Annotated in this window: 46 protein-coding genes and 1 pseudogene (1 of these 47 cut by a window edge); 25 read left to right on the top strand and 22 right to left on the bottom strand. The window is 71.0% G+C overall.

Annotation, left to right across the window (positions count from 1 at the left end; all coding sequences use genetic code 11):
* Window positions 1-393: 393 nt before the first annotated feature.
* Entirely contained in the window at window positions 394-804 is a 411-nt protein-coding gene (locus tag OG519_RS30205) for a winged helix-turn-helix transcriptional regulator (RefSeq protein ID WP_405590491.1), read from the bottom strand.
* Window positions 805-904: 100 nt separating this feature from the next.
* Here OG519_RS30205 and OG519_RS30200 point away from each other — a divergent pair, with 100 nt between their 5' ends.
* The 3 genes from OG519_RS30200 to OG519_RS30190 all read left to right on the top strand — a co-directional run bounded on the left by OG519_RS30200 (window position 905) and on the right by OG519_RS30190 (window position 5,372).
* The gene (locus OG519_RS30200; protein WP_405590488.1) at window positions 905-1,762 is read left to right on the top strand and encodes an alpha/beta hydrolase; all 858 of its coding nucleotides are present in this window, start codon (window positions 905-907) and stop codon (window positions 1,760-1,762) included.
* Between the two features lie 153 nt (window positions 1,763-1,915).
* The gene (locus OG519_RS30195) at window positions 1,916-3,850 is read left to right on the top strand and encodes a cellulose binding domain-containing protein (RefSeq protein ID WP_405590485.1); all 1,935 of its coding nucleotides are present in this window, start codon (window positions 1,916-1,918) and stop codon (window positions 3,848-3,850) included.
* A 328-nt stretch (window positions 3,851-4,178) separates the two neighbouring features.
* Entirely contained in the window at window positions 4,179-5,372 is a 1,194-nt protein-coding gene (locus OG519_RS30190) for an aldose epimerase family protein (protein WP_405590481.1), read from the top strand.
* A 110-nt stretch (window positions 5,373-5,482) separates the two neighbouring features.
* Here OG519_RS30190 and OG519_RS30185 read toward each other — a convergent pair whose 3' ends face one another.
* The gene (locus OG519_RS30185; RefSeq protein WP_405593119.1) at window positions 5,483-7,018 is read right to left on the bottom strand and encodes a glycoside hydrolase family 43 protein; all 1,536 of its coding nucleotides are present in this window, start codon (window positions 7,016-7,018) and stop codon (window positions 5,483-5,485) included.
* Between the two features lie 227 nt (window positions 7,019-7,245).
* Between OG519_RS30185 and OG519_RS30180 the strand changes: the two genes are divergently transcribed.
* Window positions 7,246-11,415 carry a beta-galactosidase gene (locus OG519_RS30180; RefSeq protein ID WP_405590479.1) on the top strand — a complete coding sequence of 1,390 codons (4,170 nt, stop codon included), beginning with the start codon at window positions 7,246-7,248 and terminating at the stop codon, window positions 11,413-11,415.
* A 120-nt stretch (window positions 11,416-11,535) separates the two neighbouring features.
* Here OG519_RS30180 and OG519_RS30175 read toward each other — a convergent pair whose 3' ends face one another.
* Together OG519_RS30175 and OG519_RS30170 are read right to left on the bottom strand one after the other, a co-directional pair.
* Window positions 11,536-13,515 carry a DUF2264 domain-containing protein gene (locus tag OG519_RS30175; protein ID WP_405590477.1) on the bottom strand — a complete coding sequence of 660 codons (1,980 nt, stop codon included), beginning with the start codon at window positions 13,513-13,515 and terminating at the stop codon, window positions 11,536-11,538.
* 175 nt (window positions 13,516-13,690) lie between these two features.
* Window positions 13,691-14,842, bottom strand: a complete 1,152-nt coding sequence (locus OG519_RS30170; RefSeq protein WP_405590474.1) for a substrate-binding domain-containing protein — start codon at window positions 14,840-14,842, stop codon at window positions 13,691-13,693.
* A gap of 171 nt (window positions 14,843-15,013) precedes the next feature.
* Between OG519_RS30170 and OG519_RS30165 the strand changes: the two genes are divergently transcribed.
* Genes OG519_RS30165 through OG519_RS30145 form a run of 5 tightly spaced genes read left to right on the top strand, consistent with a single transcriptional unit; the run spans window position 15,014 to window position 19,916 of the window.
* Window positions 15,014-16,033: a hydroxyacid dehydrogenase gene (locus tag OG519_RS30165; RefSeq protein ID WP_405590471.1), complete on the top strand. Its 1,020-nt coding sequence runs from the start codon at window positions 15,014-15,016 to the stop codon at window positions 16,031-16,033.
* A gap of 51 nt (window positions 16,034-16,084) precedes the next feature.
* A complete protein-coding gene (locus tag OG519_RS30160; RefSeq protein ID WP_405590468.1) occupies window positions 16,085-17,350 on the top strand; it encodes an extracellular solute-binding protein in 1,266 nt (421 codons plus the stop codon).
* A complete protein-coding gene (locus OG519_RS30155; RefSeq protein WP_405590465.1) occupies window positions 17,347-18,261 on the top strand; it encodes a carbohydrate ABC transporter permease in 915 nt (304 codons plus the stop codon). Before OG519_RS30160 ends, OG519_RS30155 begins: the two co-directional genes overlap by 4 nt.
* Entirely contained in the window at window positions 18,258-19,166 is a 909-nt protein-coding gene (locus tag OG519_RS30150) for a carbohydrate ABC transporter permease (RefSeq protein WP_405590463.1), read from the top strand. The genes OG519_RS30155 and OG519_RS30150 overlap by 4 nt, the downstream gene beginning before the upstream one ends.
* A 6-nt stretch (window positions 19,167-19,172) precedes the next feature.
* On the top strand, window positions 19,173-19,916 hold the full coding sequence (locus OG519_RS30145) for a hypothetical protein (RefSeq protein WP_405590460.1): 744 nt from the start codon (window positions 19,173-19,175) through the stop codon (window positions 19,914-19,916).
* An 88-nt stretch (window positions 19,917-20,004) separates the two neighbouring features.
* On the opposite strand, the gene OG519_RS30140 is transcribed toward OG519_RS30145, so the two are convergent.
* Complete coding sequence (locus tag OG519_RS30140) at window positions 20,005-21,369, bottom strand: RICIN domain-containing protein (RefSeq protein ID WP_405590457.1); 1,365 nt, start codon at window positions 21,367-21,369, stop codon at window positions 20,005-20,007.
* Between the two features lie 386 nt (window positions 21,370-21,755).
* Window positions 21,756-22,739, bottom strand: coding sequence for a DUF389 domain-containing protein (locus OG519_RS30135; RefSeq protein WP_405590454.1), 984 nt, complete (start codon window positions 22,737-22,739; stop codon window positions 21,756-21,758).
* A 281-nt stretch (window positions 22,740-23,020) separates the two neighbouring features.
* On the opposite strand from OG519_RS30135, the gene OG519_RS30130 reads away from it, so the two are divergent.
* Both OG519_RS30130 and OG519_RS30125 read left to right on the top strand, forming a co-directional pair.
* The gene (locus tag OG519_RS30130; protein WP_405590451.1) at window positions 23,021-23,284 is read left to right on the top strand and encodes a GlsB/YeaQ/YmgE family stress response membrane protein; all 264 of its coding nucleotides are present in this window, start codon (window positions 23,021-23,023) and stop codon (window positions 23,282-23,284) included.
* A gap of 389 nt (window positions 23,285-23,673) precedes the next feature.
* Window positions 23,674-23,877: a PspC domain-containing protein gene (locus OG519_RS30125; RefSeq protein WP_405590448.1), complete on the top strand. Its 204-nt coding sequence runs from the start codon at window positions 23,674-23,676 to the stop codon at window positions 23,875-23,877.
* Between the two features lie 635 nt (window positions 23,878-24,512).
* Here OG519_RS30125 and OG519_RS30120 read toward each other — a convergent pair.
* Window positions 24,513-25,271: an SDR family NAD(P)-dependent oxidoreductase gene (locus OG519_RS30120; RefSeq protein ID WP_405590445.1), complete on the bottom strand. Its 759-nt coding sequence runs from the start codon at window positions 25,269-25,271 to the stop codon at window positions 24,513-24,515.
* Between the two features lie 260 nt (window positions 25,272-25,531).
* On the opposite strand from OG519_RS30120, the gene OG519_RS30115 reads away from it, so the two are divergent.
* Window positions 25,532-26,017 carry a peroxiredoxin family protein gene (locus tag OG519_RS30115; protein ID WP_405590442.1) on the top strand — a complete coding sequence of 162 codons (486 nt, stop codon included), beginning with the start codon at window positions 25,532-25,534 and terminating at the stop codon, window positions 26,015-26,017.
* 143 nt (window positions 26,018-26,160) lie between these two features.
* On the opposite strand, the gene OG519_RS30110 is transcribed toward OG519_RS30115, so the two are convergent.
* From OG519_RS30110 to OG519_RS30085, 6 genes are all read right to left on the bottom strand, one after another.
* Window positions 26,161-26,862, bottom strand: coding sequence for a class I SAM-dependent methyltransferase (locus OG519_RS30110; protein ID WP_405590439.1), 702 nt, complete (start codon window positions 26,860-26,862; stop codon window positions 26,161-26,163).
* On the bottom strand, window positions 26,862-27,494 hold the full coding sequence (locus OG519_RS30105) for a DUF2064 domain-containing protein (protein WP_405590436.1): 633 nt from the start codon (window positions 27,492-27,494) through the stop codon (window positions 26,862-26,864). The genes OG519_RS30110 and OG519_RS30105 overlap by 1 nt, the downstream gene beginning before the upstream one ends.
* Window positions 27,491-28,270: a glycosyltransferase family 2 protein gene (locus OG519_RS30100; protein WP_405590433.1), complete on the bottom strand. Its 780-nt coding sequence runs from the start codon at window positions 28,268-28,270 to the stop codon at window positions 27,491-27,493. Before OG519_RS30100 ends, OG519_RS30105 begins: the two co-directional genes overlap by 4 nt.
* A 68-nt stretch (window positions 28,271-28,338) precedes the next feature.
* Window positions 28,339-29,418: an NAD-dependent epimerase/dehydratase family protein gene (locus tag OG519_RS30095; RefSeq protein WP_405590431.1), complete on the bottom strand. Its 1,080-nt coding sequence runs from the start codon at window positions 29,416-29,418 to the stop codon at window positions 28,339-28,341.
* Window positions 29,419-29,490: 72 nt separating this feature from the next.
* Window positions 29,491-29,964, bottom strand: a complete 474-nt coding sequence (locus OG519_RS30090; RefSeq protein ID WP_405590428.1) for a hypothetical protein — start codon at window positions 29,962-29,964, stop codon at window positions 29,491-29,493.
* Window positions 29,961-31,250, bottom strand: coding sequence for a molybdopterin-dependent oxidoreductase (locus OG519_RS30085; protein WP_405590425.1), 1,290 nt, complete (start codon window positions 31,248-31,250; stop codon window positions 29,961-29,963). The genes OG519_RS30090 and OG519_RS30085 overlap by 4 nt, the downstream gene beginning before the upstream one ends.
* A 116-nt stretch (window positions 31,251-31,366) precedes the next feature.
* Here OG519_RS30085 and OG519_RS30080 point away from each other — a divergent pair, with 116 nt between their 5' ends.
* The 3 genes from OG519_RS30080 to OG519_RS30070 all read left to right on the top strand — a co-directional run bounded on the left by OG519_RS30080 (window position 31,367) and on the right by OG519_RS30070 (window position 34,632).
* A complete protein-coding gene (locus tag OG519_RS30080; RefSeq protein WP_405590422.1) occupies window positions 31,367-32,836 on the top strand; it encodes a hypothetical protein in 1,470 nt (489 codons plus the stop codon).
* Window positions 32,837-33,053: 217 nt separating this feature from the next.
* Window positions 33,054-33,347 (top strand): hypothetical protein, encoded by a 294-nt coding sequence (locus tag OG519_RS30075; RefSeq protein WP_405590420.1) that lies wholly within the window; start codon window positions 33,054-33,056, stop codon window positions 33,345-33,347.
* Window positions 33,348-33,636: 289 nt separating this feature from the next.
* Entirely contained in the window at window positions 33,637-34,632 is a 996-nt protein-coding gene (locus tag OG519_RS30070; RefSeq protein WP_405590417.1) for an SDR family NAD(P)-dependent oxidoreductase, read from the top strand.
* A 134-nt stretch (window positions 34,633-34,766) separates the two neighbouring features.
* Here OG519_RS30070 and OG519_RS30065 read toward each other — a convergent pair whose 3' ends face one another.
* The 3 genes from OG519_RS30065 to tal all read right to left on the bottom strand — a co-directional run bounded on the left by OG519_RS30065 (window position 34,767) and on the right by tal (window position 38,467).
* Window positions 34,767-35,795: an iron-containing redox enzyme family protein gene (locus OG519_RS30065; protein ID WP_405590414.1), complete on the bottom strand. Its 1,029-nt coding sequence runs from the start codon at window positions 35,793-35,795 to the stop codon at window positions 34,767-34,769.
* 63 nt (window positions 35,796-35,858) lie between these two features.
* Complete coding sequence (locus tag OG519_RS30060; protein WP_405593117.1) at window positions 35,859-36,530, bottom strand: HemK2/MTQ2 family protein methyltransferase; 672 nt, start codon at window positions 36,528-36,530, stop codon at window positions 35,859-35,861.
* Between the two features lie 239 nt (window positions 36,531-36,769).
* Entirely contained in the window at window positions 36,770-38,467 is a 1,698-nt protein-coding gene (gene tal / locus OG519_RS30055) for a transaldolase (RefSeq protein WP_405590411.1), read from the bottom strand.
* A 500-nt stretch (window positions 38,468-38,967) separates the two neighbouring features.
* Between tal and OG519_RS30050 the strand changes: the two genes are divergently transcribed.
* The 5 genes from OG519_RS30050 to OG519_RS30030 all read left to right on the top strand — a co-directional run bounded on the left by OG519_RS30050 (window position 38,968) and on the right by OG519_RS30030 (window position 45,793).
* Entirely contained in the window at window positions 38,968-39,942 is a 975-nt protein-coding gene (locus OG519_RS30050) for a YihY/virulence factor BrkB family protein (RefSeq protein ID WP_405590408.1), read from the top strand.
* 117 nt (window positions 39,943-40,059) lie between these two features.
* On the top strand, window positions 40,060-42,372 hold the full coding sequence (locus tag OG519_RS30045; RefSeq protein ID WP_405590405.1) for a catalase: 2,313 nt from the start codon (window positions 40,060-40,062) through the stop codon (window positions 42,370-42,372).
* A 170-nt stretch (window positions 42,373-42,542) separates the two neighbouring features.
* A complete protein-coding gene (locus tag OG519_RS30040; RefSeq protein ID WP_405590402.1) occupies window positions 42,543-43,733 on the top strand; it encodes an alcohol dehydrogenase catalytic domain-containing protein in 1,191 nt (396 codons plus the stop codon).
* A 662-nt stretch (window positions 43,734-44,395) separates the two neighbouring features.
* Window positions 44,396-44,836, top strand: coding sequence for a hypothetical protein (locus OG519_RS30035; protein WP_405590400.1), 441 nt, complete (start codon window positions 44,396-44,398; stop codon window positions 44,834-44,836).
* A gap of 594 nt (window positions 44,837-45,430) precedes the next feature.
* Window positions 45,431-45,793, top strand: a complete 363-nt coding sequence (locus OG519_RS30030; RefSeq protein ID WP_405590397.1) for a hypothetical protein — start codon at window positions 45,431-45,433, stop codon at window positions 45,791-45,793.
* Between the two features lie 266 nt (window positions 45,794-46,059).
* On the opposite strand, the gene OG519_RS30025 is transcribed toward OG519_RS30030, so the two are convergent.
* Complete coding sequence (locus tag OG519_RS30025) at window positions 46,060-48,759, bottom strand: RICIN domain-containing protein (protein WP_405590394.1); 2,700 nt, start codon at window positions 48,757-48,759, stop codon at window positions 46,060-46,062.
* Between the two features lie 676 nt (window positions 48,760-49,435).
* On the opposite strand from OG519_RS30025, the gene OG519_RS30020 reads away from it, so the two are divergent.
* On the top strand, window positions 49,436-49,771 hold the full coding sequence (locus OG519_RS30020; protein ID WP_405590391.1) for an HAD family hydrolase: 336 nt from the start codon (window positions 49,436-49,438) through the stop codon (window positions 49,769-49,771).
* A 10-nt stretch (window positions 49,772-49,781) separates the two neighbouring features.
* Window positions 49,782-50,213 (top strand): GNAT family N-acetyltransferase, encoded by a 432-nt coding sequence (locus OG519_RS30015; RefSeq protein WP_405593115.1) that lies wholly within the window; start codon window positions 49,782-49,784, stop codon window positions 50,211-50,213.
* A 41-nt stretch (window positions 50,214-50,254) separates the two neighbouring features.
* Here the strand turns inward: OG519_RS30015 and OG519_RS30010 are convergent.
* The 3 genes and pseudogenes from OG519_RS30010 to OG519_RS30000 all read right to left on the bottom strand — a co-directional run.
* Window positions 50,255-50,555, bottom strand: a pseudogene (locus OG519_RS30010) (IS30 family transposase); the annotation flags it as partial.
* Window positions 50,556-50,649: 94 nt separating this feature from the next.
* Complete coding sequence (locus tag OG519_RS30005; protein ID WP_405590389.1) at window positions 50,650-51,663, bottom strand: hypothetical protein; 1,014 nt, start codon at window positions 51,661-51,663, stop codon at window positions 50,650-50,652.
* 634 nt (window positions 51,664-52,297) lie between these two features.
* Window positions 52,298-53,005, bottom strand: a complete 708-nt coding sequence (locus tag OG519_RS30000) for an SDR family oxidoreductase (protein ID WP_405590386.1) — start codon at window positions 53,003-53,005, stop codon at window positions 52,298-52,300.
* 62 nt (window positions 53,006-53,067) lie between these two features.
* Between OG519_RS30000 and OG519_RS29995 the strand changes: the two genes are divergently transcribed.
* On the top strand, window positions 53,068-53,466 hold the full coding sequence (locus OG519_RS29995) for a MerR family transcriptional regulator (protein ID WP_405590383.1): 399 nt from the start codon (window positions 53,068-53,070) through the stop codon (window positions 53,464-53,466).
* Window positions 53,467-53,726: 260 nt separating this feature from the next.
* Here the strand turns inward: OG519_RS29995 and OG519_RS29990 are convergent, their stop codons facing one another.
* A complete protein-coding gene (locus tag OG519_RS29990) occupies window positions 53,727-54,377 on the bottom strand; it encodes a TetR/AcrR family transcriptional regulator (RefSeq protein WP_405590380.1) in 651 nt (216 codons plus the stop codon).
* 69 nt (window positions 54,378-54,446) lie between these two features.
* Between OG519_RS29990 and OG519_RS29985 the strand changes: the two genes are divergently transcribed.
* Both OG519_RS29985 and OG519_RS29980 read left to right on the top strand, forming a co-directional pair.
* Window positions 54,447-55,466 (top strand): NAD-dependent epimerase/dehydratase family protein, encoded by a 1,020-nt coding sequence (locus OG519_RS29985; protein WP_405590377.1) that lies wholly within the window; start codon window positions 54,447-54,449, stop codon window positions 55,464-55,466.
* 557 nt (window positions 55,467-56,023) lie between these two features.
* Window positions 56,024-57,184 carry an alpha/beta fold hydrolase gene (locus OG519_RS29980; RefSeq protein WP_405590374.1) on the top strand — a complete coding sequence of 387 codons (1,161 nt, stop codon included), beginning with the start codon at window positions 56,024-56,026 and terminating at the stop codon, window positions 57,182-57,184.
* Window positions 57,185-57,383: 199 nt separating this feature from the next.
* On the opposite strand, the gene OG519_RS29975 is transcribed toward OG519_RS29980, so the two are convergent.
* On the bottom strand, window positions 57,384-57,671 hold the final stretch of the coding sequence (locus OG519_RS29975; RefSeq protein ID WP_405590371.1) for a LysR family transcriptional regulator. It continues 606 nt past the right edge of the window; only the last 288 of its 894 coding nucleotides appear in the window; its start codon lies beyond the right edge, outside the window; its stop codon occupies window positions 57,384-57,386.

Below are 57,671 nucleotides of genomic sequence, written 5' to 3'. Positions count from 1 at the left end.
CATCCTAGTGAGCGCTCACAATGCGGGCGCTCGATGTGGGGGGTGGAGGTTGTCAGTGCGGAGAGCCCGATACCTGTCGCATCGAAGGCGAGCGTGACAAGAGAGGGCGAAAACGTCAAGACCCGCGTGACATGGATCAGCCGAACGCGGGCCCGTCCGCCACTTCCCGAGAGATCCCATGCCTACCCGGGCACTGAAGGATTGTGAGCGCTGACAAGCCCAACTCCGCGACCCCGTGGCCGTCTTGTGCCGCAACGACTCCACCGACGCCGCCGGCTCGGCGTCCTTCACGCGGACGGTCAGCGGCGGGAGCACGGGCGGCGGCACCTGCCAGGTCGCGTACAGGCACGACCAGCGAATGGGCCGCCGGTGCTGAGCGCGGAACCGGCCCGCCTATCCCTCATCGACCTCCCGGTCGGCGGCTTCGCCGGCGCGGTTGATCTCGGTCATGTGCTCCTCAGCCCACGTCCGCAGCCCCGCAAGCGCGACTTCCAGCGACAGCCCGAGGCCGGTGAGCCGGTAGAAGACCCGCGGCGGCACGGTCGGTTCGACCCGGCGCGACACCAGCCCGTCGCGGGTCAGGTTTCGCAGCGTCACGGACAGCATCTTCTGCGAGACGCCGGGCATCCGGCGTCTCAGCTCCGCGAAGCGCACCTCGTCCGGTGCGGCGTCGGCGAGCGTCTTGACGGCCATGGACGTCCACTTCGTACCGATGCGGTCCAGCAACTGCCGCGTCGGGCACCGGGGATCGAACAGATCGCCGCGCCCCCCGCGACCGGCGGTCCGGGCTCCCTGGGTGGTCACCTCTGGCTCACCACCTTCCCTGAAAGTGCCGTCTGGGCAGCGGTCGGACAGTTACCTATCGTTCTGTGGTCACCAATGGTAACCACTCGCAGGAGCCGTCATGCCCGCCACCACCGCTCACCAACTCCACCGCATCGCCACGAACGGCGTCCAACTCAACGTCGCGATCGCCGGGGACGGACCTGCGGTTCTCCTGCTGCACGGCTTCCCGCACACCTGGCAGCTCTGGAGCGACATCATGGGCCGGCTGGCCGGGCAGTACCGGGTCATCGCCCCCGACCTGCGAGGCTTCGGTGCCAGCACCCGAGCCGTCGAGGGTTACGACGCGGGCACCCTCGCCGCCGACGCCGAAGGGCTACTCGGCGCTCTCGGCGAGCCCTCGGCAGCGGTGGTGGGCATCGACGCGGGCGCCGCCCCCGCCGTGCTGCTCGCGCTGCGCCGCCCCGGCCTCGTCCGGCGCCTGGTCGTGATGGAGGGACTGCTCGGCCGCCTGCCCGGAGCGGAACACGTCATCGCGGGCGGCGCCCCGTGGTGGTTCGGCTTCCACGCCGTCCCCGGCCTCGCCGAGACCGTCCTGGCCGGCAACGAGGCCCCGTACCTCGACTTCTTCCTCAACTCGGGGACGCTCGGGCGAGGCGTACCCGACGACATCCGCGCGGCCTTCGTGCACGCGTACACCGGGAACGAGGCCCTGCGCTGCGCGTTCTCCTATTACCGGGCCCTGCCCACCAGCGCACAGCAGCTACAGGACGCCGTCACGAAGGCTCGGCTGACCATGCCCACCATGGCCATCGGCTCTCACCCCATCGGCACCGGGCTCGAACGCCAACTCCGTCCCATCGCCGATGACCTGGTCGGACGCCACCTCCAGGACTGCGGCCACATCATCCCCCTCGACCGCCCCGACGCACTGTTCGCTCTCCTCGCGCCCTTCCTCTCCGCCGATCTGCCGAAGTGAACGGAGCGGGGCCTGCGTAGCCGCGATCCTTGACGGCGCGCGGGAACGCCCTCATCGTGGTGGGATCTGTGGGAGCGCTCCCACTGCTGCCACCGTCGATCCGCACCGGCCGTCCTCCCCACCGGGCGCGCCGAGGCCACGAGGAGACCCTTGATGCGCAATCCCCCCACACCCGCCCGGCTGTTGCTGCGCCGGGCCGGGGCGGCGGCACTCGCCCTGCCGGCCGCGCTGCTGCTCGCCGGGCTGCCGGCCGCCGCCGCGCCGACGGCATCCGGCGCGCCCGCGGCCGCCGGCACCGCCGCCGTCAGCGTCGACGCCGGCACCGCGGTGGCCACCGTCCCGTCCACGGCGATCGGGCTCAACGCCTCGACGTACGACGGGAAGCTGACCGACGCCGCGGTGCCCGGCCTGGTCAAGGGCGCCGGGGTCGGCGTCATGCGCTTCCCCGGCGGCACGTCGTCGGACTCCTACGACTGGAAGACCAACACCGACGTGCTGTCGGGACAGCGGCAGGCCAGTGACTTCGACCAGTTCATGACGATGACCAGCCAAGCGGGCAGCGCTCCGATGATCACCGTCAACTACGGCACCGGCGACACGGTCGGCAGGACCCGCGCCCCGCAGGAGACCGGCGCGCAGATAGCGGCGGACTGGGTGCGGTACGCCAACGTCCAGCACGGCTACCAGGTCAAGTACTGGGAGATCGGCAACGAGGTGTACGGCAACGACACCTACAACGCCTACTGGGAGCCGGACGAGCACTGCGGCAGCACCTTCCCGCCCGCCGCCCAGCCCGACACCTGCGGGCCGGCGGTCTACGCCCGGGTCGCCGCCCAGTACATCGCGGCGATGAAGGCCGTGGACCCCACGATCAAGGTGGGCGTCGTCCTGACCGCGCCCGGCAGTTGGCCGGACGGCGTCACCGCGCCGGGCAGCCCGCAGCCGTGGAACCAGACGGTGCTGAGCACCCTCAAGGGCCTCGGCGCCGCCGCCGACTTCGCCGATGTCCACTGGTACCCGCAGAACCCCAGCAACGTCACCCCGCCCGGTCCGACCGACGCCGGCCTGCTCGCCGACACCGCGCAGATCCCCGGCATCACCGCCGCCCTGCGCTCACAGTTCGCCCAGTACGCGGGCACCGCCGACCTGCCGGTCATGCTCACCGAGACCAACTCCGTCTCGTCCAACCCCGGCAAGCAGACCGTCGGCCAGGTCAACGCCCTCTACGCGATCCAGGACTACGCCGGGTGGATCGGCAGCGGCGTCGCCAACGTCGACTGGTGGCAACTCCACAACGGCATCGTCACCAGTGGCGACAACGGGTCCGACCTGTACGGCACCGCCTCCTACGGGGACTACGGCGTGCTGTCCGACGCCTCCTGCGGCACCTCCGGCGGGCAGCAGGTGTGCGAGCCGGCCGCCGACACGCCGTTCCCCGCGTACTACGGCCTGAAACTGGCGGGCGCCTTCCTGCGGCCCGGCGACACCGTGGTCAAGGCCGCCTCCGGCGAGCCGATGGTGCAGGCGTACGCGGTGAAGTCCGCCGACGGCTCGGTCAAGGTGATGCTCGTCAACGACGATCCGGCCACCTCCTACACGGTGAACCTGGGCTACACGGGCTTCACGCCGGCCGCCGGCGCCCCGGACACCTCTGTGCTGGAGCCGCCCGGCACCGGGATCAGCACCGCGGCCCGGGGCACCGCCACCACCCAGACCCTGGCCCCTTACACCGCGGCCCTGGTGACGGTGAAGCCGGCCGGCACCTCCACCGCCACCTGCAAGGTCACCTACGCGGCCAACGACTGGGGCACCGGCCTGACCGCCACCGTCGGCCTCACCAACACCGGCGCCGCCCCCGTGACCGGCTGGACCCTCGGCTTCGCCTGGTCCGGCAACCAGAGGATCACCAACGGCTGGAACGCGGACTGGAGCCAGACCGGCACCCGGGTCACCGCGACCAACCTCTCCTGGAACCGTGTCCTGCCGCCGGGCACGACCACCACCATCGGCTTCAACGCCACCTACACGGGCGCCAACCCGCCGCCGACCGCCTTCACGCTGGGCGGCCGGCCCTGCACCACCGGCTGAGCCCGGAGTCGCCGGATCGGTCCGGCCCGGCGGCTGACACGTTCCTCCCGCCGGACGGCACGGGGCGGGGACAGTCGGACCTGTCCCCGCCCCCTGGCCTCAGGCCGCCGATCGGCTGACTCCGGCCGGATTCACCGGCGCCTCAGGCCCGGGCCCACTTCTGGCCGCCACGAGGCGAGGGCGGTCGGCGCTCGGCAGGTGGTGTCCTTGGCGGTCGACCAGGCTCCGGGTGTCGCTCAGCCCGCAGTTCGCACGTGAACCTCCGCGACGTCGATGTTAGCGCTAACCGAAACACATTCCCCACCGACACCTGACAAGGACCTCAGCGATGACCTCACTCTCCAGACGACACGCACTCGCCGCCGCGGCAGCGGCCGGCGCCGGGGCCCTGGCCGCTCCGGGCACCGCGAGCGCCGCGTCCGCCTCCCACCGGCACGCGCCGACGATCAGCAGGGAAGTCTTCGGGCAGGTCGACGGGGCCGCCGTCCACCGCTACACGCTGACCGCCGCCGGCGGCCTGACCGTCAAGATCCTCACCTACGGCGGCATCCTCCAGTCCGTGCAGGTGCCCGACGGACGCGGCCGCCCGGTCGACATCGCGCTCGGCTTCGCCACGCTGGACGAGTACGTCGCCCACAACAGCCCCGAGGCCGGCGGAGGGGTGTACTTCGGGGCGCTGATCGGCCGGTACGCCAACCGGATCGCGGGCGGCGGGTTCACCCTCGACGGCGTGACCTACCAGGTGCCGGTGAACAACAACGGCAACGCGCTCCACGGCGGGACCGTCGGGTTCGACAAGAAGATCTGGACACCGACCGTCGAACAGGGCCACGACTCGGTCGGCCTGCGGCTGGAGTACGTCAGCCCGGACGGCGAGATGGGCTTTCCCGGCACCCTGACGACGCAGGCCACGTACACCCTCGACAACAGCGGCCACCTGACGCTCACCTTCCGCGCCACCACGGACAAGACGACCGTGGTCAACCTGACCAACCACACGTACTGGAACCTGGCCGGGGAGTCCTCGGGAGACGTCTACGGGCACCTGCTGCGCCTCAACGCCGACCGGTACACCCCGGTCGACGCGCTCCAGATCCCCACCGGTGAGCGCCTGCCCGTACACGGCACGCCGATGGACTTCACCCGGCCGACGGCGATCGGCGCGCGCGTCGCGGCGGCCGATCCGCAGCTGCTGACCGGTCAGGGGTACGACCTGAACTGGGCGGTGAACGGGGGCGGCGGCAGTCCCACCCTCGCGGCCCACGCGGTCGACCCGCACAGCGGCCGGACCCTCAGCGTGTGGACCACCCAGCCCGGCATCCAGTTCTACAGCGGCAACTTCCTGACCGGCACGCTGGTCGGCACCGGGCACACCGCCTACCGGCAGAGCTACGGCTTCGCGCTGGAGACCCAGAACTTCCCGGACGCGCCGAACCATCCGGACTTCCCCTCCTCCGTCCTGCGCCCGGGGCAGGTCTACCGCCACACCACGGTGTTCGGCCTGTCCACGACCCGTTTGTGACCGCTCTCGCCCGACCCGCGGATTCGCCCCCGCCCGCCCGCGCCCGGCCGTGGGCCGGCGTCAGGCGGGGGCGGGCGGGGGCGGGCGGCAGGCGGGGGCGGGCGGGGGCGTCAGGCGGAGGGCGCCGCGGCCGGGGTGTACGTGAACCAGTCGAAGGCGACGGTGCCTTCGGTGGCGTACATCCCGATGACGCGGCCGGTGAAGCCGCAGGCGACCTCGGTGGACAGGTAGCGGCCGTCCAGTTCGGCGAGCGGCCGGGCGCCCGGGGTGTCGGGAGCGTCGAGCCAGAAGGCGATGGTGTCGGGGCCGGTGGCCGCGCCGCCGGTGAGTTCGGGCGACGCGGGCACCAGGTCGGAGGTCCTGATCACCACGGTGAGGGCCAGCGGCCCGGGCGGCACCGGCCGGCTGGCCACGGTCTGGCGCAGCGGACCGATCCGGGCGACGACCGCGGCCTGGCCGCCCCCGATGTCGAGTTCGTAGTGGTGCGCCTCGTCCAGGCGCACGCAGAGGCCGCCGCGCCCGGCGCCGGCGTCGATCTCCGCGGTGACCCGGCAGCCGTGGTGCTGCTGGCGGCGGCCGACGAAGGTGTACCCGGGACGGTCGAGGGTGGCGCCGGTGGCGTTCAGGACCAGCCGGCCCGGGCGCTCGGTGAGCGACCACGACTCCTCGGCGCGGGCGAACGGCGAGATCCAGTGCGGCGCGAGAGCGGGCCCGTCGAAGTCGTCACGGGCCGGCACCGCCGGAACGGGGTGCCAGGCGCCCGCCGGAGCCTCGTGCCGCTCGGGGACGGGCGCCACGACGGGCCAGCCCTCCTCGTCCCACGCCACGGGCGTCAGGAACGTCTCCCGGCCGAGTACGTGCACGTCCGGGGTGAAGCCGCGGGGCCGGACGCCGAGCAGCACCATCCACCAACTGCCGTCCGGAGCCCGCACCAGGTCGGCGTGGCCGGTGTTCTGGATGGAGCGGGCGGTGCCGCTGTGCGACAGCAGGGGGTTGGCGGGCGCGCCTTCCCACGGGCCGCGCGGCGACCGGCCGCGGGCGATGGACACGCTGTGGCCGCGCTCGGTGCCGCCTTCCGCGATCAGCAGGTACCACCACTGCCCGATGCGGTACAAGTGCGGCGCCTCGGGGTATTTCAGGCCGCTGCCCGACCAGGTGGCGAAGGGCCCCTCCAGCACCGCGCCTTCGGCCGGGTCGATCCTGGCGATGTTGATGCCGCCTTCGGGTCCGGAGAACGCGCACCAGCACGTCCCGTCCTCCTCCCAGGCCAGATCCGGGTCGATCCCCGGCAGGTCGATCCACACCGGGTCGCTCCACGGCCCCTCGGGACGCTCGGCCCAAACGACGAAGGTGCCGCCGCCGTCGACATTGGTGTTGACGACCCAGTAACGGCCGTCGTGGTGGCGGATGGTGGGGGCGTAGAGGCCGCCGGACGCCTTGGCGCCCGGGAGGGGCAGCGGCAGTTGTCCGGGCCGGTCGAGCACGTTGCCGATCTGCCGCCAGTGCACCAGGTCCTTGCTGTGGAAGAGCGGCAGCCCGGGGAAGTACTCGAAGCTGGAGCACACCAGGTAGTAGTCGCCGCCGACCCGGCACACGCTCGGATCGGGATGGAACCCGCTGATCACCGGGTTGTCGTACGTGGCCACGGACATGTGCTCCCCTATCTCGTGTGTCGCCGCCAGCGGTTGAAACCGGAAATTCTTCCGTCCCGACCATTGCAGGCCGACAGCGCCGATGCCACACTTCCCAACGAAAACCAACTTGTTCGCTCATGACTCGGCTATGGATTCTGGTCGTACATGGTCGATCCGCGGGCGGGTGGGGGCTTCATATTCACTCACGTGCACTCATGTGCACAGCGTGGAGGTCGAGGATGACCACTCACCGTGCGGCGCACGGGATCGTACGCCGCTGCCTGGCGATCGGCGCGGCCCTGGGCATGACCGTCGGGCTCCTCACCGGGGCAGCCGCCGCGGCCGCCGCCGCGCCGCCGACGCACGGCGTGTCCGGTGCGGCGACGACCGGGGCGGCTCCCGCCGGGGCTCCGCAGCGGACCCATACGGTCAGCTATGACGGCTACTCGTACCTGGTGGACGGCAAGCGGACCTATCTGTGGGCGGGCGAGTTCCACTACTTCCGGCTGCCCAGCCAGGACCTCTGGCTCGACGTCCTCCAGAAGATGAAGGCGGCCGGTTTCAACGCGGTCTCCCTGTACTTCGACTGGGGCTACCACTCCCCCGCACCCGGCGTGTACGACTTCACCGGCGTACGGGACGTGGACAAGCTGCTGGACATGGCCGACCAGCTCGGCATCTACGTCATCGCCCGGCCCGGCCCGTACATCAACGCCGAGGTCGACGGCGGCGGCTTCCCCGGCTGGCTGTCCACCACGGCGGGCACCACCCGCACCAGCGACCCCACCTACCTGAAGTACAGCGACCAGTGGCAGGGCCAGATCGACCGGATCCTGGCGCGCCACCAACTCACCAACGGCACCGGCTCGGTGATCGACTACCAGGTGGAGAACGAGTACTACAACGGCACCGCGGCCGGGCGCGCGTACATGAAGCACCTGGAGGACAAGGCCACATCCGACGGCATCACCGTGCCACTGGTCGGCAACAACAACGGCACCTTCAACGCCGGGGACGCCGCTCTGGACGTCGACGCCGCGGACTCCTACCCGCAGGGCTTCAACTGTAGTAATCCCACGAAGTGGAACGGCGTCCCGGACATCAGCTACGACCACGTGGCCGGAAAGCCGCTGTCCACCGCCGAGTTCCAGGGCGGCGCCTTCGACCCCTGGGGCGGACCCGGCTACGACAAGTGCGCGCAACTGATCAACGACCAGTTCGCCGACGTGTTCTACAAGCAGAACATCGCGGTCGGCGCGACCGCGCAGAGCTTCTACATGACCTACGGCGGCACCAACTGGGGCTGGCTGGGCGAGCCGGAGAACTACACGTCGTACGACTACGGCGCCGCGATCCGTGAGACCCGCCAGTTGGACCCGAAGTACGACGAGGACAAGCTGATCGGCTACTTCACCCAGGCCGTCGCCCCGCTCACCAAGACCGACCCGCTGCCCACGGTCCCGACCGACAACCCGAAGATCGTGGACACCGCGCGGGCCAACCCGGACACCGGCACGCAGTTCCACGTACTGCGGCACGGCGACTCCACCGCGACCAGCACCGACAGCGCCCACGTCACCATCGACCTCGGCGCGCACAGCGGCTACACCTACGACGACCCGAACCCGGCGATCACCTACGCCGGCACCTGGTCGCACGTCGGCGCCGAACAGAGCTACACCGGTGGTGACTACCAGCACACCGAGTCCTTCTCCAGCCTGGCCGGTGACAGCGCGAGCATCGACTTCACCGGCACCGGCGTGAAGTGGATCACCAACCTCGACACCAATCACGGCACCGCCGACGTCTACCTCGACGGCGGCAAGGTCAAGACCGTCGACCTGTACGCCGCCGCCAAGCAGAACCAGTACACCGCCTACCAGGTGAGCGGCCTGCCCGCCGGCCCGCACACCCTGAAGATCGTGGCCACCGGGGCCAAGAACCCCGCCGCCACCGGCACGTTCGTCACCGTCGACGCGATCGACGTCGCCACCGGGGCCGCCTCGGCCGCGCCCGTCTACACGATCCCGCAGCAGCCCGGGACCTCGATCGGCCTCGACGGCCGCGCCTCGAAGATCATCGTCGCCGACTACGACCTGGGCGGCAGCCGACTGCGCTACTCCACCTCGGAGATCATGACCAACGCCACCATCGCCGGCCGCGACATCGCGGTGCTCTACGGCGACCACGGCTCCGACGGCGAGACGGTGCTGAACTACCCGACCCGCCCGACGGTCAGCGCGACCGGCGGCGCGGTCACCTCCACCTGGGACCCGGCCACCGGTGACCTGCGGCTCAACTACAGCCACACCGGCCTGACCCGGGTCTCGATCAACGGCGGCGCCCACCCGCTCCTGCTGCTGCTCGCCGACACCGACACCGCCAAGACCTTCTGGCGGCAGGACACGTCGGCCGGCCCGGTCCTGGTCCGCGGCACCCACCTGCTGCGCGGCGCGGTCAGCCACGGCTCGGCTCTGGCGCTGACCGGTGACAACGGCACCGACACCTCCATCGAAGTGTTCACCGGCGCCACGTCGGTGAGCTGGAACGGGAAGAACCTGCACACCAAGGTGTCGCCCACCGGCAGCCGTACCGCGTCCATCCCGACCGCGGCGGCCATCTCCCTTCCGGCGCTGACCGGGTGGAAGCACACAGAGGAATCGCCCGAGTCCCAGCCCGGATTCGACGACTCCGGCTGGCAGGTGGCCGACAAGACCACCTCCAACAGCACCACCACCCCCGGCTCCCTGCCGGTTCTCTTCGCCGACGACTACGGCTTCCACACCGGCAGCACCTGGTACCGGGGCCGCTTCACCGACACCGGCAAGGAGACCGGCATCACCTTGTCCGCGCAGAGCGGCGGCGGGGCGGCCGCCTCCTCGGTCTGGCTCAACGGCACCTTCCTCGGCAGCGCCACCGCCGACGGCCCGAAGACGTACACCTTCCCGGCGGGCGCTCTCAAGCCCGGTGCGGACAACGTCGTCTCGGTGCTCACCGTCGACATGGGCCATGAGGAGGACTACAACGCGTCCAGCGGCAACAAGGCCGCCCGCGGCCTGACCGGAGCCATCCTCACCGGCGACCCGCTGGCCTCCGTCACCTGGCGGCTCCAGGGCGCCCGCGGCGGCGAGCAGCCCGTCGACACCGTCCGCGGTCCGCTCAACACCGGCGGCCTGTACGGCGAACGGGCCGGCTACACGCTGCCGGGCTACCCCACCAAGGGCTGGCAGAGTGTCGAGCTCCCCAGCACCGACACCACCCCGGGCGTCTCCTGGTACACCACCGACGTCAAGCTCAAGCTGCCCAAGGGGCAGGACACCTCGCTCGGCCTCACCATCACCGACGACCCGTCCCGCAAGTACCGCGCCGAGATCTACGTCAACGGCTGGGACATGGGCAACTACGTCAACTACCGCGGCCCGCAGCACAGCTTCCCCGTACCGAACGGCGTGCTGAACCCGCACGGCGAGAACACCGTCGCCATCGCCGTGTGGAACCTCGACGGCAGCACCGGCGGACTCGGCCAGGTCGCGCTCACCGACTACGGCAGCTACGCATCGTCACTGACCGTCGCGCAGAACCGCGGCCCCCGGTACGACCGTTCGCGCTACGCGATGCCGGCCGCGCCGAAGTCCGCGGTCAGCCTCCAGGTGCCCGGCTCGGTCAGCGGGGGACAGCGGTTCACCGCCACCGCGACCGTCGCCGTACCGCAGGGCGAGCCCACCGCCAAGAACGTCACGGCGAGGCTGACGGCCCCGGCGGGCTGGACCGTCGGCTCGCCCTCGACACCGCCGGTCGTCCGGGAGATCCGCGGCGGCGGGACCGCGTCCTTCAGCTGGACCGTCACGGCCCCGGCGACCCTCGGCGCGGTGAGTACCCTCTCCGCGAAGGCGCGGCTCACCCAGGGCGGCCGCACCGTGACCGTCGCCGACGAACGGGTGGTCGGCGCCGTGCCGGCGCCCCCGCCGGCCGGTACGGACCAGGTCAGCGACCTGGCCTTCCTGTCCTCCGCCAACGGCTGGGGGCCGGTCGAACGCGACCAGAGCGTCGGCAACACCGCGGCCGGCGACGGTACCCCGCTGAAGCTCGGCGGCACCGTCTACGCCAAGGGGCTGGGCACCAACTCGCCCAGTGACGTGCAGATCTACCTGGCCGGCGGGTGCAGCAGGTTCACCGCCACGGTCGGCGTCGACAACGGTGATCCGGGCACGGTCACCTTCTCGGTGCTGCTCGACGGCAAGGTGCTGGCCACGACGGCGGTGCTGAACGGCAGGTCGGCGCCGGTCTCCCTCGACGTCCCCGTCACCGGCGGCCAGGTGCTCGACCTGTCGGTCGGCGACGGCGGCGACGGCAACGGCAACGACCACGCCGACTGGGTCTCCCCCACCTTGACGTGCGGCGCCTCCTGACACCCGCCTGACGCCTCGTACGGGCGGCTGCCGCACCGGACCCCCCGGTGCGGCAGCCGCGTGCCTACCTCAGGGTCCGGACCTGGTGGGGCTGACCCGACGGTGCCCAGCGCCGCCGCGTCAGGGCGCGGGCAGGGCTACGTCCGCGCGCACGCCGTCCGGCCACTCCACCGTCACCTGGTGGGTTCCGTCGCCTCCGTCCCGAACGGACACGGCCGGGTCCGGGCTGTCGCCAACGCCGCGGTCGAGCCGGACGGACGCGGCCAGGACGACGCCGAGCGGCACGGGCTCCGGGGTGGCCAGCCAGGGGACGGCGGTCCGGCGGGCGAGGGGTGTCGTGCCGTCCTCGACGAACACGCCGGCCCGGGTGAATCCGCGCAGGCCGGTTACGGCGCTGCGCAGTCCCCCGTCGCTCGCCTCGGCGTGGTCACCCTCCTCGCCCGGCGTGTGCGCGGGGCCCGCGTCGGTGGGAAGCGGCCAGCCGCCCAGCCGTACCGCCCGCCACGCCGCCGACGGCCCCTCGGGGGCGTCGAGCCGGACGAGCCGGACCTCGCTGCCCGCGCGCAGTACGGAGGCGACGGTGACGAGCGGGCCCGGGATGTGCGGGCCGGTGCGGCCGGAGCCGTGGTCGGGTGCGGCGTCGCCGGTGGTGTCGACCCAGCGCACCCGGCCCCGCGACGCCGCCACGAGGACGCCGTCGGCTCGGCGTTCGGCGAAGAGCGTGGTGAAGCCGCTCCGGTGGGTGGCCCGACCGGTCTCGTCCAGGACGACGACGCTGTTGTCGAGCGGATCCGAGGTCGTCGGCCCGGTCAGCGGCGGCACGGTGGCGGTGGAGTAGCCGAGGCGGGCGTACAGCGGCGCGTCGGCGTGGCAGTCCCCGGGGCGGGCGTGGTCGGTGCCGTGGTTGAGGACCACCGCGACGCCGTCCGACCGCCGCGCGGAGACCAGCCAGCCGGGAGCGGCGATCACCCGTGTCACATCGGCCTCTTCCACCGGCAACGGCTCCTCGGTGGCCGTCCACACCGGGTGGTCGGCGGGGAGCATCAGGCCGAGCATGCCCTTGGCCGCCCAGTAGGGGGAGCCGGGTCCCGAGTACGCCTGCCGGATCGGCAGCCACTCCCCGCGCCAGCCGAGGCGGAGCAGTCCGTCGGGCTCGAACGCCCCCTGCCGGCGGAAATGGCGCAGCATACCGCTGGCCGCGCGCCGTATCAGACCGGGGCTGAGGCTTCCGGTGCCGGTCAGTGCCCCGACCCACAGGGGCGCGGCGGCGGCGAAGCGGTAGGTGAGGCTCCGCCCTTGCAGCAGCGGGGATCCGTCGGACCCGATCAGGCACACCGCGTCGTCGAGATACGCGCCGAGGTCGTCCTGCCACCTGCCGCGCAGCTCGGGTGCGCAGAGCGTCCCCGTCACGTCGAACAGGTGCGTCCACAGCAGCGGGTACAGGTGCAGTGCCCATCCGGTGTAATGGTCGTAGGCCCGCTCCTGTCCGTCGCTGAGCCAGCCGCCGGGGCGCCGCAGCGAGGCGTGGACGTCGAGGTCCTCCTCGATGTCGGCGGGGCTCCACGGGCCGCCCGCCTCGCGCAGGAAGGACTCCACCACGATCCTGAACCACACCCAGTTGATCGGCGGGTACCGCTGTCCGACGACCGCGCCCAGCCAGTCCAGTGTCCGCTGCCGTACCCGGTCGTCGAGCCGGTCCCACAGCCAGGGGCGGGTGGCTTGCAGGACCAGGGCGATCGAGGCGGCCTCGACCTTGGCCTGGTCCAGCTCGTCGGGGCGCGGCCACGCCTCGGGCGAGTGCGGGTCCGTACCGGCGGCGAGCCCTTCCGCGTAGCGCTCCAGCAGCCCCGCCGGATCGGCGCCGCCCTCGCCCGCCACCCGGAATCCGGCCAGCAGAAAGGTGCGGGCGAAGCCCTCAAGACCGTCCGAGCGGCGGCCGTTGCGGCTCGCCGGGCCGGGCAGGTCGATCGACGCCCCCCTGGGGGAGCGGTAAGGGGCGACCGCTTCCGCCGTGCGGTCGGCCAGCGCCGCCCAGTGCTCCCGGGTCCAGCCGGTGAAGGGCGACCGGTCGCGGTCCTCGGCCGGGAGACCAGGCGTCATGGCGAACTCCGTGGGTGCGAGGGCCCCGGCGGGGCGGGTGTCCGCTCACTCAAACCGCCCGGCACCGCCCGGTCAACGGCTGCGAACGCATGCGGACACGTACGAACACATACGAACACGGTCGGACGCGATCGTCGGGTTGCGAGCACGGCCGGAGCGCTTCCGGAGGGAAGGGTCAGCCGTAGGGCGCGGTGTCGGCGGCGGGGGTGGTCCAGATCTGCCCGGAGGAGGTCACGGACGAGTTCCGGATGACCAACTCCGGCAGTATGAGGACGCGTTGCGCGGGACGGCGCTTTCCCTCGATCAGCCGGGAGACCATCATGTCGACCGCCACCCGCCCGACCCGGCCCTTCGGCGGGCGCACCGCGGTCATGGCGGGCTCCGCGAGTTGGGCCACCTCGTCGTCATAGCTGACCATCGCCATGTCACCGGGGATGGTGACGCCCTGCTCCGCGAGGTACTGCGCGATGGAGATCGCGTCGGGGTCGCTGTGCACGATCAGGGCGGTGGTGCGGTGGCGCCGGCACCGCGCCAGGATTCTGCTGATGATCTCGCGGTGGCCCGGCACGTTGAGGGCGACGGTCTCGCGCACCACGAACTCGGCGCGCAGTCCCAGTTCAGCGCAGACCCGCTGCCAGCCCACCGAGAGATGGGCGGAGGTGGGGCTGCCCTTGGAGAGCACCAGGCCCATGCGCCGGTGGCCGTGCTCGTACAGATGACGGACCGCCATCTCCAGGCCCAGGGCGTGATCGCTGCGGACCCACTCCAGTTGGCGGGGTGTGGGCGTCCAGTCGGGCGTCTGGCGCTCGACGAGGATGGTCGGCACCGGCAGATTGCCGATCCAGTCGATCATCTCGTCGACGCCGTCGCCTTCGAGGTTGGGGGCGAGCAGCAGACCCTGCACCTGCTGGGCGGCGATCAGCCGGGAGATCTGGCGGCGGTCCTCGGCCTGGTCGTAGCTCGACCCGCGAAGCTGGATCTGCACACCCAGCGCGGCGGCCGCGGCGCGAGCGCCCCCGACGATCGGCGGCCAGTAGAAGTCCAGCGAGGGCACCACCATGCCGATGGTGAAGGCTGTCGCCGCCGGCCGCGGCCGGCGGCCCGCGGCAGCCGTGCCGCCACGCTCCAGAGCGGTCGGCAGAGTCGCTCCGCCGTGCACCTTGGTCAGCAGACCGCAGCCGGCGAGCGTGCCGATGTCGCGCCGGATGGTCAGCTCGCTGACTCCGAGGACCTTGGCCAGGTCACGGACCCGCACCGCGCCATGGCGGCGCAGTTCCTCCATCACGCGCTCACGTCGCTGGAGTGCGAAGAGCCGGTCGTCGCCCATCAAGACGCCTCTCAGTCCGGGCGTTCACATCTGAACGTTTGGTTGCGGTTCTGTTCGATCGCTAGTGAACAACTACCGAACACCACTATCCCTGTCTCCAACGTATTTGGAACGGAACTCCCTGGAAACACCGGTGTAGCAGTCGTTCCGAGGAACAGGACCCGACGCCTGATGCAGACCAAGCCCCACGCGCTGGTCGTGATGAGCCGACAGAGTTTCGACGCCCACTTCGACCGGAGCCGGCTGGAGCGGCTCGCCGCGCTGGTGACCCTGGCCGACCCGCTGTGGACCGACGACCTCGACACCCCCGAGGCGCGAACCCGTCTCGCCGAGGTCGAGGTGCTGATCACCTCATGGGGCGCACCGCCGTTGACGTCGGCGCGGCTGACCTCCGCGCCGGAACTCCGCGCCGTCCTGCACTGCGCGGGCAGCGTCCGGGGCCTGCTGGGGGACGCGGTGTGGCGGCGCGGCATCCAGGTCGCGAGTGCGGCCGACGCCAACGCCATACCGGTCGCCGAATACACCCTGGCCGCCATCATCTTCGCCGGGAAGAAAGCCCCCTTCCTCGCCGCGGACGAGCAGCGCGCCTACGGGGGCTGGGGCAGTGTCACCGGCTACGGCGACCTGTCGAACTTCGGCCGGACGGTCGGTGTCGTCGGCTTCTCCCGGATCGGGCGCAAGGTCGTCGGCCTCCTCGGCCTGCTCGGCGGCACGACCTGCCTCGTCGCCGACCCGTACGCCGACCCCGACCAGGTCGCGGCGGCCGGCGGGACGCTGGTGCCGCTGGAAGAGGTGCTTCCCCGGGCCGACGTCCTGACGCTGCACGCCCCGGAACTGGCCGAGACCCGGCATCTGATCGGGGCGGCGGAGCTGAGCCTGCTGCCCGATCACGCCACGGTGATCAACACCGCGCGCGGCAGCCTCATCGACAGCGCCGCACTCGCGGCGGAGTGCGCCGCCGGCCGGCTGTTCGCCATCCTCGACGTCACCGATCCCGAGCCGCTTCCGCTCGACTCCCCGCTGCGGCGGCTGGCCCGGGTCATGGTCACCCCGCATATCGCCGGCTCACTCGGCACCGAGATCGGCCGGCTCACCGACCACACCCTGGACGAGCTCGCGCGCTGGACGGCGCACCAGCCGCTCACCGCCGAGATCACGGCCGAGCACTGGGCCCTTGGTCTGAGCGCCTGACTCCCCCTGATCCCCCGCTTCATCCCCCCTCGGCACAAGGAGCCGCACCCCATGAGAAGGACCACCACGAGACTCCTGCCCGTCGCTCTGGCCGCAACGCTCTTCGGCGCCGCGGCATGCGGTGGTGGCGGCGGCTCCGGCACCACCTCCGACGGCCGCACGGTCGTCAAGATCGCGCTGTGGAACTACCGGACCACGCCGGAGTTCAAGGCGCTCATCGACGGCTTCGAGGCGAAGTACCCCAAGATCGACGTGCAGCCGGTCGACATCCTCTCCGACGACTACCCGGACAAGGTCACCACGATGCTCGCCGGCGGAGACAGGACCGACGTGCTGACGATGAAGAACGTCACGGACTACGCCCGCTACGCCACCCGCGGCCAACTGCTCCCGCTGACCGACGCGGTCGCCGGCCTCACCGACAAGTCGGCCTACGCCGGGCTCGCGGACTACGACCTGGCCGGCAAGTACTACGCGCTGCCGTACCGGCAGGATTTCTGGGTGCTGTTCTACAACAAGAAGCTGGTCGGTGACGCGGATGTGTCGCATCTGACGTGGAGCGGTTTCGACTCCCTGGCCAAGCAGCTCACCAAGGGATCGGGGGCCTCGAAGACGTACGGCACGTACCTGCACACCTGGCGGTCGGTCGTGCAGGCGGTTGCGTCCGCGCAGACCGGCGGTGACCTGCTCGGCGGGGACTACGGGTGGATGAAGGACCAGTACGGCATCGCCCTGGACGTCCAGAAGGCCGGTGCCACCCTGCCGTTCGCCACCGCGTCGAGCCAGAAGATCACCTACGACTCCCAGTTCACCACCGGCAAGGCCGCCATGGTCCCGATGGGCACCTGGTGGGCCGCGGCCCTGCTCGCCGAGAAGGCCGAGGGCAAGAACCCGGTCGACTGGGGCATGGCACCCCTGCCGCAGACCACCGACAACGGCAGAGCCGTCACCTTCGGCTCCCCCACCGCCTTCGCGGTGAACAAGAAGGCCCGCAACGCGGACGCCGCGAAGCAGTTCGTCGAATGGGCCTCGGGTCCGCAGGGCGCGGCTGTCATCGCGAAGGTCGGCCTGGTCCCGTCGTACCACGACAACTCGGTCATGAACACCTTCTTCGGGGTCGCGGGCATGCCCACCGACGCGGCGTCCCGCCAGGCCATGCGGCCGTCCAAGGTGCAGTTGGAGATGCCGGTCAGCGACAAGTCCTCCGACATCGACCAGATCCTCACCGAGGAGCACGAACTGGTGATGACCGGCGAGAAGTCCGTCGACGCGGGCATCAAGGAGATGGACCACCGCGTGAAGACCGAAGTCCAGTGACGACCGTCACCACCCGTACGGCGCCGACGGCGGCCACCCGCCGCCGGCGCCGGCGCAACGCCCTGGTCGGCTGGAGCTTCGTCCTGCCGAACCTGCTGGGCTTCGCCGCCCTGACCCTGGTCCCCGTCGCGGGGACGTTCGTGGTCGCCTTCACCGACTGGGACTCGTACTCCAGCCCGAAGTGGGTCGGCCTGGCCAACTTCCGCCGGATGCGGCACGACGACAACTTCTGGACCGCGCTCCAGAACACCTGCTGGTACGCGGCCGGACACATCCCGCTGACCCTCGCGGCGTCGCTCGGCCTGGCCGTCCTGCTCAACCAGAAGCTGCGCGGCGTCGGCATCCTGCGCACCGCGTTCTTCTTCCCCTACGTCACCTCGCTGGTCGCGGTGGCGGTGGTGTGGAACATGCTGCTCAGCCCGGACATCGGCCCCGTCAACCAACTGCTGCGCCACCTGGGCTGGTCCCATCCGCCGGGGTGGACCACATCGACCGACTGGTCCCTGCCCGCGCTCATCCTGACCAGCGTGTGGCGCGACATGGGCTACTACATGGTGCTCTTCCTGGCCGGCCTGCAGACCATCCCGGCCGAGCTGTACGAAGCGGCCCGGATGGACGGCGCGGGACCGTGGGCGCGTTTCTGGCATGTGACCGTGCCGGGTCTGCGGCCCACCACCTTCTTCGTGATGGTCATGCTCACCATTTCCAGCTTCAAGGTCTTCGACCTGGTCCAGGTGATGACCGAGGGCGGTCCGGGGCGGTCCTCGCTGGTGCTGTCCCAGCTGATCTTCCGCGAGGGCATCACACACGGCCGGTTCGGGTACTCCTCGGCGGTCTCGCTCGCGCTCTTCGTGATCGTGCTGGCCGTCACCCTCACCCAGTTCCAGATCCAGCGCAGGAGCGAGCGATGAACACCACCGCGCTGGACGGCGAACGCCCCCGGACGACGCCCGCACCCGCGCCGGCGGCCGCCGCGACCGTCCCGCGGCGCCGCACCGCGCACGCCGCCGGCCGCGCGCTGCTGTACCTGTTCCTGGCCGTTCTCGCCGCGGCGATCCTGCTGCCCTTCGGGTGGATGGCGATCTCCTCGGTGAAGGCCGACCGGGACGTCTTCACCGTGCCGATCGAGTGGATCCCCAAGAGCTATCACTGGCGCAACTTCACCGACATCTGGAAGCAGATACCGCTCGCCACCTATCTGGGGAACTCCCTGCTGCTCAGTGCGGTGATCACCTTCCTCCAGGTGCTCACCGGCAGCTTCGCCGCGTACGGCTTCGCCAAGATGCGCTTCCCCGGCCGGGACGCCGTCTTCCTGGGCTATGTCGCCACCATCGCCGTGCCCTGGCAGGCGTACATGGTTCCGCAGTACATCATCATGGACAAGCTCGGCCTGGTGAACACCCGTTGGTCGCTGATCCTCATCCAGGCGTTCGGGGCGTTCGGGGTCTTCCTGATGCGCCAGTTCTATCTGACCATCCCCGACGAGATCAGCGAGGCGGCCCGGCTGGACGGGCTGAGCGAGTACGGGATCTGGGCGCGGATCATCCTGCCGCTGTCCAAGCCCGCCCTCGCCAGTCTGGCCCTGCTGACCTTCGTCAACACCTGGAACGACTACATGGGTCCGTTCATCTACCTCACGGACAACGACCTGTGGACCGTCCAGATCGGACTGCGCTCCTTCATCGGCCAGTACGACGCGCAGTACGCCATGATCATGGCGGGATCGGTCATCTCCGTCGTCCCCGTCCTGGTCATCTTCCTCCTCGGCCAGCGCTATTTCGTGCGCGGCATCGCCACCACCGGAATCAAGGGCTGATCCGGCATGACCCCAACCGCGACCACCCCCGCTCCCGCGGGCCCCCGCCGCCGCCTGCCGACCAACCTGGCGTACGGATCGTGGGAGTTGATCTGGGCCCATGTCCACCAGATGCTGGTGGTGAACCTCGGACTGGCGGCCGGCTGCCTGCCGTTGCTCGCCGCGCTCGCGGCCTGGCACGAGCCGTGGCGCCACCCCGTGCCCTTCACGCTGCTGTGGCTGTCCGTCGGCCCGGCGCTCGCCGGCGCGTTCGGCTACCTCGAACGCGCCGCCGACGACACCGCCGACACCGCACGGGCGATCGAGCTGCCCCGCGCCTACCGCCGCCTCTTCCGCAGGGCGACGGCGCTGTGGGCGCCCTACGCGCTGCTGGCGGCGGCCGGCGGTACGGACGCGGTGCTGCTGCGGCACACCGCCGTCGGGCACGCCGTGTGCCCCGCGCTCGCCCTGGTCGCCGTGCTCTCCGCGCTGTCCGGTGTGCACGCCATGGCCCTGACCGCGGCCGGGCCGGAGGACCGCCCCCTCACACCCGCCGCCTATCTGGCCGCCCCCTACGGCATCCTCCGGCGCTGGCCCCTCGCCCTGGCCGACTTCGTCCTGCTCGTCGGCGCCGCCGCACTGGTCAACCTCGCTCCTCTGCTGGGCCTGGCCACGGTCCCCGGATGCGCCCTGTATGTGGTGTGGCGCAACGTCCGCGCCGCGCACCGGCTGCCGGAGTCCGCCGACACCGCGCCTCGTCGCGGTCGTTGACGGCCGGCCGGGAGTAGACGCCCCGCGGCGGGGGTGACGGGACGTCCCACCCCGTCACCCCCGCCGGGCCCACCATGTACTCCGCCGGTCAGCCGGCAGCGGTGATCCGCCACTGCTGGTTGGCGCCGTTGGTGTCGCCGTACTGCCCCAACTCGGACCCGGAACCCGCCCGGCCCATCCCGTCGACATACAGGCCCGTGGCCCGGTTCTTGATCCGCACGTTGTTCGCGTCGGTCACGACCGTCCACTGCTGGTTGCTGCTGGTGCTCCCGGCGTACTGGCCCACCGCCGCGCCGTTGGTGGCGCGGCCGGCCCCGTCGAGGTAGAGCCCGGTGGCGCGGTTCTTGATCCGCACGTAGCTGCCGTCGTTCTCGATGGTCCACTGCTCCTCGAAGCGGCTGGTGCTGCCGCTCCACTGATCAGCGGCCGAGCCGCCGGAGGTCCGGCCGGCACCGTCGATGTACAGGCCGGTCGCGGCGTTGGCGATCCTGACGTAGGTGCCACCGCCGCTGCCGACGCCCCACGCGTACTGGAGCCGGGTCAGACCGGAGGGGTTGACCAGCGACAGGTTGATGCCCGAGCCGGTTCCGGTCTTGGTGGTCAGGCTGTACCAGTCGCCGTCGCGCAGGCCCGGCCAGAACACGCTGCCCATCCCGAGGCTGCGCAACTCGCTGCTGACGCCCCGGACGTAGTCGGCGAAGAACGAGCCGCTCGGGATGCTGTAGTCGATGGTCGCGTACTGGACGCCGTTCTTGGAGCCGGGGCCCATCGGGCCGCCCCACTCGGTGGCGATGGTGCGGTCGGCGTACGCGCCGATGTAGCCCGCCAGGTGGTTCGCCCAGTCCGTCTCGTCCTCGTAGCCCGCGAAGAACGAGTAGTCGTGCACCGCCAGCAGCGTATTGTTCAGCCGGCTGTCACTGCCCACGGCCGACACGTTCTGCGCGTCGCCCGCACCGTCCAGGACCACCCTGCCCCGCGGCACCGACGAATACCGGGCCAGCCAGTCGTTGTAGAAGTTGTCAAGATCCCCGTTACCGTACCCGTACGGCTCGTTGATGACCTCGAAGTAGGCGTTCGGATTGCTCCCGTACCGCGCCACGACCGTGTCCCACATCCGGTCGAACGCCGAGACGCTCGCCGGCTTGCCACCCGCGTACGCCCAGTACGCCAAGATCACCTTCCCCCGGTTCAGCGCGGCGTCGACCGCGCCGGTATACGTCGACCAATAGCTCGACACCGTCGGCTCGTTGATCGGCATACGCACCGTGTTGGCACCGGTGATCGAGTACAGCTGGCCCACCACTCGATCGGCCACCACCCCCGCCGAGGCGTAGGTGTCCGACGCACCCAGCCCCGAGGGATACAGCACCCCGTTCACGAAATTGTCCCGCTGATCCGCCCAGTTCACGCCTTTGAACTGATTGGTGGACGCGTGCGCCTCATACGACCCCACAGTCGTCAGCATCCCCGCCGCCAACGCAAACACGGCAAACAACCTCAATAGCGCGAACACAGCCCTGCCGGACAGCGCGCCTCGCGACGATCCCATCAGCACACCCCTCATGCGGCTCTCGACGGTTCAACCGGTGTGGTCTGGGATATGGGTAACGGATCGTCAAACGCCCCCGCTACGGGGCGAACGAAAGCGCTCACAAACGCTTGCAAGCGAACATGTGGCGGCCGGCTGGCCCGGGTCGGCCTCACCACGCACACCGTCAGCCGGCGGAAGGCGACCCTGCTGAGCGATATCCGTGACGGCTGGGGCGAGTTCCGACGCATCCGCCGGGTGGCGCGGGCGTCATCGACGCCGTCGCCACCGTCGTCGTCGACTCAGCTCCGTCAACCCGCCTCGGCTTGCGACGACCGCCCCACCGTCCGACGGCCCCTGGAGATACGGTCCCGGTCGGTGCGACGGCCCCAGAACAGTTTCTGGGCGAGCAGCGTGAAAGTGCCGGCGGCGATGATGCCGGCCAGGTTGAGCGCCAACTGCCAGCTGGAGGTGAATGCCTCGTGCCAGGCACCGTAGGACAGGGCAAGGGCGGCGTCGGCCGCGGCGGGCACGGTGGTCACTGAGATCGCCACGCCGACGAGCGCACCGGATTTCGCCGAGGTGAGGGAGAGCGTGCCGGCGATGCCGGCGAGGAAGGCCACCACGAAGGAGTCGGCCGTCGGCTGCCAGATGAACTGGGTCGCCGGGTGGGGGGCGTCGAACCTCGCGTGGCTGAAGAGTCCGAGGACGTCCATGAGCGCGCTGAAGAGTCCGGTGGCGATCATCGCCGCGGGGAAGCCGATCAGCAGTGCGGTCGACGAGCGGCGGACCAGCCGGCGTTGCCGCTGGATCAGACCGGTGCAGAAGCCGGCCAGGGGTCCGAACTCCGGTCCCACCGCCATCGCGCCGACGATCAGGATCGCGCTGTCCAGCATCACCCCGTAGGCGGCGAGCATGGTGGCGAGGGTCAGGAAGGCGAGGTAGGTGACGCTGAGGGTGGATTCCTCGTGGGTCAGTTCCGTCATCGACTCCCAGAGCACGGCGTCCGCTCCGTCACCAGGGGCGGCTTTCTCCGCGGCGTCGGCACGGCTGGACAGCGAAAGATCGACGGAGTCGGCGGAGATCGAGCCGCGCTGGTCGATGCCGAGCCCGCGGAGTTCGGCCAGCAGGGCGTCGGCGGCCTCACGGGCGACGTCAGCGGTGACGAGATCTCCTGTCGGATCGAGGGCGGCGCCCTTGACGACCGTCAGGTGGGTAGCTCCGACGGCAGCGGATATCCGCTCGGTCACCTCGTCGGTGAGGTCTGTGGGGACGATCAGCCGCAGATGGAGCACTGTGGGCCGCCTCCGGTGGGGTTGTCGTCGTGTCCGGCTCCCCCCGTGCGCGGGTGCCCGGGGTCAGAGCCTACGCAACCGCGAGCGTCGCGGAATCTCCCGCCGTCGAACGCGGCCGGCGTCCGCCGGGCCGACGGCCAGCCGGGTCCAGCGGCATCAGCTTTCCGGATGGGCCTCGGCTCGGGATTCGAGGCCCTCGATGGGGAACGAACGTTTGAAAACCGTGATCGGGTCCAGACGCTGATCAACGAGACCGTGTCAGCAAATGGAGGAGCACCGCCGTGGGAATCATCGCGTGGATCATCATCGGACTGCTGGCGGGGGCCATCGCCAAGGCGCTCATGCCGGGCCGGGACCCGGGTGGTGTCTTCATCACCATGCTCATCGGCGTGGCCGGCGGTCTGCTGGGCGGCTGGCTCGGCAAGGTGATCTTCCACGTCCACTCGATCAACGGTTTCTTCCATCTGTCAACCTGGATCGCCGCCATCGTCGGCTCCTTGATTCTGCTGGCGCTCTACCGGGTCTTCACCGGCCGCCGTGCCTGACCGGACTGTTTGACCAGCGCCGGTTTCCCACTCGTGGTGCATGGGGTGGGAAACCGGCAGCCGCGCGTCACCGGTGGGAGGCGACGACTGTCGGGGCGTCCGGCACATGCGGGACAGCACAAGGGCGGATCGCTGGCCGCGTCGGGCGGAGAAGTCGCCGACCGGCGCGGCCGCGCTCGTGCACGCCGTTCGCCACGTCAGGGCGGGCCGAATATGCCATGCCCCCGGGCCTGGGCATCCACCGCCCGCCCGGCCCGCAGCCCTTCCCGGCGCCCTTTGGCCCCGCGCGCGACGGGCCTGCCTGCGCCCTACGGGCCATTGGTGAAGGTGCGGCTGCCCGACGGGTAGGAGCATCGTGGGATGTACAGAACCTCACGAAGGAGTCTGAGATGAGTGCCTTGGTACGCCCCCGCGAGGGCCGTGTGATCGCCGGCGTGTGCGCCGCGCTCGCCAACCGGTTCGGCACCTCCGCGACGACGATGCGCATCATCTTCCTGGTGTCCTGCCTGCTGCCGGGGCCACAGTTCGTGCTCTACATCGTGCTGTGGATCGTCCTCCCGGGCGAGGACCGGACCGCGGCGCCGGCCCGGTAACCACGCCGCAACGGGCCGCGCCCCCGACCATGACAGCGACCCGTTCGCACGGGTGCGGGTCAGCCGCCGATCGCGAGACCGGCGAGCAGGCCGGTGGCCGGGCCGATCTGGTTCCCGGAGGGAAGCAGTCCGGCGGGGTCGCCGGAAATGGTCGAGGTGGCCGAGCTGAGTGTCCGGCGGGTGCTGTCGGTCGCACTCGGTACCAGCTTGGTGGCCGTGCCGACCCCAATCCGTCGCCACCCGCCGCGACCCTGCCCACAAGGGCTTCGCGGTGATTCCGGGGCGCTGGGTCGTCAGCGAACGCGTCAGCGCCACTGGTGATCTCCCAGGCCGTCGAGCCGCTCAGGGACGGCGCTGAAGGAGAGTGCGCATTCAGTATCCGGCTGCCGGCGCGGCCATGCCGCACACCGCGGCGGCCACAGGCGGGCGCGTGGGCCGGGTCGCGCAATTCGCCGACCACCAGCTCCGTCCGCAGGGCCCGAGCAATCTCCACCCGCTCCGGCCACCGAGGCCGACCAGACTTCCCGGCGCCCAGGGTGAGCGTTTCCCCACGGACCGTCCCCGTCGACACGGTCCGCCTTCTCCGGATCGCCGGCGCCGCCACAGGAGCCGCGTCCACGGGCCTCTGACGGCGGTCAGGGGCGGTCGCGGACGTCCCAGATCCGGCCGTTGTCAGGGCCGGTGAGCCGTCGCAGGAGTACGGCGGCGGAGTCCTCGGGGCTGATCAGGGCGCCCTGCTCATGACGACGGAGGAAGTTCTGGTGGGTGGTGTCCCCGATGCGGCCCTTGCCGTTGTCCCTGATCCACGCCTGCATGGCGGTGTCGACCGAGCCGGGGCGGTAGACATTGGCGGTGACGCCGCTGCCGTCGAGTTCAGCGGCCAGGTTGAGGGTGTGGGCTTCGAGTGCCGCCTTGGTCGCGGCATAGGCGTTGGCACCGATCATTGACCCAGGGTTGGCCGCGATGCCGCTGGAGACGTTGACGACCCGGCCCCAGCCACGGGAGAGCATGCCCTTCAGCAGCGCGAAGGCGAGGGTCGCGGGCACGGTCACGTTGAGCTGGAACGCCGCCTCCCACGCCGCGGCGTCCACCTGCGTGCTCGGGGCGAGCGGTTGGACGGTGGCGGCGTTGTTGACGAGGACGTCGATTGGGCCCAGGGCCGCCTCCGCCCGGCTGACGACTTCGGCCACGGCGTCCGGAGAACCGAGATCGGCCGGCGCCGCGACCGCCCGCCCGCCGCGTTCGCGCACCAGCTCGATCGTCTGCTCCAGCTCGTTCGCCGAACGCGCCACCAGCACCGACACCGCGCCCAGGTCCGCCAGGCCCAGCGCGACAGCGCGGCCGATACCCCGGCCCGCTCCGGTCACCACGGCCATTCGCCCGTCAAGAAGCATGCTCACTCCATTCACCCACATCGACATCAATGCCGTTCGTCTGTGAGCGGCGCCCCGGCTCGGGGTCTTACCGGCCCGCTACCGGACGGTTCCACCGTGCCTGACTGATCCCCGCGTCGGCGATTCGGGACAGGTCCGGGACCCTGGCCCGGCTACCCCGGCGAATCGGCGCGCCCCCGGTAAGAAACGGTCGCCTCCTGCCGCTGACCTCCTGCGGACCCGATCCGGCCGCGCCCGACCCGTACGACAGGAGAACCGCGATGCCCGATCTACTGCACCCCGGCGACACCTTCCCGGCCCTGACGCTCAACCTTCCCGGCGGCTCAACGGCATCTCTGCCCGGCGCGCTGGAAGGACACTTCGGTGTCGTGCTCGTCTACCGCGGCGCGTGGTGCCCGTTCTGCAAGGCGCAGCTCCTCGCCTTCAGGCGCGCCCAGGACACCTTCGACGAGCTCGGTGTGAAGGTCGTCGCGCTCTCCGTGGACGACGAGGCGACGACCAGTGCCCTGGTGGAGAGGTTCAAGCTGACCTTCCCGGTGGGCCACAGCGCCGATGTCCGGGCCGTCGCGGATCTGACCGGGGCGTTCGTCAACCCCGAGCCCGAATACCTCCAGACGACGGGCTTCCTGCTCGACCCGCGGGGCCGGGTCGTGGTGGCCGTCTACTCCAACGGCGCCATCGGGGGGGTCGTGCCCGAGGACGTCGCGGGGCTGGTCCGCTACGTGAAGGAGCAGGCCGAGCGGTAGACGGGCCACGGCTCCGCCGGGAAAGTCCCGGCGGAGCCCGGTGACCGACTGACCAGGACAGCCACCCGCGGACACAACCCCGCGCCAGCGGCCACCAGCCGTCAACCGGTCCTGGCCCAGCAGCGGCCACGTGACGGAACCGGTCAGATGTCCGCGGGCCGCGCGGAGAAATGACACCCCCGCAGTTGGACAAAGCGGCGGCCTTCGACGCTCCAGGCCGCTTCCCCGACCCAGCCGGCCGTGGCGGCGTGCCGGCGGAGGGCGGAGGGCCCGACCCGGGCCCAGGGGAAAGTGACGCCGTGAGCGCTGGTGCCGTCGTGGAGACGGACCACCGAGTGCTCGTCGAGGTCGTCAGCGATCCCGCAGGGCGCCGCCTCGGTGATGAGCCTGCCGTGCGGGTGGAGCAAGCCACGCACCCGGGTGAGCAGGGCGACGGGGTCCCCACCGATGCCGATGTTCCCGTCGATGAGCAGGGCCGTCTGCCAGCGGCCTTCTCTCGGCACAGGGTCGAAGACCGAGCGCAGCAGGGCGGTACCGCCGGCGGCCCGGGTGCGGCGGACGGCTTCGGGACTGACGTCGATGCCAAGGGCGGGCAGGCCCCGAGCGGCCAGTGCGGTGACGAGTCGGCCGGGGCCGCAACCGATGTCGAGCGTGGGCCCGTGGCAGGCATCGAGCACGGATCGGTCGGCCGCGTCGGGCTCCGCGCACCAGCGTTCGACGTCGAGCGGAAGGAGCCAGCCGTCGGAGCGGCCCAGGAACAGGGGGCCGCGGCCGGTGCGCAGCGCGGTGGCGTACGGGTCGGCGGTCGACCACGCCCGAGCCGTGGGCACCGCGACGGGAAGCATCACCGTGCGCCTGCCGGGGCGAACCGGGCCACGGCGGCGGCGAAGCGGCTGCCGGGAGCCTGCGCGGCGACGGCCTCGGCGTCGGGCGCGGTGTCGACGTCCCGGAGCTCGGGCAGGTCGCGGACGACCAGGCCGGCGCCGGTGAGCCGACGGCGCTGGACCTGTCCGGTGTCCGGGGTGGACATGGGCACTCCCCGCAGCAGGATCGGGTCCGGTTTCCGCAGGCCCAGCGCCCAGAAGCCGCCGTCGGTGGCGGGCCCGAACCACGCGTCGGCCGGATCGTCGCTGCCGGGCAGCAGCGCCGGCCGCAGCAGTTCGGGGGTGATCTGCGGGGTGTCCATGCCGATGAGCAGCGCCGGGCCGTCGCACAGCGCGAAGGCGGCGGCGAGCCGTTCGTCGAGTCCGCCACCGGTTTGCGGGATCACCTCGATCTCCCCCGGCAGCCACTGGCCGGGAGTCCCGTCGAGCACGAGCAGTCGCCGCTCCGCGGGGCTCGCCATGACGACCGCGAGGGTGTCGGCCAGTGACGCCTCGGCCAGCGCGGCCGCCTCCTCGGGTGTGTACGGCGGGGTCAGCCGTGTTTTGACCCGTCCGGGCCGTGGTTCCTTCGCGATCACCATCAGCGTTGTCACCGGGCACCCTCCGAGCCCGCCACCACGGCCGATGTCACACCTTCCGGATCCATGGCGCTCCGCGGCGCCGCACCGGCCGGTCCGTCCTGGCCACCGATCACCGTCGCGGTGGCCACCGGCGGGGCTGCCAGCACCGCACGCATGTCCCGGACCGCGTGCCAAGTCCCCCGCCAGGTACCCGTGACCTTGGAGCGGCCGGTCCGCGGGTGGTAGGGGACGTCGTGTTCGGTGATCCGCCAGCCCGCGTCGGCGGCCTTGACCACCATTTCCAGCGGATAGCCGCTGCGCCGGTCGGTCAGCCCGAGAGCGAGCAGTCTCTCTCGTCGTGCGGCCCTGAGCGGACCGAGGTCGTGCAGCCGCAGACCCGTACGACGGCGCAGCATCCTCGCGAGGGCGATGTTCCCGGCGCGGGCGTGGGGCGGAAAGGCGCCGCGGGCGACCGGTCGGCGGCGGCCGAGGACCAGGTCGGTCTCGCCGGCGGCGATCCGGCCGACGAAGTCGGCCAGCAGGGCGGGGTCGAGGGAGGCGTCGCAGTCGCAGAAGCTCACGAACTCGGCCCGGGCGGCGAGGAGTCCGGCATGGCAGGCGGCGCCGAAGCCGCGGCGCGGTTCGTGGACCACGGTCGCCCCGAGATCGGCCGCGATGCGCGCTGAGCCGTCGGTGGAGCCGTTGTCGACGACGATGGCCCGCCAGCCGGGCGGGATGCGTGCCAGCACGCGGGGCAGGGCTTCGGCTTCGTCGAGACAGGGCAGGACGACGTCGGCGATGGGATTCACGATGGGTCCAGTCGTTTCGGGGTTCGGGGCGGAGCGGAAGGGAGGAGCCGGCGGGAAGTCCGCGGCGCTCAGCGCGAGGCGGGCTCCGGCGCCACGTCCCGCTGCGCCGCGTGGGCGAACTCGGCGACGCCTTCGGCGAAGTCCACCTCGGCCCGCCATCCGAGTTCGGCGCGCAGTCGGCCGGAGGTGGCGGTGATGTGCCGCACGTCACCGAGCCGGTACGCGCCGGTGATCTCGGGGGCCGGTCCGCCGTGCGCGCTCGCGAGGGCTGTCGCCATGTCCGCGATGGTGTGCGGGGTGTCGCTGCCGGTGTTGTACACGCGCAGCACTCCGTCCGGGCGGTCGCCGACGCCTTCCAGCGCGAGGACGTTGGCTCCGGCCACATCCCGCACGTGGACGAAGTCCCGCCGCTGGGCGCCGTCCTCGAAGACCTGGGGTGCCCGGCCGCGGGCGAGAGCCGAGCGGAAGAAGGAGGCGACGCCCGCGTAGGGGGTGTCACGGGGCATGCCGGGGCCGTACACGTTGTGGTAGCGCAGCGCGATGGCCCGGCCGCCGGTGGCGCGGGCCCAGGCGGCGGCGAGGTGTTCCTGGGCGAGCTTGGTCGCGGCGTAGACATTCCGCGGGTCGGGGCGGGCGTCCTCCTCGACGAGCCCCGGCGCCAGCTCGGCGCCGCACCGCGGGCAGCGAGGTTCGAAGCGCCCGGCATCCAGGTCGGCCACCGCGCGGGGGCCCGGGGCCACCCGGCCGTGCCGCGGGCAGTCGTAGCGGCCCTCCCCGTACACGACCATGGATCCGGCCAGCACCAGATCCGGTACGCCCGCTTCGGCCATGGCCGCGAGGAGGTGCGCGGTACCGAGGTCGTTGCAGCCGACGTAGGCCGGCGTGTCGGCGATGTCCTTGCCGAGGCCCACCATCGCGGCCTGATGACAGACCACCTGGACACCGCGCAGCGCCCGGGACAGGGCTTCGGGGTTGCGTACGTCCTCGGCGATGAACTCCGCGGTCCCGGCCGGCGGCCGAGCCGGCGGGACGGGGTGGGCGGTGGGCAGCAGAGCGTCAAGGACGACCGGTTCGTGGCCGCGGGCCGCCAGAGCGGCAACGATGTGGGAGCCGATGAAACCGGCGCCGCCGGTGACGAGTACGCGCATGGATCGGACCCTAGGGTGACAAGCGGTCCGGCGGACCGCTGCCACCACGGCCACCACCGGTTCGTAAGGATTTCACTCGCGGTTCCCGCGAGCGGCCCGCCACCTGCGGAAGACGAGGATCAGGGCGGACGCGGTGAAGAGCACGGCGGTGATCAGCAGCCAGCGGCCGAGGAACACCCCGGGGGACAGCAGCGTCGCGTTCCGGTACTGCGGCCCGGCGTCCTGGGAGATCAGCGGCCAGTAGACGAGCAGCAACAGCAGGGACAGGAAGGCCGGGACGCGGATGTGGTTGACCACCGCGATCCGCACCTGGGATCCCCTCCGTCGGCCTCGCGCCGCCTTGTGCAGCAGCCAGTCGGCGCCGCCGTACAGCGGCACCAGTACCAGGTCGTGGATCAGTGCCGCGCCGGCCACCCACTGCGCCACGCCCCACCAGTCGCGCGCCAGCAGCCGGGTGATCGCGTATCCGCACAGGGCGAAGGAGGCGAGCAGGGCCAGCAGATGAGCGGGCCGCTCGCCGTACACGGCGCGGAACAGGCGTCTCATGCGTGCTCCTCGAAGTCCGTTGCCCCGAAGGTCAGTTGGCGCACCCATTTGGTGTTCATCACGCCCGGCGCGTCCGGCACGATGATCCGGGCGGGGCGGCCGTGGTCAGGTGAGAGCTCGGCGCCGTTGACCCGCAGCGCGAGCAACGAGCGGCCGTCGCGCACCTGGTTGGCGCGCAGAGCCACCGCCCGGAAGGACCCGGCGAGCTGCGCGGACTCGACGAACACTCCCGGCGGGTCGGTGTCGTGGCCCACCAGCGCGGCGAGGTCCCGCAGCCGTACGCCCCGCCAGTGCTGGTTTTCCGTGGACCACCCCTCGACGCAGGCGATGGGCAGCGCGGAGCCGTACTGGGGCAGTTGCCGGAGCTGGTCGAGGGTGAGGGTGACGCTGCGGCCGGTCGCACCGCGGATGGTCAGCCGCCAGTTCTCGCCGATGTCCTGCGGGCGGATGTGCGCGGTCAGCGCGGGCTTGTTGACCGGGAAGCCGTTGGGGCCCTTGCCCGGCTGCCGGCCGTGTGGTGCCAGCAGGGCGGTCTCGCGCAGTGGTCCGCCGATGCTCTGGCCGGCGGTGACCACGAAGAGCACGAATGAGCCGAGGCCGACCATGCCCAGCGCGCCACGCCTCGATATCGTGGGTTCGGCGGGGTGGGTGGACACCAGGCCGCTGTCGTCGGCGGATTCGGGCCTCGTCCGGGAGGTCGGTGTCCGCAGTTCCGCGCGGAAGTCCCGGCTGCGCAGGGCGCGCAACGCCTGGGGCATGCGCAGGGTGACGTGGGCGAGTACCGCCCCGACGAAGACCCACGCGCCGTAGAAGTGCAGAGGGTAGAACGACCCCGGGAAAATGTAGTCCAGTTGCACGTTCAGCAGGCCGGTGACGAACTCGAAGATCCCGCCGCCGACGAGCAGCAGCAGCGACAACCGCTCCAGGGCGTGCCCGATCGACCGCACCGGTGGCAGCGTGAAGAGCTTCGGAACCACCGACCAGAGCTTGGCCAGCAGTACCGGGACCAGCACCACACCGAGCGTGACGTGGATTCCCTGCGTGAGGCGGTAGAGCCAGTACGGGTGGGTGGGCCAGGAGAACAGGTAGAAGCCGAGCAGGCCCTTGTCGGGCGTCTTGTCGTTGAGATGCGACAGTCCGGGGTTGTACGCGGCGTACGACAGCAGGCCGGTGACGAACAGCAGTGGGATGCCGACGAGCAGCACCAGCCCGAGCACCGAGGTGAGCCACGGGCCACGCAGGGGACTGCGCCAGGGACCAGGGGGGAGGCGGGGAGGAACTTTCATGCCTCGCGACACTAGGGCCGGAAAGGGAGCCTTCCGGGGCGGTAACTCATGACGAAACTCTGACGTCCTGCCTCGACGGGGCCGGCACGGGCCGGTGTCTGTCTAGGGTGCGACGCGTGAGTCTCTCCCCTTCGCCGCTGCACGGCACCGGCCCGCGCCCACCTGACGACGATGGCCGAGCGACCCCTTCAGCTCGGCGTCCGGACGTGGTGGCGGCCGGGGCGGCGGCGTTGTTCTTCCTGGTCATGGTGGGTATCGGGGCCTGGCTGCAACGCGGCAGTTATCTGCTCAGATCGCCGTGGCCGCCGTTGGAGGCCTGGTGGCGGCCGCACGCCGGGCCCGGTACCCCGCTGGCCGTCATCGTGGCGGGGTTCGTCGTCGGGTACGGGCCGGGCCTCGCCGCCCGGCTGCCCTGGCGTGGGCTGCTGTGGTCCGCGTGGGGGACGGCGATGGCGTGGACGTGGTCGCTGGCCCTGGTGGACGGGTGGCAGCGCGGCATCGCCGGGCGGCTCACCGCCTCCGGTGAATACCTGGCGGAGGTTCCGCGGTTCCACGATGCCGGCCCGGCGGTGCGGACGTTCACCGACCACATTCTGATGCACTCCCCCGCGCACTGGACCACCCACGTCGCCGGGCATCCGGTGGGCGCCGTGCTCACCTACGTCGGTCTGGACCGGATCGGACTCGGTGGCGGCGCGTTCGCCGCGGCCTTCACCATCACCGTCGGCACGTCGCTGGCCCTGGCGGTCCTGCTCACCCTGCGCCTGCTCACCGGCGAGGAGCGGGCGCGGGCCGCCGCGCCGTTCCTGGCACTCGCCCCGGGCGCGGTCTGGGTGGGGGTCTCCGCGGACGGCTATTTCGCCGCCGTCGCCGCGTGGGCCCTGGCGCTGCTCGCGATCGCGGCCACCCGCGCCTCCCGCTGGGGCACGGCCGCCGCGGGCATCGCCGGCGGGCTGCTGTTCGGCGCCGCGGCCTACCTCTCCTACGGGCTGGTCCTGCTGGCGGTTCCCGGTCTGGTGGTCCTGCTGTGCGCCCGTACCGCGCGCCCGGTCCCGTACGTGCTGGTCGGGGCCGCCGCGGTGGTCGTCGCGTTCACCGCCGCGGGCTTCGACTGGTGGGAGGCGTACGGACTGCTGAGGACCCGTTACTACCAGGGCTACGGCGGCGTACGCCCGTACAGCTACTGGTTCTTCGGGGACCTCGCGACCGTGGTGGTGTCGGCCGGGCTCGCCTCCGTGGCGGGGCTGCGCAGGACGCTGGCCGGGGCGTCCGGCGGGGTTCGGAACTGGTGGGCGGGCGGCGACCGTACGCCGGTCCGGGCGGCCGGGCACCTGCGGGGTTGGTGGCTGCGCGGTGACCGTCAGGCGATCGCCGCGGTCCTGCTTCCCTGCGGATTCCTCCTCGTCATGCTCGCCGCCGACCTGTCCGGCATGAGCAAGGCGGAGACCGAACGCATCTGGCTCCCCTTCACCCTCTGGCTGCCCGCCACCGCCGCCCTCCTCCCCCGCCGCGACCACCGCGCCTGGCTCGCCGCCCAGGCGACCGTCGCGCTCCTGGTCAACCACCTGCTGCTGACCGGCTGGTAGCGGGCGCAACCGTGACTCTGTCGGGGCTCTTGGACTCGGTCAGGTGCCGAGGGTGCGCCGAGACTTGGGCCGAGGTGCAGTGGATGCGGACCGGGCGGGGGCGGCACTGGCTCCTGGTGAACCGGGCCACGATCAGCGGTGCCGCGGTGGGCGTGGATGCCGGCAGGGCCTGACCGCCATTGGTGGCGGCCGAGGTGGTGGCCACGGGGAAGCGTTCATGAAGAACCTGACGCTCAAGACCGGCAACTGCAACCACCGCCGCTACCTGCCCCACCTGCTCTCGCTCGTCACCACCGGCGCTCTGGACCCGTCGCCGCTGGTGACCCGCTGGACAGGCGCGGAAGACGCGGTCGAGGCCTACCGCACGTTCGACCGCCGCGAGAACGGCTGGACCAAGGTCGCCATCGGCCTCGGCGGCGCCGGCGACATGCCGCCCGGTTCCGGTGAGGACGCGGGAACCGGCGCCACCACCGCGGGCACCGGCGGCCCGGCCGCGACCACCGGGCAGTGAGACCTGCCGCGCCCGGCAGCGGTCCGCTTGCCACGCACAACGGTGACACGGAGGTACGGATCACCTCTGCCGCCGGTCCGGACGGAGCGGGGCCGCTGATCCAGCGGCGCCAGGCCGCCGTTTGCCGCGACACGGTCCGGGCAGCCGCAAGAGCGTGATCGTCCTCAGGGAGGAGGAGCGGGCGGCCTGCCAGCGTGATAGACCGGCGGGTGGACGCCGCGCCACCGAGACCGCGAGTCAGCACTGATCTGCTCCGCCCAGAGTGCGGCGCACCGTACGAGGAGACCTGATGCGCAAGCAATCCCGTACCGCCGGATCCCTTGCGGGACTGACGGCGGTGGTGACCGGTGGCTCACGAGGGCTCGGCCTGCTCATCGGCGGCGAACTCGCCGCCCGTGGCTGCGCTGTCACGATCGCGGCCCGGGACGCGGACGAACTCAGCCGGGCGGCAGACCTGCTGGAGGAACGCGGCCAGGGAAGCGTACGGACCGCTGTGTGTGATGTGCGCGAGCGCGACGAGGTGGAGGCGCTGTTCACCTCGACCGCCCAGGCGTGCGGAGGCGTCGACATCGTGGTGGCCAACGCGGGCGTCATCGAGGTGGCGCCGGTCGACGCGATCGGCGCGGACGAGTTCGACGAGGCGATGGGGACGATGTTCGGCGGCGCGCTGCACACGTCTCTCGCGGCGCTGCCCCACCTGCGGCGCAGCCCCGCCGGCGGCCGTCTCGCGCTGATCGGGTCGATCGGTGGCCTGCTCGCCGTCCCCCACCTGCTCCCGTACTCCTGCGCGAAGTACGCCGTGGCGGCGCTGGCCGAGGGTCTGCACACGGAGGAAGCGCAGCGCGGTGTGTCGGTCACGGCCGTGCACCCCGGGCTGATGCGGACCGGATCCCACGGACAGGCGGAGTTCGGCGGAGACGCGCGTCGCGAGTTCGCCTGGTTCTCGGCGCTCGCGGGCACCCCGCTGGTGTCGATGGACGCCGAGCGGGCCGCCTCGCGCATTGTCGCCGCAGTGGCCCGTCGGCGGCCCCGTATCGTCCTGACGCCGGCCGGCAAGGCGGCCGACCTGCTGCACGGGATCGCCCCGGTCACCGTCACCCGCCTGTCCGGGATCGCCGCCCGCGCCCTTCCCGACGCCGACGGCGCCGAAGGCGGCCTGCGCAAAGGGCGTGACATCACGGAGCGGCCGCGAGGGGTAGGCGAGCGGCTGCGGGCCTGGGGAAGCGCCCTGAACGACCGCGCGGCCGTCCGCCTCAACCAGCACGCGCCGAAGACCCGCCCCTGACCCCTTCACGATCCACGACCAGGCCGCCGCGACCGCCGGGGTCCTCACCGGCGAACGCGTCACCCGCCGCCGACCCCGCGGCTCCTCCAGAGGCGGGAAAACGGCGGCGGCACCTTCTCAAGCGGGCGGTCCGATCATCGTGCGCTGGTACGAACGGCCGGGCGCAACGCGGTTCCGTCGCGGTGCCACGCGTGCAGGAGGAATCGGGCGAGGCGGTCTTCCAGCAGGCTGGTGGCTTCGACGCCGAAGGCGACATCGGGTTCCAGATGCGGTTCGGCGGCGAGCAGCGGGGCGATGATCTCGTGCCGCACCACCTGTTCATGCACGGCGTCGGCTTCGACGTGCTCCTCGTAGAACCGTACGGCCGCCGGGCCTGCCCCCAGCCGACGCATCGCTTGGGCCAGGCGGCGCGAGCCGGGCGAGGAGGTGATCTCGACGGCCGCGAAGTGACCGATCAGCGCGCCGCGCAGCGCGCGGTGCAGACCGAACAGGGACATGAGGTTGACCGTCGCGAGCGCCTCGGCCGGAGCGGCGTCGAGATAGCGCCCGTAGGCGGTGTCCAGGCCCAGATCGTTCATGAGGTCGGCGAACAGCCGGGCGTGGACGTTTTCGGCTCGGCCCGCGCCGAACTCGTCGTACTCGACGGCGACCATGGCCGCCTTGGCCCGGCCGTGCAGCCGGGGGATGACCCAGGCATGCGGATCGGCTTCCTTGAGGTGGTACAGGGAGCGCAGGGCCGCATACTCCCGCAGGTGGGCCAAGGTGCCCTCCCGTCGCAGGAAGTGGCTGACACCGGTCCCGTCGTCCGTCGCGGGCTCGACCAGCAGCTCCGCGATGACCTCGTCAGCGCTTGTGCTGCCCTGGACGTCCGTCCGCAGGGCGGCGAGGAAGTGGCTCTCCAGCGTGCGGCGGAAGGCCAGCAGGGCGGGATCCCACTCACGGTTCTCGTCGACGCCCTCGAACCCCTGGTAGTGCAGCTCGTAGAGCACGTACAGCGCCAGTTGGAGATCGCCGCCGTAGGGATCGGCATCCGTGACGCGCGGCGCGTCCGGGAGGAGGCAGCCGCCGTCGCGCAGGGCAGCCGTCACCGCGCGGGAGAGTTCGCCCCGCGGCTGGGGGAGGTCGGGAGGGGCGCTGCGCGGCTCGGTGAACGCTGTCGTCATGCCGTCTTTCCGTTCTCGTGCGTGTGGTCGTCCGTCCGACCGTGGTCTGTTCGGTGGTGGCGCTCAAGGACGTTCGGCCCGGATGACCACCAGCTCCTCCTTGTCCTCGCCTTCCTCCAGCAGCCGCTGTTCACGGAGCCAGGGCAGGCGCGAGCGCAGCACCGGGCCCAGCGGGATGAGTTCGCGGTCGATGACCTCGGCGGTCAGGCCAGCTTCCCGCAACCGGTCGAGGGTGGTCCCGGTTCCGCTCAGCGCGGAGTGGACCATCAGCAGGACTCCGCCCGGCCGCAGCATCCCGGGAGCGGCGGCGCAGATGCGGTCGACGACGGACCTCCCGTCATGGCCGGCGTCCCACGCGCGGGCGGCGCCGCGGGGTTCCCGGAGGCGGCCGGGCGTGGGCACGTAGGGCGGGTTGCTGATCACCACGTCGAAGCGCCGGCCGGGTGTCGCGAGGTCCGCCCGCCGAACGGTGATCCGTTGCCCGGCCAGGGCGGCGTTCAGCCGGGCGCACACCACAGCCCGCCGGGTGATGTCGATCGCGGTCACCCTGGCACCGGTACGGGCGGCATACAGCGCCAGCGCCCCGCTCCCGGTGCCGATGTCCAGCACGCTGCTTCCCGGGCCGAGCCTCTCGGCCCGGATGGCCCGCATCATCGCCCTCGTGTCGTACTGCGGCGCGTAAACGCCTGGCAGCCGCAGCAAGCGGTCAGGCCTTTCCGACAGCCAGAGAGCCATCGCGTCCATCACCTCACATCCTCAACGCGCTCGCGGAGCTCCGGCACGGACGGGCCGGCGTCGCGAGGATCTGCCCCGATCGGGCACCGCGGCATCGGAGCGACGACGCGGTGTGCCCGAACGAGCAGGTCAGGGCGCCGCCGGCGCCGACCGTGAAGGTGTCTGCCCCGCCGACGAGGGCTCACGCACGCACAGGGCCATTCGAGTGCGCCTGAGACACATGACAGCAGGACGAGCTGTCAGGCGGTGGGGTGGGTGGGCCGGAAGACGGCGCCGACCGCGGCGACGCGCAGTTCTTCCAGTACGGCGGACTGCTGGTCGGCCCGCTCCAGAAGCTCGTCCAGGTGTTCGACGAAGAGCCGCTCGTCGGACTCGGCCAGCGTCCGCAGGCTGCGCCAGCAGGCCGCCTTGCCCCGCACCCCCAGCAGCATGGACTCCAGTTCCAGCACATCGCTGAGCGGGGAGCGGGACAGGAGATGCCCGTTGGGCTTGATGCGGCCCGCCTTCTCGGCGAGCCAGCCGATAGCCACCTTCGCATGGTCGGTCGGTACGCCGAGGTCGGCCATGATCTGGGTCAGCGAGTCGCGGTCCTGCTCGACCTGCTGGGCCAGTCCGGCCAGCTCGGCGCCGTGGTCCCGGCCCTGGCGGGTCCGTGCGGCCCGGCGGAAGAGTTCGAGGCCCGCGGTCGCGCCGGACAGGTGGTCGTTGAGGTAGATCGCCAGCAGGCCGGCGCCGCCCGGCGAGTCCGCGCCCGGCTCCTGGGTGCCCGCCGGTCCGTCGGCCATGGTGGTGGCGCGCATCTCGTGCTCCACCGAGGCGGTGAGTTCGGTCCAACTGTCCTCGAACTTGCTCAGGCCTTCGCGTTCGAGGGTTTCGGTGACGTCCGCGAAGTCGACGCCGACACGCGCCAGCGCCTCCAGATGGGCCGCCGCGGCGGCGTAGCCCTCGGCGCCCTCGGCGCCCTCGGCGGTCGGCGCGTGGGCGGGCAGGGTGCCGTGGTCGGCGAAGGCCGCCAGGGTGGCGCCGGGCATGGTGTTCACGGTTCCCGCGATCGCGAGTTCGCTCACGTACATCGTGTCGGGGTAGGCCGGGTTCTTGACTCCGGTGGATGCCCACAGGGGCCGCTGCGGACGGGCTCCCGCCGCCGCGAGGGCCTGCCAGCGGGGCCCCGCGATCATCTGTTCGTACGCCTGGTGGGCGAGTCGGGCGTTGGCGATCGCGGCCCTGCCCTTGAGCGCCAGGGCCTCAGGGGTGCCGAGGTCGTCGAGGCGGCGGTCGACCTCGGTGTCGACGCGGGAGACGAAGAACGAGGCGACCGAGTGGATGTCCGCGAGGTCATGGCCCGCGGCCCGGGCCCGCTCCAAGCCGGTCAGATAGGCGTCCATCACCGCGCCGTAACGGTCCAGGGAGAAGATCAGCGTGACATTGACACTGATGCCCTGGGCGATGACCTCCGTGATCGCGGCCAGCCCCGCACGGGTGGCCGGAATCTTGACGAACAGGTTGGGTTCCGCGACCGTCTCCCAGAGTTTGCGCGCCTGCCCGACCGTGGCGTCGGTGTCCCGCGCCAGCCGCGGGTCGACCTCGATCGAGACCCGCCCGTCGCTCCCCTCCGTCCGCTCATGGACCGCGCCGAACTCCCGGCAGCCGGCCCGTACGTCATCGGTGGTCAGCGCGAAGACGGCGTCGTCAACGCGCACGCCCTCGCTGCCCAGCCGCCGCAGTTGTTCGGTGTAGCGATCGCCCTTGGACAGCGCGGAGGCGAAGATCGTGGGATTGGTCGTCACCCCGACGACGTGCTGGTCCGCGATCAGCTTCCGCAGCCCACCCCCGGCCAGCAGCTCACGGGACAGGTCGTCGAGCCATACCGACACCCCCGCGGCGGACAACTCGGCGAGCGGATCGGACCCGGCGGACGACGGGTTGGGAACCGGCATGCGAACCTCCTGAAGGTATGCGGCGGCGCCGGTCGGCGCCGGGCAACGGAACGCCGACCGGCGAACCCCGCTGATCGCCGGCCCCTGACGACGAACAGCGCCCGCCGTGCGGCCAAGACCACGACGAGCATCGGCCCCACGGCGTGGCAGCCTCCAGCCAGCCCCCTGCCCCGGGGGAAGCCACCCATGCGAAAGCCGTTCGGCCCCGTCCGGCCGGTTTGCGAACGTTCAGGCGCAATCGCCCGCCCCTTTCGGGTGAGAGGCACGCCCGGCAATGCCTCCGCCCGCACTGATTCGGCAAGCCGAGCGATCCGCCATTCGCGTACTCAAAAGGGGAACCCACAGGCAAAGTCAGCGCGGCGCGGGCAAGGATCGGGAGACCGGAAAGACGATGATTGTGCGGGTCGAAGGCAGCAGCGGACGCGCCCGCTCGGAGCCCAGAAGTCCAGGCCGCCGACCTCTGGGCTCCCTGAGCACTACCGCGAAGGGAGAGGGCTGCCATGGCAGGGCGCTGGGAAGAGAACGCCCGACCCCCGCACGCCGAAGGGCCCGACGAGCCGCCGGCCGGGGCGCCGACCGGCCTTCCCCGGCGGGCCTGGCGTGGCGCCCTGGTCCGTACCCCCAAGGAGTACAAGGCCGACAACCTCTCGGACTGGGCGGCCGCCCTCACCTACTACGGGGTGCTGGCGATCTTCCCGGCGCTGCTCGCCCTGGTCTCGATCCTGGGACTGCTGGGCAGTGCCAGCATCCGGCCTCTGATCGACAACCTGGCCACCATCGCGCCCGGCTCCGCCCGCGACATCATCACCAACGCGCTCCGGGAGCTTGAACGCAACAGGAGCCAGGCCCTCAGCGCCCTGATCGTCGGCACGCTGGCCGCGCTGTGGTCGGCCTCCGGCTATATCGCCGCCTTCATGCGGGCCGCGAACGCCGTCTACGACATCGGTGAGGGACGACCCGCGTGGAAGACACTGCCGATCCGGTTCGCGATCACCTTCGTCGTGGTGCTGCTGCTGGCCGCCATCGCCGTCGGCGTGGTCTTCACCGGCACCCTCGCCGACCGGACCGGGCAACTGCTGGGCATCGGGCACACCGGTGTGACCGTCTGGAACTACGCCAAATGGCCGGTGATGGTGATCCTGTTCGCCCTGATCATCGCCCTGCTCTACTGGGCCGCGCCCAACGTCAGCCGCGGCTTCGGCTGGGTCACGCCCGGCAGCTTGATCGCCGTACTCATCTGGATCGTCGTCTCCACGCTCTTCGCCCTCTACGCCGCGCACTTCTCCAGCTACAACAGGACCTACGGCAGCCTCGCCGCCGTGATCGTCTTTCTGGTCTGGCTGTGGATCTCCAACATCGCGATCCTGCTCGGCCTGGAATTCAACGCCGAACTCGAACGCGGCCGGGCCATCGAGTCCGGTCACCCGCCGGACCAGGAGCCCTACGCCGAGCCCCGCGACACCCGCGGCCTGTGAAGCCGGCCTCGCGGTCGATTCGGTGTCGCTGCGTCGGAGCCGCGGGAAGGGGTACCCGACTTCCGCGTACCCCGCGCGGCCAGTCCGCATGACGGCCGGATCCAGCCCCTCCCCCTGATGATCGGAGCCAAGGTGAGCAAGAAGGACAAGAAGAGCCCGGCGGCGGCCGCGGCTGAGAAGGTGGTCGACAAGGTGGTCGACAAGGTGCAGGAGGCCGTGCGTCCCGGCAACGAGATTCCGGGTGCGCCGGGTGTGGTGCCGCCGCCGGTGGTGGAGCCGACGGAGCCGGCCGGTCCGCTGCCGCCCAAGCACGACCAGCGCGGCCCGGACACCTACAGCCCGACCGGGCAGGAGACGGGGGTGGAGCGGAAGAAGGTGGCGCAGGGCGGGGAGTTCCTCACCACCGCCCAGGGCGCCCGGCTGTACGACACGGATCATTCGCTGAAGGCGGGTCCGCGGGGGCCGGTGCTGCTCCAGGACCACCATCTGCGGGAGAAGATCACCCACTTCGACCACGAGCGGATCCCGGAGCGGGTGGTGCACGCCCGCGGCGCCGCCGCCCACGGCGTGTTCACCGGTTACGGGACGGCGGCGGGCATCAGCAAGGCGGCGTTCCTGGCCAAGGACGTCGAGACGCCGGTATTCGTGCGGTTCTCCACGGTGCTGGGCTCGCGCGGCTCGGCCGACACGGTGCGCGACACCCGCGGCTTCGCGACGAAGTTCTACACCACGGAGGGTGTCTTCGACCTGGTCGGCAACAACATCCCGGTGTTCTTCATCCAGGACGCGGTCAAGTTCCCCGATGTGATCCATGCCGGCAAGCCGCATCCGGACCGGGAGATCCCGCAGGCGCAGAGCGCGCACGACACGTTCTGGGACTTCGTGACCCTGCACACCGAGGCCACCCACCACACGCTGTGGAACATGTCGGACCGGGGCGTCCCGCGCTCGTACCGGATGATGGAGGGCTTCGGGGTCCACACCTTCCGCCTGGTCAACGCCGAGGGCGCGACCACGCTGGTGAAGTTCCACTGGAAGCCGAAACTCGGGGTGCATTCGCTGGTGTGGGAGGAGGCCCAGATCACCGCCGGTGTCGATCCCGACTTCCACCGCCGCGACCTGGCCGACGCCATCGAGTCCGGCGCGTTCCCGCAGTGGGAACTGGGCGTGCAGACCTTCCCCGACACCGACGACCAGATGTTCCAGGGCATCGACCTCCTCGACCCGACCAAGATCGTCCCCGAGGAACTCGCCCCGGTGCAGCCGGTCGGGCTGCTGACGCTGAACGCCAACCCGTCGAACTACTTCGCCGAGACCGAGCAGGTCGCCTTCCACGTCGGCCACCTCGTGCCCGGCATCGACGTCACCAACGACCCCCTCCTCCAGGGGCGGCTGTTCTCCTACCTCGACACCCAGATCAGCCGGCTCGGCGGACCCAACTTCGGCCAGCTCCCCATCAACCGCACCCACGCCCCGGTCAACGACATGCTCCGCGACGGCATGCACCAGACCGCGGTACACCGGGGCGTGGCACCCTACCGGCCCAACTCCCTGGACGGCGGCTGCCCGTTCCTCGCCGGAGCCGACACCGGCGCCTACATCGAGGTCCCCGCCGACGTGCCCGCCGCCCGCACAGTCCGCGACGCACCCGCGTCCTTCGACGACCACTACAGCCAGCCCCGCCTCTTCTGGCTCAGCATGACCCCCACCGAACGCGAACACATCATCGCCGCCTACACCTTCGAACTCTCCAAGTGCTACGAGACAGCGATCAAGGAACGCGCCCTGCTCGTACTCGCCAACATCGACACCGAACTCTGCGCACAAGTCGCCACCGGACTCGGCCTGCCCGCACCCGCGCCCACGGTGACCCTCGACTCGCCCGACCCCAGCCCCGCGCTGTCGCAGATGGGCGGCCGCTGGCCGCTTGACGGCCGGACCGTCGGCATCGTCACCGCCGGCGACCAGGATCTGACCGAAGTACGCACAGCCCGGCAGGCGGTGCTGGACGCGGGCATGGTCCCGCTGGTCATCGCGCCGACGGGCGGTGTGCTCGACACCGACGGCGACCCCGTCACCGTGCAGCGCACCTTCGCCAACGCCCGCTCCACCGAGTTCGACGCGATCGTGCTGGCGGGTGCGCCGGCCGCCGGAGGCGATGCCTACGGGGCCCGCGACGCCAAGGTGGACGACGACGCCGCGGTGGTCACGGACATCGACCCCCGCGTGCTGCTCCTGCTCACCGAGGCATACCGCCACGGCAAGGCCCTCGGCGCCTGGGCCGACGGAACCGACGCACTGCAAGAAGCCGGCATCGCACCCGACGCCCCCGGCATCGTCGCCGCCGCCGACGCCACCGCGACCCTGGAACGCGTCACCGAACTCCTCGCCCACCACCGCGCCTGGGACCGCTTCACCCCGGCGCTCTGACCCCGGCCCCGTTTCGCGTCTCCCGCCCGGAGCCGGGCGGGAGACGCGACGGCGCCCAGACCGCCGCCGTAGGACTTCCGTGCCGCGTCGACGCCGCGGTCGTTTGCCGCAACACCTCCCGGGCAGCCGCACCATGACGATCAGGTCAACGGCGGAGGAGGCGGCTGGCCATGCGAGCGGCGATATGGCACGGGAAGCGGGACGTACGCGTCGAAGAGGTACCGGACCCGCGGATCCTGCACGAGACGGACGCGGTCATCAAGGTGACCTCTTCCGGGCTGTGCGGCTCCGACCTTCACCTGTACGAGGTCCTGGCGCCGTTCATGACGCCCGGCGACATCCTCGGCCACGAGCCGATCGGCATCGTCGAGGAGGTGGGGCCCGCGGTGAAGAACCTGGTGCCCGGGGACCGGGTGGTGGTGCCGTTCCAGATCGCCTGCGGACACTGCTGGATGTGCGGCAACGGACTGCCGACGCAGTGCGAGACCACACAGGTGACCGAGTACGGCATGGGCGCCCAACTGTTCGGCTACACCAAGCTCTACGGCGCCGTGCCCGGCGCACAAGCGGAGTATCTGCGCGTGCCGCAGGCCCAGTACGGCCCGATCAAGGTGCCGCAGGGTCCTCCCGATGACCGCTTCGTCTATCTCTCCGATGTCCTGCCGACCGCGTGGCAGGCGGTGAAGTACGCCGAGGTGCCGCCGGGCGGGAGTCTGCTGGTGCTGGGCCTTGGCCCCATAGGCGCGATGGCCTGCCGGGTCGCCCGGCAGTCGGGCGTCGAGCGGGTGCTCGCCGTGGACCTGGTGCCCGAACGACTCGACCGGGGCCGCGTGGACGGCGTGACCGTCCTCGACCTCAGTGCCTTCGACTCCGCGGACGAGCTGAAAAGCGCCGTCCTGGACCTCACCGACGGCCGGGGCCCGGACAGCGTCATCGACGCTGTCGGGACCGAGGCGCACGGCAGCCCAGTGGCCAAGCTGGCCCAGGCTGCGGCAGGGCTGCTACCGCGGCGCCTGGGCAGCACGCTCACCGAGGCCGCGGGCATCGACCGGCTCGGGGCACTTGGTCTGGCGATCGCGTGCGTACGTCGCGGCGGCACCATCTCGGTGAGCGGGGTGTACGGCGGCGCCGCCGATCCGCTCCCGATGATGACGATGTTCGACAAGCAGATCCAGCTACGGATGGGACAGGCCAATGTGCGCCGCTGGAGCGCCGAGATCCTGCCGCTGCTCACCGACGAGGACCCACTGGGTGTCGACTCGTTCGCGACGCACCATGTGCCGCTGAGCCAGGCGCCCGACGCCTACGCGATGTTCCAGAAGAAGGAGGACGGGGCGATGAAGGTCCTCTTCCGGCCTTGACGCCGCCGGGGGCCCACCCGGGTCCCCCGGTCAGGCGCTCGCCCTCGTGGGCTTCTCCTGCGCACGGGAACGATCCGGCAAACTCGCCGGCCCGCTCGACATCCGGCGGGAGCGGGCGCCGCTGCCAACGGGGCGCGACGGGACCGGGCGCTCCCGGTCGGCGCGAATGACGTGCCGGCCCGGGTCCGAGGCGAGGGCGGCGTCGAAAGCCCGCCGCGCCGAACTCGCCCTGCTCCATGGCGACCCATGCTCGCCCAGCGCCCGCTCGCCCTCGGCGGGAGGAGTACATTCCCGCCGAGGCCCTGTCTCCCGCTTCTTCCTACGGCGACCTGCTGGCCTATATCGCCATACCCGCTGGCCAGCTCTGTGTCGGTCCGCTCGCGGGCGCCGTCGGCGGCATCGAGGTGGCCGTCGGCGCGGGCATCGTCCACGCCGTCGCCACCGTCGCTCCGTGGCCTCCCCCGCGGTCCGCCGGCTGCCCCACCAGGCCGCGGCCGAACAGCCGGAGCCCGAGCCCACCGCGGTGTGACCTGCCCTCACGGCCGGCCTGTCCGCTCGCCATCAGGGCGTCCACTGACTTCGGCCGCACTTCGTGGAGCCGTTGCCGCCGAGTTGACCGGAAAATGCCTCCACCCGCCGTGCTCGCGCGCCAGGATGAACGCATGACGATTGCGGGTGTGGCGACCAATCTCGTGCTGATCGTCGGCCTGGCCGCGGCGGTCCTGCTCCCCCTGCGCTCGCGCGCGCGGGCCAGGAAGGCGGAGCGCGAGTGGCTGGCCGCGAGTTGGGAGTCACTCATCCTGGAGCGCGACGCGGCCCGCGCCAACGGCGTCTACCTGGTGCAGGCTGTCAACGTCTACCAGCTGGCGCAGCGCGGGTCCAAGGCGATCATCCGCTGGATGGACACGGGAGTGACCCAGGACGCCTGGTTCTGGAACTGGCACATCCCCCCGGGCTCCTACCTCCTCGTGCGAGGCGGCGCGGGGTACGGCCCGCACAACAACAATCCCAACGTCCTCTACGTCCGTCCCGAGGAAGTCCACCGCGTCCTCCCCGGCCATGCCCCGGCCGTCTGGCAGGCCCAGAAGCAGGCGCATCGGTAGCCGCACGGATCGCAGCGGTCCGGACGGCCGGCCGCCACCGCGCGGCGACGAGGTCCGCCGGTACCGCAGCGGGCATGAGCGGCGGGTCCGGTGCGGTGGCGGCCGGGGTGGTGGGTTCGGCGGGGCGGCGCCGTGTGCGGAGGCGATGTCCACCACCGTCTCGACGGTGTCGTGGAGCTTCTCCTCGTCGCGGACCGGAGGCTCGGACCTCTCGGTGAGGCGGCGGCCCACCGCGGCCTGCTGGCCCCGGCGGTACTTGCCGGACAGCAGCCCGCCGGCCGGCGCGCTCCACACCATGACGCCGGGCCGCTGCCCGAGGGGGAGCGGCACGAGTTCGCTCTCCGCGTCGCGGAGCTCGAGCGAGGAGGAGACCTGGTTGCTGACGTAGCGCTGGTTGCCGTCCGGGCCGGGGCCGGACGGTACGGGGTCAGGGGCGTCGGCGCGGGTGCTCGACCCGGATGCGCAGCGGCGCGAGCATGCTGTTGAGGTGGTCGCGGCCCGCGGTGGAGTCCAGCTCCAGCGGGTCGTCCGGGGAGGGCTTGAGCAGGGTGGGGCCGCCCGGGCGCTCGTGCGGCGCGGCACTACCTGGCGGCCATGAACGACCATGCCCACGTCCTGCTGCGTCCCGGCGCCGAGGACCCGCACGCGGCGCTCGCCGCGGTCGACACCGCCAGGGCCGACTACCGGCAGCGCTACGCCGAGGCCCAGATGATCGTGCCCGACGCGGTGTTCGACGAGGTCCGCGAGGTCAACACCGCGCTCGGCGCGGTCTACGGCACCCTGGTCCGCCTGACCCGGGGCATGCCCCGCGAGGGCGACGACCTGCCGGGCGTGCAGCGCGGCGTCCGGCAGGGCTGGCGTCTGCTGTCCCGTATGCGCGCCGCCATGCGCACCGACCTGGACGTGACGGAGCCTTCCCACGGCCAGGACATGCGGCGGCCCCGCAGCTCGCCGTGAACTGCGGGGCCGCGCGCGGACTCAGACCAGGTCGGAGTCGTCCCCAGGTCGGGCAGGTTGGCGAAAGCGTCCGGACCGCGAGCCGATCGCCCGGAGCCGGCGGCGGTCAGCCGCGCCTCCCGGCGTCTCCCGCCGCCGACGGATGGGCCGGAGCCGGGTGACGGACGTCGCGGTGGCGTCCCATGTGTGTGCCCCCGGGATGTCCGCACACCCCGGATGTGCCGTCACCAGGAGGTGGCGGCACATCCGACATGCGGGCCGCCGGCTCAGGACGATGTCAGCTGCCATTGCTGGTTGGTGCCGTTGTTGGCGGTCCATTGCACGACGGCGGCTCCGTCGCTGGTCGACTGGCCGCTCACATCGGCGGCCAGGCCGCTGTCGTGGCTGATGATGGTGTAGTACCCGCCGCCGGTGGGCCGCACGTACCACTGCTGGTTGGTGCCGCCGTTGGCGGTCCACTGCTGTAGCTGGAGGCCGGTGGTGGTGGAACCGCTGTTGACGTCGAGCACCTTGCCGGTGGGGTTGTAGCGCAGGGTGAAGGCGCTGCCCGAGGCGGCGAGGGTCCAGGTCCCGCCGCCGGTCTGCTGGACGGCCTTGGCGCCGTCGGCGGTGGAGTTGCCGGCGATGGCCAGCGGCTTGCCGCTGTTGCGGTTGACGATCCGGTAGGTGCCCGGCGCGGGGCTCGTGGAGCTGCCCAGGGTGAAGTACTCGACCGCGTCGCTGAACACGGTCGTCCCGGCCTTGCTGGTGGACAGCACGAGGTAGACCCGGGAGCCGCTGGACGGCGCGGTGAACGACACGTTCTGCGTCGACTTCGAGCCGAGCGGGACGGTGAGGGTGGTGTTCCCGGAGGCGATCACCGGGCCGGTGGCGCTGTCGAGGTGGGCGCTCCAGGCGAAGCCCACGGCGGTGCCGGTGAAGCCGTCGTTGAACACCGAGATCGTACGGTTCACGGTGCTGTTGGCGGCGTATCCGGGGACCGCCTGCGGGAGCGGGAAGGTGCCGTTGGAGTCCGACACACCGGAGGCCGACCAGTAGGGCAGGTCGATCGCGGCCACCGGGTTGAACGCGGCCTGGACCCGCTGGATCTGCGGATTGCTCCACGGGTCGGAGAGGTTGTCGACGCCGTAGACGGGATGGCCGCCCTCTTCGGGGGTGAAGTCGGTGCTGCGGACGCCAGGTATGACGCTCGCCCAGGCGGACAGCAGGGTGTAGGGGCGCAGGTCGCTGGCGTCCTTGCCGCGCTTGGCCACCATCGTGGTGGCGAACCACTCGAAGCCCTGCTTGGTGTTGCACTTCGGCCAGATGTACTCGCCCTCGCCGTCGGGCCGGCCGGCCACCGAGACGACCTTCTCGCCGTAGTTGCCGAAACCGTCCAGGTAGTGCCCGAAGACATCGAAGTTGGCGTACGTCATGTTGGGGTAGGGGTTGGCCGGAGCGCCGACCCACGCGTCGACGCTGACCGGCCGGGTGCCGTCGTTGCCGTTCATCGCCGCGTACAGGTCCTTCTCGAACTGCTCCGAGTCGTCACCGCTGCTGCCGGGCTCGTTGCTCTGGCTCCAGCGGATCACGGCCGGGTGGTTGCGGTCGCGCAGGGTCAGCGCGCGGGCGTGGTCGACCATGTTGTCGTGCCCGGCGACGAAGTCCTGAAGGGCGTTGGAGCCGCGGATGCCGGTCTCGTCGATGATCATCAGGCCCATCTCGTCGGCCACGTCGAGCATGTAGGGGCTGGCCGGCTCCTGATGAATGCGGACCACGTTGTAGTTCAGCCGCTGGTAGTTGTCGACCGCCTGCGGCCAGCCGCCGTTGCCCGAGGAGGGCGCGAGGAAGCCGGGCAGCGTGTCGTAGGCGTCGCCCTTGCCGCCGTTGTTGACGCGGTCGAAGTCCGCGCCCTGGAGGTTGTCGCCGCGGAAGTTCACCCGCACGCCGTTGAGGTAGTAGTACTCGCCGTTCTGGCTGCTCTCCCGGAATCCGAAGCGGTAGGTCGCGTCGCTGGTGCGGCCGTCGTCGGTCGCCGCGTGGACCGTCAGACGGTGCAGTTGGGCGCGATACCCCTGCCGGTAGGGGACGTTGGGCCACCAGTACGAGGAGGAGCCCAGGTTCCACGCCACCGGCCCGACCGTCACCTTGGCGGTCGAGTGGGCGGCGACGCTGACCGTGCGGCTGGGCAGGGACGGGTAGGTGAACGACGTGCCGTTGTCCGAGGCGAGCGAGCCGGTCAGGGTCACCGACCGGGCGCTGGCGGAGGTGTTCGTCACGGAGACGTCGTAGGTGAGGGTCTGGTTCGCCACCGACGTACGGACGAACGTGTCGCTGACGTACACCGCCGGATACACGCGCAGGAACGCCGAACGGAAGATCCCCTGCGGTACGGCCTCGGCCCAGTCGGCCGCGTCGGGCACCAGATACCTGCCGTTCGCGGGGTTCTTCAGGGCGCCCCTGCCCTTCACATCGACCGTGATGGTGTGCGTGGTACCCGGCGCCGCGTACGCGCTGATGTCGAAGCTCGACGGCGTGAAGGAGGTGGTCTTGGTGGCGACCACGTGCCCGTCCACCGACAGCGTCGCCTGGTGGTTCACCGCGCCGAACTCGATCCACGTCGACTGCGGCTGCCCGGAGTCCGGCACGGTGATCGTGCGGGAGTACACCGCCTCGGTCACATCGGTGAAGCCCTGCTTGTACCAGCCGCCACCCGGCACCGTGATCGACGTCGCCGACCGGCCCACCGGAGTGAACCCCCACGTGCCGGACAGGTCGGTCGACGCGATCGCGGCGTTGCCCGCGGTGAAGCCGTCGGTGCCGGAGGCCGGCGAGGCGGCGGCCGGCGTGGCGACGGCCGGCGTGGCTCGAGGGGCGGTCGCCGTGGCCGGCTGTATTCCCACAGCCCCGGTCAGCAGCCCCACGACGGCCACGGACCAAAGGGCCAGGCGTCGACGGCGCGGCGGCTGTACGTGTTGTCGCTTCACACGATCCTCCTTGTATACGGACCAGGCACGGGCAGGTGGTGAACCGGTCGGGGCTGCGCTGAAGCAGTAAGGCGGTGAGCGACCCGCCGGGTTGGCCTTGTCCCACCACAACTCGCCGACAACCAGGGGGAAAAGGGCCGCCCGGACCGCCCGACCTCTCGGCTCGCCTGACAGGCACCCATTTTGTTAGCGCTCACATTTATCGATCGGTCGGAGATATGGCTTCACCGGAGGGACAGATGTTTCGGATACAAGAACCTGCCCTGCACCCTTCGCGGTGTCAAGCCTCAGGACACGAACCGATTCACCCGGTCATCGGTGAGACCTCCCGCCCCAACCCTTGCCCCGGGCGCCCCGGTGCTCGCATCGGCGCCAGAAGCCGAGGTCCCCGCGCGGACGGCCGGCGCGCGAGGCCGGCGCCGGAACAGGCTCGTACCGCACGCCCCTTGAGGTGGCGCCGAAGGATGCGCCTGACCCACAGCGTCGGCCGTGCAGGACGTCAAGAGCAACGGATCTGCCTGTTTCAAGATCTTCGCCGCTGCAGACCCATCGGAGTCCAGGTGCCGGCTGATTTGGCTTGAATGACCAACGGAGGTGCCAGATGAGTACGACTCATCGCCGCTTGACGCTCGGCATGAGCGGACGTTGCTGTCGGTCTGAGTACCACGATCAGGCCTTGCGCCGGCACCGGCCGGACCTGCTGCTGGTGCTCGCCAACAACGAGGCCGCGCGGTGGGACGCGGTGAAGGAGCGCGCACACGGCCACCTCGCCCTCTTCGACGTGGTGGCCTCGTCCTGGCGCGTGGGCCAGGTCAAGCCCACACCCGCCTTCTTCGCGGCCGTCGCGCGACACTGCGGCCGGCCGCTCGACGACGCCGTCATGGTTGACGACAACCCCGAGGTGATCGCGGCGGCCAGGCAACAGGGGCTCGGCGTCCTGCTGGCCGACACGCCCGCCGCGCTCGCCGCCGGCGTTGCCGGGCTGCTGAGGGCGGGCGCGGGAATGGAGTAGGTTGAGCCTTGTGACGACGGTCGAGCTGAAGATCAGGTTCCCGGTCGACGACGTGGTGCTCTCGGCGCTGCACCATGCGGCCTTCGATCCGGACAGTGCGGTCGACGACTTCACGGTGATCCCGTGGGCGAGCCGGCTGGAGCGGCACAGCCTGACCTGGATCGGCGCGTTCAGCGGCGCAAGGCTGGTCGGCTTCGTGCACGCGGTGTGGGACGGCGGGGCGCATGCGTTCGTGCTCGACACCTCGGTCCACCCCGAGTTCCAGCGGCGCAACATCGGCAAGGACCTGGTCGACGCGGTAACGGTCGAGGCGGTCCGCGCCGGGTGCGAATGGGTGCACGTGGACTACGACGAGGAGAACGTCGACTTCTACGAGAAGGCGTGCGGCTTTCGGCCCACGCCCGCCGGCCTCCGCTCGGCGCGCGACGTGCGGACCGCCTGAGCCGCACGGCCGTCCGGCCTGCGCGGGGCCGGTCCCGGCCACCTGTCCTGCGGGCTCTGGTGTTCAGCGAAGAACACAGGGATACCGGTCTCGACCCGGAACTCCGTGCGCCGACATTTCCTCGGCTCGGTCCCATATCAGCGACCGCGTCCGCTGCTCGGGGAGCATCGACATCGTGTGGGCGAGAGCCTTCTTCCTGGAGACCGCTCCATATCCGGCCAGCGCGAGGCCGTTCTTCGTTCGAGGGATCGTGCCGTATCCCTCTTCGCGGGGCAGACGAACCAGCACGGTGAACCGCGTCGACCGCTCGACAACCGTGCCGATCAAGGATGGTTTCCAGCCCGGAACGCATCGCCTGCGGGCTCCCTGTTCCTCCCACCGGGGTGGCTGACCAATACGGATGAGATTTTCGGCAGGGACAGGCTGGTGGACGCTCCTACCTGGTCAGGATGGTGCCGCTGCTGAAGCTGTCGCCCTCCTCGCTTGACACGTAGTGCCAGCCGACGATGGTCAGCCGGTTGCCGGAGGCCGCTACGGCGGTGACGCCCAGGGGAAGTTGCGGGTCGTTCTGAGGCAGCCCCAGTGACTTCCAACCGCCCGTGGAGGTCAGGCTCAGACCGACGGCCCCGTCATCGATGCCGCCCACGACGACGACGCCGCTCTTGCCCTGAAGGGCCACGGACTGAAGGGCGAACGTTCCCCGCGGCAGCTGCACCTGGGTCCACGAGATGCCGTCCCAGTGCAGGGCAAGGCCTGCCGGGGTCTGTTTGTCGGTGTCGCGGGACCAGCCCACCGCCCATACGTCGTTCGGGGTGCGGGCGGCGACGTCGAAAAGGATCGCCGAGTCTGCGAAGGCAGGGGTCGGCGTGAGAGTCCACCGGTGCCCGTTCCAGTGCGTGGCGACGGACTGGCCGGTGGCCTCGTCCACTCCCACCACCCAGACGTCGTTCGGCGCCACTTCCTCGACCTGGTTCAGGCTCCAGTCCTGCGAGCCCGGGATCTGCACGGACCGCCACCGCTTGCCGTCCCAGTGCTGCACCACGGGTACGGCCGTGAACGGATCCTCGACGTAGCCCTGCCCCACCGCCCAGGCGTCCTTGGCGGAGACCGCGCTCACCGACAGCAGGCTCGCCTCGATGGTTCCGGCCGGGAGGCCCTGGTCGGACGTCAGGTGCCATTGGCCGGCGGTGTACCGACCGACCAGCACTCCCTGACCGCCGCCCTGGTCGCCAACGAAGAAGGCCGAGCCGTCGGCGGCGGTGGCGATGTCGTTGACCCTGCTGTCCCACGCGCCGGCGCCCCGCAGCGGCAGCTGCCGCCAGGTGCCGCCCGCGGCGAGGTCGCGCTTGTACAAGGTCGGGGTGAACGAGACCCCTCCGTCGGAGTCGGCGGCGACGGCGGCGCCCCCCGCCCAGGTGACCGAGGGACTCTGCTGCGCCACACTCATCATAGAAACTTCTCCCGTCGGCGTCTCCACCCACGGCCTGCCCCCCACCGGCTCGGCCGCAGCCGTCCCGCTCAGCGCCAACGCACCGACCCCGGCTCCCGCCAATACCGCGGCGATCCGGCGTCCGATGGTCATCGTGCTCTGTGTCATCTTCCGTGCTCCCCCTCGATCCGTGCGACGAATCGGGGAGATGCCGGCCCGTCCCCGACGGCCCGCCACCCCCCAGTGCTCGGCCGGCGCGAGGACGCGCCGTACCGGTACTAGTAAAGAGAGCGTGCCCCGTTCAACGGTTGCACGTGAACGCCAATGAGACCGGCGGGCGTTGGGCTGAGTCCCGTTGGACGGGGAGCGGGACGCGGCACTTCGGGGCGGGAGACCGCGACCTCGCCCTCGCCGCCAAGGCTGAAAGACCCGCATCGTCGTTGCCTGCGACGGCCTCCAACGCCGCCAGCGCCCGCAGATGGTCATCGTCAGTCAGCTCAATCTCCATGGCCCCGCAGAGTAGGCCGCGCCGACAACCCGCCCGATTCTCGCACCACCACCGCGACTACGCCTGCGCAACAGGCGGCAACGGAACTGACCCGACAGCCCCCTGCCCCGCCATCGACACTCCTCCGTCCGGAGTTCCTCGCTGTGGTCAGGAGTTCAGGAGCCGCTGGAACTGCTTGTCGAAGTCACGAGGATCCTTGCCCAGCGACTCTTTGACCATCGCGGTGAAGTCGTCGACGACAACCTCGAACGCATCAGCCCCGACACCGTCGAGGGTGATACGGGCGACATCGGCGGGGTCCATCTTGGGTACGTCGTAGTCCTTCATCATGTCGGTGTCCGCGGCTCCGAGGTGCACCGAGGTGACGCTCGTGCCCTGCCCGGCCAGCTCCTGGCGCAGGGCGTTGCTCATGCTCCAGACGGCGGCCTTCGAGACCGCGTAGGCGCTGCTGCCGGGGAAGACGAACCAGGACGCCGACGAGGCGATGTTCACCATCGCGCCCCCGCCGTTCGCCGCGAGAACCGGCGCGAAGGCGCGGGCCATGGACAGCGTGCCCCAGAAGTTGACGTCCAGTGCAGCACGGACAGCGTCCAGGTCACCGAGCAGGGTGCCGCCGCCGATTCCGGCGTTGTTGACGAGCAGGTTGACGTCGCCCGCTGCGCGGGCTGCCGCCGCGACGGCAAGGGGGGCGGAGATGTCCAGGGCGAGGACCTCGACACCGTCGAGGTCGATCGACTCGGGTCGGCGAGCGGTCGCGTAGACCTTCGCCCCCCGCTCGACGAGCTGGGCAGCGAGATGACGGCCGATGCCGCGGTTGGCTCCGGTGACGAGCGCGGTGGCTCCGTGGATGTTCATAGGACGTAGGCTAAAACCTCACGTCAACGTGAGGATCAAGTCCGTTCCCCTCGGGAGGTGCCATGCGGATCGGGAAGGTGGCCGAAGGCGCTGGGGTCAGCGTCCGTGCGCTGCGGTACTACGAAGAGCAGGGACTCGTCATCGCCGACCGCAGTCCCAGCGGCCACCGGCAGTATCCCGAGTCCGCCGTTGAGCGGGTGAAGTTCATCCAGCTTCTCTACTCGGCCGGACTGAGCAGCAAAGCGATCTTGCAGGTCCTGCCCTTCCTGGACACCCTCGTCGCGACCCCACGGATGACACAGCGGCTCAAGGACGAACGCGACCGCATCCGAACCCAGATCGACGACCTGACCAGGGCGCACGACCGACTCGATGAGCTGATCGGTCTCGCCACCGAATCCGCGACCTCTCCAGTTACCTGCTCGGAGAGGGTCAGTCCAGCCAACGGCTCTGTTCCGTAGTCGGTGGCGACGGCAGGTGGCAGTCATCGGAGCAGGATGCGGTGGCGGAGGAGGTCGAATCCTGCTCGGCGAGCAGGGAATCGTGCGCGCTGGGCGCTCGGCTCGGCCGACGTCTGGGCCTACGCTGGAGCCTGATCGGCCTGTCTCGCTGCGGCCGTCCTCGCCGTCACCCTCGCTGCCACCCGCACCGTCGATGGAACCGGACACGGCCTTCAACTCGCCCCCGCCCAGCGGCCGCGAGCTCCTGGCCGTCCTGCGGTTCACCGCACTCCCCCGCCCCGCCGCGACCTCGAGTGGCTGGGGCCGGACACCTCAAGAAGCGCGAGCATGGTGGGAAGCAGGTCGCTGCTCAGGGGATCCGGGTTGCTGCTGTCGATCGCACCCTCCAGGGCGAGGGCCGTGTATCCGTGCACGAGAGACCAGACCGCGTAGCTCGGCAGCAGTGCGGGGTCGGCGTCGCCAGCCACCGGTTCGGCGTCCTCGCCGCGTATGCCTCGATCCAGGGCGCGGAGGGCGCGGTGCTTCTGCTCGGCCAGTTCGGGTGCGGTGAAGTCGAACTGCGTCATCCGCCACATCAGGTCGAACAGGGCACGGTTCTCACCCGCGAAGGCGACGTACTGCGCAGCGATGCATGTGACGCGCTCGCGCGCGTCGAGCCCAGCGAGTTCGAGTGATTCGAGCCGATCGCAGAGCTGCCGGTACGCACGGGTCGCGAGCGCACCCAGCAGCCCGCGCGCGTCACCGAAGTGATGCTTGGGAGCAGACTGCGACACCCCCGCCCGTCGTGCGGCTTCGCGCATGCTGAACCCGGCGACGCCTTTCTCGGTCAGCACGACGAGCGCGCTGTCGAGCAGCGCGGCGCGCAGGTTGCCGTGATGGTACTGATCCCCGGTGAGTGGTTCCTTGTCCATCCCACCATCTTGACAGTGAGCAGATGATCCGTAAACTGCTCACTGTCAAGATGGTGGGCGGGAGTGGATATGGCAGACATGGTGCTGGTCACGGGCATCTCGGGGTTCATCGGTGGTCACATCGGAGCCGAGCTGCTGCGGCGCGGATACGCGGTACGTGGCTCGGTGAGGTCGCGCTCCCGTATCGGCGAGGTGCATGCGGCGATGGCGACAGCGGGCGTCGACACCGCAAGGCTCGAGATCTGCCGGCTCGACCTGCTGGCCGATCAGGGGTGGGCGGAAGCGGCCGACGGGTGCCGATACGTCCTGCATGTGGCCTCCCCGTTCGTGTTGGCAAAACCGAAAGATCCGGACGAGCTGATCCGTCCCGCCGTCGAGGGGGCGACCCGAGCGGTCGCAGCGGCGCTGGATGGGGGCGTCGAGCGAGTGGTGATGACCTCGGCATTGGCGACGATGCAGTTCGCCCGCGCACCCAAAGGCCACATCTACACCGACGCCGACTGGACCGACCCGGACGATCCGCGCCTGAACGCGTACACCGTCTCCAAGATCAAGGCCGAGCGGGCCGCCCGAGAACTCGTGGAGCAACGCGGGGTCCCGGACCGGCTTGCAGCCATCAACCCGGGCGCGGTGATCGGGCCACTCCTGACGAACGATCCCGGCACCTCGGTCACCGCGATCCAACAGATCATGTCGGGGGCACTCCCGATGATCCCCGACCTTCGGCTTCCGTGGGTCGATGTGCGGGACGTCGCCGACGCCCACATCGCTGCGATGACCTCCGCGAGTGCAGCCGGTCGCCGCACGATCATCGCCACCGACCCGATGTCGCTCATCGAGGTTGCCAGCGTGATCCGCGAACGCCTTCCCGAAGCGAGCCGGAAGTTGCCCGCACGGGCGATGCCGACTTGGTTCACCTGGCTCGCCAGCGTGTTCGAGCCCCAACTGCGCGACAACCGCTGGCTGATCGGCCAGAAGCAGCGCTTCGATCGCACCACCGCCGAGACCCTCCTCGGACACCCGTTGCGATCCATCCCCGACGCGATCGAGCAGACCGCACGCAGCCTGACCGACCACCAGCTCATCTGAGAGGGCGTCCCGTCTGAAGAAGCCAGACGTCGAGTTCGCACCCCTCCCTCGTGAACTCGTTTCCTGGATCCTCGCCGCGGTCTACCTGGTGCTTGCGGCGCTCGTGTGGTTGATTCCCGAACGCGCTCGTCCCGAGTCGACAACCCGGGAACCCGTCTGGGGGTCGCTGTTGCCGAGCGCCGGGCTTCCGCAGGCCACGCGGCCGGCCTTCTTCGCACTGCTTCCGTCGATCGGCGCGACGTGGGCACTCGCCGGACTGTACCTGTCACTCGGGTCATCCGTGCTCGGCACTGTCCTCGATGTGCACAGTCATTTTGTCGTGGGCATCGTGCTGGGAGTGTTCTTCGCCGCAGGGATAGCAGGCACCGCCGTCTCGCCAGTCCTCCCGCCGAAAACTCGCGAGCGGTTCGGCTACGGACCTCTCGCCGTCGGCGTCCTGGTCACGATCGCGGCAATGCTGAACAGTGCGCCGCCCCTCTACGTGGTCGGGTCGGTGATCGCGGGATTCGGATTCGGCGCGTCGTTCCGCTTCTCTCGCGTTCAGTGTGCCGGCGCTCGTGGCCGGGCTCGCCGTCGAACGGTTCGGACTCAAGGCAAAAGCTGTCACCCACGGGACACTGGAGGTCGCGCTGGTTCTGGTCGCGGTGGTCGCGGGGATCGTCCGGGCGCGCCGGCAGGTCAGTGCGGAAGAGCACGAGGAGGGCAAAGCCATGATGGTGGTTTCACGTACTTTCGGCACACGTCGCCACACGACGCACTACATCGAGTGCGGGCCGGCCGACGGACCACTGATGATCTTCCTCCACGGCTGGCCGGGCATCGGTCTGATGTGGCGCGCCCAGATGGACGCGTTCGCCGCCGACGGCTGGCACTGCGTCGCTCCCGACCTACGCGGCTACGGCGGGTCATCCGCCCCGGCGAACAACGACGCCTACACCATCGAAGAAGTCGTGGCGGACATGGTGGAGCTCCATGATCACCTCGGCGGCAGGACCGCGATCTGGGTCGGCCACGACTGGGGCAGCATAGTCGTCGGCGCACTCGCCGCGCACGAGCCCAAGCGCTGCCGTGGCGCCGTGCTGACCTCGTGGGCGTACTTTCCTGACGCGAACAGCCTGGCCACCCTCGTGCCGCTGGTCGACCGAGCGATCTACCCGGCCGACCGGTATCCGGATGGCCAGTGGGACTACTACCGCTACTACACGACGCATTTCGAGACAGCGGTCGCCGACCTCGACGAAGATCGAGCGGCGACGCTCGCCTCCACCTATCGGCCCGGCAGCCCCGCCGCGATCCGCAAGGTCTCGCCGACAGCGACGGTCACGCGCGACGGCGGGCGCTTCGGCGCCGCGCACCGCGCCTCGCGGACTCCGGCCGACCCGGCCCTCTGGCCGCCGGCGGACTTCGACGTGCTGGTACAGGCGTTCAAGACTCACGGCTTTGGTCCTCCCTCCGCGTGGTACACCAACGACGACGCCAACATCGCCTACGCACACAAAGCGCCCAATGGCGGCCGCCTGTCGCAGCCGGTGCTGTTCATCAACGGCGCGTGGGACGCGATCTGCACCATCACGGGAAATCGCCAAGGTGACCCGATGCGCGCGGCCTGTGGGGACCTCACGGTGACGGATGTGCCTGCCGGACACTGGCTGCCACTGGAACGCAAGGCGGAACACATCGAAGCCGTCCGCACCTGGCTCCGAAGCAAAAATCTTTGACGCGGCAGCGGTGGAGGCTCGAACCTTTGCGGGGAACGAGCCGCGGCACCCCCTCCCCTTATACCCGTTATACCCGGGATGGTTCAGCCACCGGAATTTTTCCGCAGCCGTTCTGCGGGCGTCGGGCCGGGACCACGACGTGTGAACCACCGGGTCGTATCCACATCCCGGCCGCGGCGCAGCCCGCCTTGGCGGCGGTTCAGGCGGTCGAAGTGATCGCTCGGGTGACGGCTGTGATCGCCGGAGCAGGGCGGCCGGCGAGGCGGGCCACGAGCACCCGGCGGATCTCGGGAGGTGCGCCATCGACGCGCAGCAGGCTCACGCCGGGCGGAAGCACCGGTGAGAACCGGGACGGCACCGTCGTCACGCCGAAGCCGCCGGCGACCAATTGGAGCTTTGTCAGCCAGTCGCGAGCGGAGTGGATGACGCGTGGCCGTCCGGGCAGGCCGGGCCACACGCCGAGCAGTGGCTCGGCGGCCGATGACGG

The organism is Streptomyces sp. NBC_01190 (genome assembly GCF_045039895.1).
Taxonomy (GTDB): domain Bacteria; phylum Actinomycetota; class Actinomycetes; order Streptomycetales; family Streptomycetaceae; genus Actinacidiphila.
Note: the sequence above shows the minus strand (reverse complement) of the source record. Positions and strands in the feature narration are given on the sequence as shown.

Bases quoted from the DNA above. Each gene is read 5' to 3' on its own strand.
- OG519_RS30200 (WP_405590488.1), top strand. From the start codon at position 905: ATGCCCGCCACCACCGCTCACCAACTCCACCGCATCGCCACGAACGGC.
- OG519_RS30195 (WP_405590485.1), top strand. From the start codon at position 1,916: ATGCGCAATCCCCCCACACCCGCCCGGCTGTTGCTGCGCCGGGCCGGG.
- OG519_RS30190 (WP_405590481.1), top strand. From the start codon at position 4,179: ATGACCTCACTCTCCAGACGACACGCACTCGCCGCCGCGGCAGCGGCC.
- OG519_RS30180 (WP_405590479.1), top strand. From the start codon at position 7,246: ATGACCACTCACCGTGCGGCGCACGGGATCGTACGCCGCTGCCTGGCG.
- OG519_RS30175 (WP_405590477.1), bottom strand. From the start codon at position 13,515: ATGACGCCTGGTCTCCCGGCCGAGGACCGCGACCGGTCGCCCTTCACC.
- OG519_RS30170 (WP_405590474.1), bottom strand. From the start codon at position 14,842: ATGGGCGACGACCGGCTCTTCGCACTCCAGCGACGTGAGCGCGTGATG.
- OG519_RS30165 (WP_405590471.1), top strand. From the start codon at position 15,014: ATGCAGACCAAGCCCCACGCGCTGGTCGTGATGAGCCGACAGAGTTTC.
- OG519_RS30160 (WP_405590468.1), top strand. From the start codon at position 16,085: ATGAGAAGGACCACCACGAGACTCCTGCCCGTCGCTCTGGCCGCAACG.
- OG519_RS30150 (WP_405590463.1), top strand. From the start codon at position 18,258: ATGAACACCACCGCGCTGGACGGCGAACGCCCCCGGACGACGCCCGCA.
- OG519_RS30145 (WP_405590460.1), top strand. From the start codon at position 19,173: ATGACCCCAACCGCGACCACCCCCGCTCCCGCGGGCCCCCGCCGCCGC.
- OG519_RS30125 (WP_405590448.1), top strand. From the start codon at position 23,674: ATGAGTGCCTTGGTACGCCCCCGCGAGGGCCGTGTGATCGCCGGCGTG.
- OG519_RS30120 (WP_405590445.1), bottom strand. From the start codon at position 25,271: ATGCTTCTTGACGGGCGAATGGCCGTGGTGACCGGAGCGGGCCGGGGT.
- OG519_RS30115 (WP_405590442.1), top strand. From the start codon at position 25,532: ATGCCCGATCTACTGCACCCCGGCGACACCTTCCCGGCCCTGACGCTC.
- OG519_RS30110 (WP_405590439.1), bottom strand. From the start codon at position 26,862: ATGCTTCCCGTCGCGGTGCCCACGGCTCGGGCGTGGTCGACCGCCGAC.
- OG519_RS30095 (WP_405590431.1), bottom strand. From the start codon at position 29,418: ATGCGCGTACTCGTCACCGGCGGCGCCGGTTTCATCGGCTCCCACATC.
- OG519_RS30090 (WP_405590428.1), bottom strand. From the start codon at position 29,964: ATGAGACGCCTGTTCCGCGCCGTGTACGGCGAGCGGCCCGCTCATCTG.
- OG519_RS30085 (WP_405590425.1), bottom strand. From the start codon at position 31,250: ATGAAAGTTCCTCCCCGCCTCCCCCCTGGTCCCTGGCGCAGTCCCCTG.
- OG519_RS30075 (WP_405590420.1), top strand. From the start codon at position 33,054: ATGAAGAACCTGACGCTCAAGACCGGCAACTGCAACCACCGCCGCTAC.
- OG519_RS30070 (WP_405590417.1), top strand. From the start codon at position 33,637: ATGCGCAAGCAATCCCGTACCGCCGGATCCCTTGCGGGACTGACGGCG.
- OG519_RS30065 (WP_405590414.1), bottom strand. From the start codon at position 35,795: ATGACGACAGCGTTCACCGAGCCGCGCAGCGCCCCTCCCGACCTCCCC.
- OG519_RS30060 (WP_405593117.1), bottom strand. From the start codon at position 36,530: ATGGCTCTCTGGCTGTCGGAAAGGCCTGACCGCTTGCTGCGGCTGCCA.
- tal (WP_405590411.1), bottom strand. From the start codon at position 38,467: ATGCCGGTTCCCAACCCGTCGTCCGCCGGGTCCGATCCGCTCGCCGAG.
- OG519_RS30050 (WP_405590408.1), top strand. From the start codon at position 38,968: ATGGCAGGGCGCTGGGAAGAGAACGCCCGACCCCCGCACGCCGAAGGG.
- OG519_RS30045 (WP_405590405.1), top strand. From the start codon at position 40,060: ATGATCGGAGCCAAGGTGAGCAAGAAGGACAAGAAGAGCCCGGCGGCG.
- OG519_RS30040 (WP_405590402.1), top strand. From the start codon at position 42,543: ATGCGAGCGGCGATATGGCACGGGAAGCGGGACGTACGCGTCGAAGAG.
- OG519_RS30035 (WP_405590400.1), top strand. From the start codon at position 44,396: ATGACGATTGCGGGTGTGGCGACCAATCTCGTGCTGATCGTCGGCCTG.
- OG519_RS30030 (WP_405590397.1), top strand. From the start codon at position 45,431: ATGAACGACCATGCCCACGTCCTGCTGCGTCCCGGCGCCGAGGACCCG.
- OG519_RS30005 (WP_405590389.1), bottom strand. From the start codon at position 51,663: ATGATGAGTGTGGCGCAGCAGAGTCCCTCGGTCACCTGGGCGGGGGGC.
- OG519_RS30000 (WP_405590386.1), bottom strand. From the start codon at position 53,005: ATGAACATCCACGGAGCCACCGCGCTCGTCACCGGAGCCAACCGCGGC.
- OG519_RS29995 (WP_405590383.1), top strand. From the start codon at position 53,068: ATGCGGATCGGGAAGGTGGCCGAAGGCGCTGGGGTCAGCGTCCGTGCG.
- OG519_RS29990 (WP_405590380.1), bottom strand. From the start codon at position 54,377: ATGGACAAGGAACCACTCACCGGGGATCAGTACCATCACGGCAACCTG.
- OG519_RS29985 (WP_405590377.1), top strand. From the start codon at position 54,447: ATGGCAGACATGGTGCTGGTCACGGGCATCTCGGGGTTCATCGGTGGT.